The organism is Sulfitobacter sp. PR48 (assembly GCF_028807335.1).
Classification (GTDB): domain Bacteria; phylum Pseudomonadota; class Alphaproteobacteria; order Rhodobacterales; family Rhodobacteraceae; genus Sulfitobacter.
Window position 1 is genome coordinate 56,234 of sequence record NZ_JARAMM010000017.1, and the last position, 46,731, is coordinate 102,964.

At 62.9% G+C, this 46,731-nt stretch carries 46 protein-coding genes and 1 pseudogene (1 of these 47 running past the window's edge); 26 read left to right on the forward strand and 21 right to left on the reverse strand.

All coding sequences use genetic code 11. From position 1 onward, the window contains the following. From PVW51_RS19480 to PVW51_RS19495, 4 genes are all read right to left on the reverse strand, one after another. Positions 1 to 801: the 5' portion of an ABC transporter permease gene (locus PVW51_RS19480; protein WP_274576940.1), read on the reverse strand. The gene continues 189 nt to the left of window position 1, outside the view; only the first 801 of its 990 coding nucleotides appear in the window; it begins with the start codon at positions 799 to 801; its stop codon lies off the left edge, out of view. A gap of 26 nt (positions 802 to 827) precedes the next feature. Then, positions 828 to 2,348, reverse strand: coding sequence for a sugar ABC transporter ATP-binding protein (locus PVW51_RS19485; protein WP_274576943.1), 1,521 nt, complete (start codon positions 2,346 to 2,348; stop codon positions 828 to 830). 91 nt (positions 2,349 to 2,439) lie between these two features. Then, entirely contained in the window at positions 2,440 to 3,456 is a 1,017-nt protein-coding gene (locus PVW51_RS19490) for a substrate-binding domain-containing protein (protein WP_269364759.1), read from the reverse strand. A 329-nt stretch (positions 3,457 to 3,785) separates the two neighbouring features. After that, positions 3,786 to 5,021, reverse strand: coding sequence for a multidrug effflux MFS transporter (locus tag PVW51_RS19495; RefSeq protein WP_269364763.1), 1,236 nt, complete (start codon positions 5,019 to 5,021; stop codon positions 3,786 to 3,788). A gap of 171 nt (positions 5,022 to 5,192) precedes the next feature. Between PVW51_RS19495 and PVW51_RS19500 the strand changes: the two genes are divergently transcribed. The 7 genes from PVW51_RS19500 to PVW51_RS19530 all read left to right on the forward strand — a co-directional run bounded on the left by PVW51_RS19500 (position 5,193) and on the right by PVW51_RS19530 (position 11,895). Further along, complete coding sequence (locus PVW51_RS19500) at positions 5,193 to 6,725, forward strand: acyl-CoA carboxylase subunit beta (protein ID WP_114275844.1); 1,533 nt, start codon at positions 5,193 to 5,195, stop codon at positions 6,723 to 6,725. 539 nt (positions 6,726 to 7,264) lie between these two features. Then, positions 7,265 to 7,645, forward strand: a complete 381-nt coding sequence (locus PVW51_RS19505; protein ID WP_274576947.1) for a DUF6497 family protein — start codon at positions 7,265 to 7,267, stop codon at positions 7,643 to 7,645. Between the two features lie 214 nt (positions 7,646 to 7,859). Then, positions 7,860 to 8,006 (forward strand): hypothetical protein, encoded by a 147-nt coding sequence (locus tag PVW51_RS19510; protein ID WP_162841705.1) that lies wholly within the window; start codon positions 7,860 to 7,862, stop codon positions 8,004 to 8,006. A gap of 78 nt (positions 8,007 to 8,084) precedes the next feature. After that, entirely contained in the window at positions 8,085 to 8,432 is a 348-nt protein-coding gene (locus PVW51_RS19515) for a hypothetical protein (protein ID WP_274576994.1), read from the forward strand. Between the two features lie 328 nt (positions 8,433 to 8,760). Then, the gene (locus tag PVW51_RS19520; protein ID WP_274576950.1) at positions 8,761 to 9,000 is read left to right on the forward strand and encodes a hypothetical protein; all 240 of its coding nucleotides are present in this window, start codon (positions 8,761 to 8,763) and stop codon (positions 8,998 to 9,000) included. A gap of 111 nt (positions 9,001 to 9,111) precedes the next feature. Continuing rightward, on the forward strand, positions 9,112 to 11,112 hold the full coding sequence (locus PVW51_RS19525) for an acetyl-CoA carboxylase biotin carboxylase subunit (protein WP_274576951.1): 2,001 nt from the start codon (positions 9,112 to 9,114) through the stop codon (positions 11,110 to 11,112). A 6-nt stretch (positions 11,113 to 11,118) separates the two neighbouring features. Then, positions 11,119 to 11,895, forward strand: a complete 777-nt coding sequence (locus PVW51_RS19530) for a hypothetical protein (RefSeq protein ID WP_274576952.1) — start codon at positions 11,119 to 11,121, stop codon at positions 11,893 to 11,895. A gap of 85 nt (positions 11,896 to 11,980) precedes the next feature. On the opposite strand, the gene PVW51_RS19535 is transcribed toward PVW51_RS19530, so the two are convergent. Continuing rightward, positions 11,981 to 12,442, reverse strand: a complete 462-nt coding sequence (locus PVW51_RS19535; protein WP_274576953.1) for a DUF4174 domain-containing protein — start codon at positions 12,440 to 12,442, stop codon at positions 11,981 to 11,983. 99 nt (positions 12,443 to 12,541) lie between these two features. Between PVW51_RS19535 and PVW51_RS19540 the strand changes: the two genes are divergently transcribed. Continuing rightward, the gene (locus tag PVW51_RS19540) at positions 12,542 to 13,534 is read left to right on the forward strand and encodes a hypothetical protein (RefSeq protein ID WP_274576954.1); all 993 of its coding nucleotides are present in this window, start codon (positions 12,542 to 12,544) and stop codon (positions 13,532 to 13,534) included. Beyond that, on the forward strand, positions 13,497 to 15,626 hold the full coding sequence (gene scpA / locus PVW51_RS19545) for a methylmalonyl-CoA mutase (RefSeq protein ID WP_274576955.1): 2,130 nt from the start codon (positions 13,497 to 13,499) through the stop codon (positions 15,624 to 15,626). The genes PVW51_RS19540 and scpA overlap by 38 nt, the downstream gene beginning before the upstream one ends. Before the next feature lie 59 nt (positions 15,627 to 15,685). Here scpA and PVW51_RS19550 read toward each other — a convergent pair whose 3' ends face one another. Continuing rightward, positions 15,686 to 16,324, reverse strand: a complete 639-nt coding sequence (locus PVW51_RS19550; RefSeq protein ID WP_274576956.1) for a phage tail protein — start codon at positions 16,322 to 16,324, stop codon at positions 15,686 to 15,688. A gap of 159 nt (positions 16,325 to 16,483) precedes the next feature. On the opposite strand from PVW51_RS19550, the gene PVW51_RS19555 reads away from it, so the two are divergent. The 5 genes from PVW51_RS19555 to PVW51_RS19575 are packed head-to-tail and all read left to right on the forward strand — an operon-like array spanning position 16,484 to position 19,736. Continuing rightward, a complete protein-coding gene (locus PVW51_RS19555) occupies positions 16,484 to 17,095 on the forward strand; it encodes a VOC family protein (protein ID WP_274576958.1) in 612 nt (203 codons plus the stop codon). After that, complete coding sequence (locus PVW51_RS19560; RefSeq protein ID WP_274576959.1) at positions 17,092 to 17,580, forward strand: GNAT family N-acetyltransferase; 489 nt, start codon at positions 17,092 to 17,094, stop codon at positions 17,578 to 17,580. The genes PVW51_RS19555 and PVW51_RS19560 overlap by 4 nt, the downstream gene beginning before the upstream one ends. A 31-nt stretch (positions 17,581 to 17,611) precedes the next feature. Then, positions 17,612 to 18,292, forward strand: coding sequence for a molecular chaperone DjiA (locus PVW51_RS19565; protein WP_274576960.1), 681 nt, complete (start codon positions 17,612 to 17,614; stop codon positions 18,290 to 18,292). Beyond that, positions 18,292 to 19,335, forward strand: coding sequence for an endonuclease/exonuclease/phosphatase family protein (locus tag PVW51_RS19570; protein WP_274576961.1), 1,044 nt, complete (start codon positions 18,292 to 18,294; stop codon positions 19,333 to 19,335). Before PVW51_RS19565 ends, PVW51_RS19570 begins: the two co-directional genes overlap by 1 nt. 29 nt (positions 19,336 to 19,364) lie before the next feature. After that, positions 19,365 to 19,736, forward strand: a complete 372-nt coding sequence (locus tag PVW51_RS19575) for a hypothetical protein (RefSeq protein WP_274576962.1) — start codon at positions 19,365 to 19,367, stop codon at positions 19,734 to 19,736. Between the two features lie 502 nt (positions 19,737 to 20,238). Here the strand turns inward: PVW51_RS19575 and PVW51_RS19580 are convergent. From PVW51_RS19580 to PVW51_RS19595, 4 genes are all read right to left on the reverse strand, one after another. Next, entirely contained in the window at positions 20,239 to 21,807 is a 1,569-nt protein-coding gene (locus PVW51_RS19580; protein WP_274576964.1) for a Ppx/GppA family phosphatase, read from the reverse strand. 107 nt (positions 21,808 to 21,914) lie between these two features. After that, positions 21,915 to 24,089, reverse strand: a complete 2,175-nt coding sequence (locus tag PVW51_RS19585) for an RNA degradosome polyphosphate kinase (protein WP_269364797.1) — start codon at positions 24,087 to 24,089, stop codon at positions 21,915 to 21,917. Between the two features lie 51 nt (positions 24,090 to 24,140). Beyond that, complete coding sequence (locus PVW51_RS19590; protein WP_274576967.1) at positions 24,141 to 24,821, reverse strand: HdaA/DnaA family protein; 681 nt, start codon at positions 24,819 to 24,821, stop codon at positions 24,141 to 24,143. A gap of 1 nt (position 24,822) precedes the next feature. After that, a complete protein-coding gene (locus tag PVW51_RS19595) occupies positions 24,823 to 25,893 on the reverse strand; it encodes an AI-2E family transporter (RefSeq protein ID WP_269364799.1) in 1,071 nt (356 codons plus the stop codon). A gap of 180 nt (positions 25,894 to 26,073) precedes the next feature. Between PVW51_RS19595 and pepT the strand changes: the two genes are divergently transcribed. The 7 genes from pepT to PVW51_RS19630 all read left to right on the forward strand — a co-directional run bounded on the left by pepT (position 26,074) and on the right by PVW51_RS19630 (position 33,067). Next, positions 26,074 to 27,309 (forward strand): peptidase T, encoded by a 1,236-nt coding sequence (pepT, locus tag PVW51_RS19600; RefSeq protein ID WP_274576968.1) that lies wholly within the window; start codon positions 26,074 to 26,076, stop codon positions 27,307 to 27,309. Between the two features lie 196 nt (positions 27,310 to 27,505). Further along, entirely contained in the window at positions 27,506 to 28,846 is a 1,341-nt protein-coding gene (gene proS, locus PVW51_RS19605; protein ID WP_274576970.1) for a proline--tRNA ligase, read from the forward strand. Positions 28,847 to 28,972: 126 nt separating this feature from the next. Further along, positions 28,973 to 29,467, forward strand: a complete 495-nt coding sequence (locus tag PVW51_RS19610; RefSeq protein WP_274576971.1) for a DUF2937 family protein — start codon at positions 28,973 to 28,975, stop codon at positions 29,465 to 29,467. Positions 29,468 to 29,514: 47 nt separating this feature from the next. Then, positions 29,515 to 30,804, forward strand: a complete 1,290-nt coding sequence (locus tag PVW51_RS19615; protein ID WP_274576972.1) for a lipoprotein-releasing ABC transporter permease subunit — start codon at positions 29,515 to 29,517, stop codon at positions 30,802 to 30,804. After that, entirely contained in the window at positions 30,797 to 31,480 is a 684-nt protein-coding gene (locus PVW51_RS19620) for an ABC transporter ATP-binding protein (RefSeq protein ID WP_269364808.1), read from the forward strand. Before PVW51_RS19615 ends, PVW51_RS19620 begins: the two co-directional genes overlap by 8 nt. Positions 31,481 to 31,571: 91 nt before the next feature. Continuing rightward, complete coding sequence (locus PVW51_RS19625) at positions 31,572 to 32,555, forward strand: Ldh family oxidoreductase (RefSeq protein WP_269364810.1); 984 nt, start codon at positions 31,572 to 31,574, stop codon at positions 32,553 to 32,555. A 101-nt stretch (positions 32,556 to 32,656) separates the two neighbouring features. Next, entirely contained in the window at positions 32,657 to 33,067 is a 411-nt protein-coding gene (locus tag PVW51_RS19630; protein WP_274576974.1) for a c-type cytochrome, read from the forward strand. Here PVW51_RS19630 and PVW51_RS19635 read toward each other — a convergent pair. The 8 genes from PVW51_RS19635 to PVW51_RS19670 all read right to left on the reverse strand — a co-directional run bounded on the left by PVW51_RS19635 (position 33,064) and on the right by PVW51_RS19670 (position 40,407). Beyond that, positions 33,064 to 33,741, reverse strand: coding sequence for a hypothetical protein (locus tag PVW51_RS19635; protein WP_274576975.1), 678 nt, complete (start codon positions 33,739 to 33,741; stop codon positions 33,064 to 33,066). The genes PVW51_RS19630 and PVW51_RS19635 overlap by 4 nt on opposite strands. A gap of 49 nt (positions 33,742 to 33,790) precedes the next feature. After that, the gene (locus tag PVW51_RS19640) at positions 33,791 to 34,192 is read right to left on the reverse strand and encodes a PaaI family thioesterase (RefSeq protein WP_274576977.1); all 402 of its coding nucleotides are present in this window, start codon (positions 34,190 to 34,192) and stop codon (positions 33,791 to 33,793) included. Between the two features lie 85 nt (positions 34,193 to 34,277). After that, a complete protein-coding gene (locus tag PVW51_RS19645; RefSeq protein WP_274576978.1) occupies positions 34,278 to 34,406 on the reverse strand; it encodes a hypothetical protein in 129 nt (42 codons plus the stop codon). A 999-nt stretch (positions 34,407 to 35,405) separates the two neighbouring features. Then, positions 35,406 to 36,110, reverse strand: a complete 705-nt coding sequence (locus PVW51_RS19650) for a hypothetical protein (RefSeq protein WP_274576979.1) — start codon at positions 36,108 to 36,110, stop codon at positions 35,406 to 35,408. An 11-nt stretch (positions 36,111 to 36,121) separates the two neighbouring features. Beyond that, on the reverse strand, positions 36,122 to 38,083 hold the full coding sequence (locus tag PVW51_RS19655; protein WP_274576980.1) for a DNA gyrase/topoisomerase IV subunit B: 1,962 nt from the start codon (positions 38,081 to 38,083) through the stop codon (positions 36,122 to 36,124). 158 nt (positions 38,084 to 38,241) lie between these two features. Further along, entirely contained in the window at positions 38,242 to 38,373 is a 132-nt protein-coding gene (locus PVW51_RS19660; protein ID WP_269364823.1) for a hypothetical protein, read from the reverse strand. Positions 38,374 to 38,525: 152 nt separating this feature from the next. Next, positions 38,526 to 39,404: an alpha/beta fold hydrolase gene (locus PVW51_RS19665; protein ID WP_274576985.1), complete on the reverse strand. Its 879-nt coding sequence runs from the start codon at positions 39,402 to 39,404 to the stop codon at positions 38,526 to 38,528. Positions 39,405 to 39,546: 142 nt separating this feature from the next. Then, a complete protein-coding gene (locus tag PVW51_RS19670; RefSeq protein ID WP_274576986.1) occupies positions 39,547 to 40,407 on the reverse strand; it encodes a LysR family transcriptional regulator in 861 nt (286 codons plus the stop codon). A gap of 91 nt (positions 40,408 to 40,498) precedes the next feature. Between PVW51_RS19670 and PVW51_RS19675 the strand changes: the two genes are divergently transcribed. The 3 genes and pseudogenes from PVW51_RS19675 to PVW51_RS19685 all read left to right on the forward strand — a co-directional run bounded on the left by PVW51_RS19675 (position 40,499) and on the right by PVW51_RS19685 (position 42,724). Continuing rightward, positions 40,499 to 40,885 carry a DUF4260 domain-containing protein gene (locus PVW51_RS19675; protein WP_274576987.1) on the forward strand — a complete coding sequence of 129 codons (387 nt, stop codon included), beginning with the start codon at positions 40,499 to 40,501 and terminating at the stop codon, positions 40,883 to 40,885. 52 nt (positions 40,886 to 40,937) lie between these two features. Next, entirely contained in the window at positions 40,938 to 42,305 is a 1,368-nt protein-coding gene (locus tag PVW51_RS19680; protein ID WP_269364831.1) for an MATE family efflux transporter, read from the forward strand. After that, positions 42,302 to 42,724, forward strand: a pseudogene (locus PVW51_RS19685) (VOC family protein). The gene PVW51_RS19680 and the pseudogene PVW51_RS19685 overlap by 4 nt, the downstream one beginning before the upstream one ends. Before the next feature lie 615 nt (positions 42,725 to 43,339). Here PVW51_RS19685 and PVW51_RS19690 read toward each other — a convergent pair. Together PVW51_RS19690 and PVW51_RS19695 are read right to left on the reverse strand one after the other, a co-directional pair. Further along, positions 43,340 to 43,741: a hypothetical protein gene (locus tag PVW51_RS19690; RefSeq protein WP_269364835.1), complete on the reverse strand. Its 402-nt coding sequence runs from the start codon at positions 43,739 to 43,741 to the stop codon at positions 43,340 to 43,342. A 10-nt stretch (positions 43,742 to 43,751) separates the two neighbouring features. Beyond that, positions 43,752 to 44,954, reverse strand: a complete 1,203-nt coding sequence (locus tag PVW51_RS19695; protein ID WP_274576988.1) for a pyridoxal phosphate-dependent aminotransferase — start codon at positions 44,952 to 44,954, stop codon at positions 43,752 to 43,754. Between the two features lie 97 nt (positions 44,955 to 45,051). Here PVW51_RS19695 and PVW51_RS19700 point away from each other — a divergent pair, with 97 nt between their 5' ends. Beyond that, a complete protein-coding gene (locus tag PVW51_RS19700) occupies positions 45,052 to 45,450 on the forward strand; it encodes a helix-turn-helix domain-containing protein (RefSeq protein ID WP_274576989.1) in 399 nt (132 codons plus the stop codon). After that, a complete protein-coding gene (locus tag PVW51_RS19705; RefSeq protein ID WP_269364842.1) occupies positions 45,443 to 45,715 on the forward strand; it encodes an FAD assembly factor SdhE in 273 nt (90 codons plus the stop codon). Before PVW51_RS19700 ends, PVW51_RS19705 begins: the two co-directional genes overlap by 8 nt. Before the next feature lie 88 nt (positions 45,716 to 45,803). Here the strand turns inward: PVW51_RS19705 and PVW51_RS19710 are convergent, their stop codons facing one another. Then, positions 45,804 to 46,556, reverse strand: coding sequence for an SDR family oxidoreductase (locus PVW51_RS19710; RefSeq protein ID WP_274576992.1), 753 nt, complete (start codon positions 46,554 to 46,556; stop codon positions 45,804 to 45,806). Between the last annotated feature and the right edge of the window lie 175 nt (positions 46,557 to 46,731).

Sequence of the window (46,731 nt, forward strand, 5' to 3'; positions counted from 1 at the left end):
GATCACCGCCGCCGCGATGACTGTCAGTTCAAGGCCGATCCCGAAGGTGGGTTGCGCCGACCCGAACCGCGCCATGTAGATGATCCCGGCAACCCCGCAGAGGGTCGAACACAGGGTTGTCGTCAGAAAGATGACCTTCTTGGTGCGGATGCCGGAATAGGCTGCCGCCTTTTCGTTGCTGCCGGTATAAAAGACCTTCCTGAACATCGTCGTGCGCCGCAGCAGGAAATCGAAGGCAATCACAAACACCAGGAAGATGATGATCACGATGGGGATCGGGCCGATGGAACCCTGACCGATGAACTTGAACTCCGGTGGCAGGGTGAACAGCCCGATGGGACGCCCGCCGGTGAACAGCAGGCAGGCCCCGCGTGCAATCACCATGACCGCAAGTGACACGATGAAATGATGCAGCCCGACCTTGGTGACGAAAAATCCCTGAAAGGCGCCGATCCCGGCACAGAGGGCGATGGCGATCCCAGAGGCGAGCCAGGGGTTGATGCCGTTCAGGAACAACCACCCAGCGATCACCATGGCAAAGGCGGTCACGGAGCCGACCGACAGGTCGATACCGCCGGAGATCAGCAGAATGGTCATGCCGATGACCAGAATGCCATCAACCGCAAAGGCCATCGACATGGCCCGCATATTGGCCCAGCTCAAAAAGTAGGGCGATGCAAATGACATGACGACAAAGAGGCCAAGGATGATCACGATCAACCCGGTCTCGCGCATCTTCAACAGCTTGCGCCAGAACGGCACCCCCTGCGGATTGTTCATATTCGGTTCAGCCAAGGTCACGGCACTTTCCATTTCATTCTCACCTGTCAAAACGCTGCCGCCTGTGCATCCATGACCGAAGCCAGGCGCATGATGTTTTCTTCTGTCATTTCATGGCCCGCGACCTCGCCGCTGATCCGGCCTTCGCGCACGACCATGACGCGGTCACACAGGCCGATCAGCTCGGGCAGTTCCGACGAGATCACGATGATCCCGACACCGTTGCGCGCCAGATCGCGCAGGATGCGGTGAATTTCCGATTTTGCGCCCACGTCGACGCCGCGGGTCGGTTCATCCAGAAAGATCAGGCGCGGATTGACCGACAGCATCTTTGCCAGCGCCACCTTTTGCTGGTTGCCGCCAGAGAGCGACGAGACCGGATCGGTGAGGGAGCCGCATTTCAGGTTCAGCTTGCGCCCCAGATCGCCGGCCTGCCTGATTTCGGATGACGCCTTGATCAGGCCAATGCGGTTGGCGACCTGATCGAGGTTCAGCGCCGAGATGTTTTCGGAGATGGGCAGTTCGAGGAAGACACCATCGCCCTTTCTGTCTTCGGACAGATAGACCATGCCGTTGGCGATGCTGTCCTGATAATTTCGCAATGCGAGTGTTTCACCCAGCAGCCGGACCTCCCCGGTCGCCGCCCCTTCGAGGCGGCAGATGCCCCTGGCGATTTCGCTGCGTCCGGCCCCGATCAGCCCGGCGATGCCAAGGATTTCTCCGCGTTTCAGGGCAAAGGAGACATCGCGGATCCGGGGTGCTTCATTGAGGTTCTTCACCTCCAGAATGATCTCGTCCGACATTTCCCCGGCGGATTGTTTTTCCGGGTAGAGCTTGTCGACAACCCGCCCCACCATGGCATTGACCACATCGCCCGGCGTGATGTCGGCCACATCGTTGGTCACGATATGCTTGCCGTCCCGGAACACTGTCACGCGGTCGCAATTGTCGAAAATCTCGACCATGCGGTGCGAGATATAGATGATCGAAATCCCCTGATCCGCCAGTTGCCGCATGATCCGGAACAGCGTCTGCGCCTCGTTTTCGGTCAGGGCGGCTGTGGGTTCGTCAAGGATCAGAATGCGGCACTCCAGCGTCAGGGCCTTGGCGATCTCCACCAATTGCTGGTTCGAGATCGACAAGTCGCGCAGCAGCACCGATGCGTCGATATCGCTGAGCTGACGGAACACTTCGGCGGCTTCCTGCTCCAGCTTTTCATAATTCATCAACCAGGATCTGCTGACATTGGTCCGCGACATGAAGATGTTTTCAGCCACGGAGACATCGGGGCAGAGCGCGATTTCCTGATGGACAAAACCGATGCCCAGCCGTTGCGCTTCGGTCGGGGACGCGATGGTGACCGGCACACCATCCAAAAGGATCTCGCCGCTGTCAGGTTGCAATATCCCGTCAATCACGTTCATCAAGGTGGATTTTCCGGCACCGTTTTCACCCGCCACCGCGTGGATCTCGCCCTTGCGGAGATCAAAATCGACGCCACGCAGGGCTTTGACAGCGCCAAAGGACTTGCTGAGGTTCGAGATTTTGAGGATCACATCGTCTTGCATGGCAGTTCTCGGTTGACCGAAAGGTGTTTGAAACTGCGCAGCCCGGCTGACCTTGTTGCCGGGCTGCGCGTAAGCGCCTGGTTCGGGCAGATCAGGAGGGGTCGCGCCCTTCCATATAGACGTTCAGATCAAAGCTGTCGGCGTTCTCCTGCGTGATCACGGCAAAGCCATTGTCCATGAAGGGGATTTGCACCGGGTTGAAGCCCGAGGTCTTCCAGTCGTTGAACGGATCAAAGAGCTCCGCCCGGTTGGCCAGATGCACCGCCATGAAACCCATGAAACCCTGCACACCCTGGTTCGGGTTCAGCGCCATATGGATGTTGCCGGCACGGATGTGTTCCAGCGTTGTCGGTGTCACATCCGCATGCATGATCAGGATGTCGGATTTGGCTTCCAGTTTCGCCGCAACAGCGCCTTCCGCCGATCCGGCCTCAGGTATCCAGATCGCCGCGATGTTCGGATTTGCCTGGATGATCGAGGCCGTTGCACGATAGGCCGCGTTGCTGTCCTGATTGGTGGCCTGACGCCCGACCAGCTTCATGTTGGGATAATTGGCTTCCATATAGTCGATCAGCGCGGTGACGCGCAGGTCGTGGTTGGACTGCCCCGGATTTTCCAGCACGGCATATTCGGCACTGTCGCCAACCTGTGCCACGATCTCTTCGGCGGCGAATTTGGCTTCGGCCAGGTTGTCCGAGGTGATGTAGGCCGTGCGGTTCGAATTCGGCGAATCCGCGGCAAAGGTCACGACCTCGGTGCCATCGGCGATCGCCCGGTTGATCGGCTCGATGAAGGGATCGGACTGCATCGGGTGCAGCAGGATACCGGCAGGCGATTTGATCAGGTCCTGTTCGAACGAGGCGATCTGCTTGGTGATGTCGTAATCGGGCGTGCCGGAAAACACGGTGTCACATCCAAAGGCCGCAGCCGCTTGTTTGAAGCCCTGATAGACCGGCACCCAGTAAGGGTGGCCCGATACCATGACATTCATGATGTAAGTTTCCCCGGGCTCACACATGATCCCTTCGGCGGTGGCCGTGGTCGCGCCCGCAATGCTGGTCGCCATCACGGTTGAGGCGATAAACCCTCTTAGAGTCGTAATTTTCATGAGCATCCTCCCTAGCTCTATCGCGTGGCCCTCCGACTGCTATCCTCCATGATCACAGCCGGACTGACAGAAATTTCACGCAATGGTTTTTTGTGCGCCTCCGAACATCAGGGCGAATCTGCCGCCGGTCAACATGGTATCAAATTTTTCCCACCTACTGAAATAAATCCCATGAGCGCGATCATTTCAGCGCGCAGGCCGCTATTGCAGGCGTGCCGTGCAAGTCAGGATATCAAAGGGGAAATGTGCCGATTTCCGCGAGGAACGCGGCATGGCAAGGCCCGAACCGCTCCGCGATCCGTGGCGGTCTTTTCAGTTGGGCGCTTTGGTCAGCGTGGTTTTATGCCCAGGGCCTTTTCGCGGCGGATGACGACCATGATCGCCAACAGGCCCGCGATGGCCGTTCCCAGCATCAGCAGCAGCAGCGGGTAGGCGCCGGTTTCGGGTGTCAGCAAGACACCCGCCAGCACCGCAAGCGCCGATCCGCCGCCAATCATGATCGCGCCGCCCAGGCCCGATGCGGTGCCGGCCAGATGGGGCCGGACCGACAGCATGCCGGCGGTGGCATTGGGGATGCACAGCCCGTTGCCAAGGCCGACCAGGGTCATCATCCCGAAAAAGGTCAGCGCGCTGCCATTGCCGGACAGGAAGATCAGAAGCGAGACGGAGCCGCCGATGGCATTGGCCATACATCCCCAGAGCACCATGGCATTCACCCCGAAGCGGGTGGCGAAAAGACCGGTCAGGAAGTTGCCCAGGAAATAGCCGACAGCAGGAGAGCCGAAATAGATCCCCAGCCAGAACGGGTCCAGCCCGAAGACAGTGGAGCCGACAAAGGGCGCGCCGCCAAGGTAGGCAAAGAAGGCACCCGAACAGAAGCCGGCCGCCAGCGCATAGCCCCAGAAGCGGGGAGAGCGGAGCAATTCGGGGTATTCGCGGAACTGTGCCAGCATGGACTTGCCGGAGGCCTGCACGGTTTCGCCCATGTCGGCAATCACCAGTGCAAGCGCCGCGCCACCGATGGCGAACATCACCCAGAAGGTCATATGCCAGTCGAAATACTGCTGGATCGCGCCGCCGACGGCGGGGGCAATCATCGGGACCAGCGCCATGCCCATGGTCACATAGCCGATCATCGACGCCGACTGATCCTGTGTGTAAAGGTCACGGATCACCGCCCGGCTCAGGACCATGGCTGTTGCGATCACCGCCTGTGCGATGCGAAACAGCAGGAAAATCAGGGCGTTGGGGGCGAAAATGCAGCCAAGGGTGGCCAGCATGAACAGCACCAGGCCCCAGATCATCACCCGCCGGCGGCCCAGGTTGTCCGAAATCGGGCCGATGAACAGCTGCAAGACCGCCGAAAACAACAGGTAGAGCGGCACCGAAAGCTGCATCACCGCATAGGTGGTGCCGAAATGCTCGGCCATCTGGGGCAGGCTGGGCAGGAAAATATTCATGGCCAGCGCGGACAGGCCGGACAGCACGATCAGGGTCAGGACATTTGGTGGTGTGCTACGGTCCAGAAATCGGATCGTGGGTGTAGCGGGCTGAGCGTCTTTCATGCAAATGCAATTAGTCCGGGTGCGGTAAATTGTCCATGCCTCATCGTTGGTTTGCTGATTTGCAATTTGCAAACAAGGTAATGCATAGACTTTGCAAATATTCAGAAAGATGCTTTCCTCTTCCCCTGCCACAAGAATACTATGGCGCAAACCAGCATTGGGAGACCTTCCATGAAAGATATTCTCGAACAGCTCGAAGAGCGCCGCGCCGATGCCCGTCTGGGTGGCGGTCAGGCCCGGATCGACGCCCAGCACGGACGCGGCAAGCTGACCGCGCGCGAGCGGATTGATCTGCTTCTGGACGAGGGGTCTTTCGAGGAATTCGACATGTTTGTCGCGCACCGCTGCACCGATTTCGGGATGGAGAAACAACGCCCGGCAGGCGACGGCGTGGTCACCGGCTGGGGCACGATCAACGGTCGGCTGGTCTATGTCTTCAGTCAGGATTTCACTGTCTTCGGCGGCTCGCTGTCCGAGACCCATGCGCAGAAGATCTGCAAGATCATGGACATGGCGGTGCAGAACGGCGCGCCGGTCATCGGCATCAACGATTCCGGCGGCGCGCGGATCCAGGAAGGTGTCGCCAGCCTTGCCGGTTATGCCGAAGTGTTCCAGCGCAACATCGAAGCCTCGGGCGTGATCCCGCAGATCAGCGTCATCATGGGCCCCTGCGCGGGCGGGGCGGTCTATTCCCCGGCGATGACCGACTTCATCTTCATGGTCAAGGACACCTCCTATATGTTCGTGACCGGTCCCGACGTGGTGAAGACGGTGACCAACGAACAGGTCACGGCAGAGGAACTGGGGGGCGCCGTCACCCATACGCGCAAATCCTCCGTCGCCGATGCGGCATTCGACAATGATGTGGAGGCGCTGGCAGAGGTGCGCCGCCTGGTGGATTTCCTGCCCGCCAACAACCGCGAAAAACCCCCCGTCCGCCCGTTCTTTGACGATCCGAACCGGATCGAGGCATCGCTTGACACGCTGGTGCCAGCCAATGCCAACACCCCCTATGACATGAAGGAATTGATCCACAAGCTGGGGGACGAGGGCGATTTCTATGAGATTCAGGAAGATTTCGCCAAGAACATCATCACCGGATTCATGCGCATCGAGGGGCGCACGGTGGGCGTTGTCGCCAATCAGCCGATGGTGCTGGCGGGGTGTCTGGACATCGACAGCTCGCGCAAGGCCGCGCGTTTTGTGCGGTTCTGCGACTGCTTCGAAATTCCGATCCTGACGCTGGTGGATGTGCCCGGTTTCCTGCCCGGCACCTCACAGGAATTCGGCGGGGTGATCAAACACGGGGCCAAGCTGCTGTTTGCCTATGGGCAGGCCACGGTGCCGATGGTCACGGTGATCACCCGCAAGGCCTATGGCGGGGCCTATGACGTGATGGCGTCGAAACACCTGCGGTCCGATTTCAACTATGCCTGGCCCACGGCCGAGGTTGCGGTGATGGGGGCGAAAGGCGCCACCGAGATCATCCACCGCGCCGACCTGAAAGATCCCGAAAAGATCGCCCAGCATACGAAGGATTACGAAGACCGCTTTGCCAATCCCTTTGTCGCTGCCGAACGGGGCTTCATCGACGAGGTGATCATGCCGCATTCCACCCGCAAACGGGTGGCACGCGCCTTTGCGAGCCTTCGCAACAAGAAGGTCGTGACGCCCTGGAAGAAGCACGACAACATTCCGTTGTGAGGGGCAATCCGGTGAAGGATGAAACAGACACAGGGTTTTCGCCGGACTGCGTGGAAATTTCTGCAGTTGATGTTTTCGACGTCTACGCAATTGCGCCCGCTTCGCTCGGAAGTGACTATTTCGTTTCGATTTCAGGTGAAAGATGACCACCCCCTTCAAAAACCAGTCCTTTACCGTCGCCCTCGTCGTAGCCGCAATTTTCGAGTGGTTTGATTTTTGCGCCCGGGGCACGGAACAAGGCCGCTTGCGGCCGCCGTGCCCATCGTCTGCCCACCCCTTGGGCAGGCGATTGGTCGATGTTCGCCCGAAACATAACCGTTGCGTTACCGCGGCAACCATAAACTGCCAGGAAACTAACGTCGGATCGCCTCCCCTGGGCAGTCGATGGGCAGGGCGCGCGGTACATTGGGCTGAAGGCCGTGCGCTATGACACTGTGGAAAAACCAGTCCTTCGCCATTAACCGCGCTGTTTCCTGCGACATGGAACTGATCGAAATCATCGCGCCCGCCGATTTCGGCACGGCGGAGGAGACGGCACCATGAGGACCGCTGCTCTGGCCCTGTTGCTGGCCGCCACGCCTGCGCTGGCGCTCGACGTGCCCTCGGGCCAGCCGGTGAGCCTGCAGGAGGTGCTGGTCGATTCGGTCGGGCCGCAGACATGGCTGCGCTTTCGCCTGATCGCGCCTGCGATTGCCCGTGAAACCGGTGAAATCGACTATCAGACCGCCGCCCGGGACATGATGCACCTGTGCCAGGAACTGGCGCTGCCCTACATCGGCGAACACGATCTGACCGGCGATGTCATCGTCATCTCACTGGCCGACCGCGAGACTGAATTCGGCGTTGCCGACCCCGAAGTGACCCAGTTTTTCGAGGCATTTCACATAGAGAACGACCTCTGCATTTGGGAGAGTTTGTGATGCAGCCACCATATCTAGCGGCTCAGGGTGGGCGCTTGCCGCATTCTGATGCTTTGGAGTCACATACCTGCCGATTGACGCGGCCCCCGTATCATTGGACATTCCTTTGCCGTAATCTGCGGCCAAGGAATACCCAGGTATCCCTTACCTCTGAACCGGGGCGTGCGAGGCATGTAGCAGTGCCGCGCCCCATCAACAATGACAGGAGACTTAGATGTCCAAGAGCATCAAACTCATCGCAGCCTTCGGCTTCATCGCCGCAATTTCTGCCTGCACAAGCGGCCAGACCGACGAAGAATACGTTGTCGTCGATCCCGAGCCCATCTCGGTTGAGCCGACATACACAGGCAAATACAAGTAAGCCTTCCTCAGGGCAGGCGTTAGCGCCTGCCCTGAACACAGCCCTCGTCATCGGGAGGGATGTGTAATGCCCGCATATATGTTGAAACATCGCGGGTTTCCGGGCCGTTTGCCCGGCACCGATTTCCAGTTCACCATCCGCCGCCCGAATCCGAAGGGGGTCACACCGCTGACCCGCCGGGAACGGCGGCCGGACCGCAAGGCGCCTGACCGGCGCGCCGATGCCGCTTTCATGAAAGCGCTGTGGGAGTGTTTCGGCGCGGAGCCCTTCGAGCGGGGCAATCTGGATGCGGGGCGGCTTTCCTGGCTCTTCGGGCGCGAGGTGCTGCCCGCCACCGACCCTTTCGATCCGGCGGATTACGAGGCGATGCTGGTCATTGACGAGAGAATCGCCCGTGCGTCCTTTCCCGAAGCCTTCGACGGGTGATCGGCGTGAATTTGCCAGTGGTATGCGAATTTCAGCGGGGCTTGGCCGATGTTGCGGCAACAGGCGGTATGGGCTTTTCGGCGCCGCGCGCTTGGGCCAACGTCCGGCCTGAGGATGGCGCAGATCAAACCAGCTGCCCCGCCTCGCATCTAGACCATACCCCTTCCCCCTCTGGGCAGCAGCGGGTCACATCCCTGCTGCCCGTTTTTTCCAAAGACGGGTTTCTACCAGACGGGGGGCAGGGGGCGAAAATAATCGAAGCCCGGCGGGAACCGGCAGGCAATCGCCGCGTTGACGCTTCGGAAACAAGAAAAGAAGGAACGGGCAAGTGTTCGAGCAAATTCACATTACATCAAAATCGGCCCGCAAGGTCGTGCTGGCCATTGCCGCCTGCGGTGCGCTTGCGGCCTGCGGCGACAACATCGGCGAGCAGGCGCTTGCAGGCGGTGCAGTTGGTGCCGGTGCCGCAGCCATCACCAGCGGCAGCCTGTTGCAGGGCGCTGCCATCGGCGCAGGCGCGAACCTGGCCTATTGCCAGCTCAACCCCGGCAAGTGCAAATCCTACTGATCTGACACGCCATCAGCGCCCTTGCGGCGCTGAACCCCGCTTAACCGACCCCGCGCAGCACCCGCTGCAGCGGGGTTTCCGCGTTTTCACCAAGACCAAGAAGGACAGTGCATGTTCAAGAAAATCCTGATCGCCAACCGGGGCGAGATCGCCTGCCGCGTCATCAAGACCGCGCGCCGGATGGGCATCACCACCGTTGCCGTCTATTCCGATGCCGATGCGAACGCGCTGCATGTGCAGATGGCCGATGAGGCGGTGCATGTCGGTCCGGCGCCGGCGAACCAGTCCTATATCGTGATCGACAAGGTGATGGCGGCGGTGAAGTCCAGCGGCGCGGAGGCGGTGCATCCCGGCTATGGATTCCTGTCCGAGAACAGCAAGTTCGCAGAGGCGCTGAGTGCTGCCGGTGTCGCCTTTGTCGGCCCGCCGGTGGGGGCCATCGAAAAGATGGGGGACAAGATCACCTCAAAGAAGATCGCGCAGGAAGCCGGGGTCAGCACGGTGCCGGGCTATATGGGCCTGATTGCGGATGCGGATGAGGCGGTGAAGATCTCGAACGAGATCGGCTATCCGGTGATGCTCAAGGCCTCTGCCGGGGGCGGCGGCAAGGGGATGCGCATCGCCTGGAACGATGAAGAGGCGCGCGAGGGCTTCCAGTCTTCCAAGAACGAGGCGGCCAGTTCCTTTGGCGATGACCGTATCTTTATCGAGAAATTCGTGACCCAGCCGCGGCACATCGAAATCCAGGTGCTCTGCGACGCGCATGGCAATGGCATCTACCTGGCAGAGCGTGAATGTTCGATCCAGCGCCGGAACCAGAAAGTGGTCGAAGAGGCCCCGAGCCCGTTTCTGGACGAGGCGACCCGCAAGGCGATGGGCGAACAGGCCGTCGCCCTGGCACAGGCCGTGGGCTATACCAGCGCCGGCACGGTGGAATTCATCGTGGACGGCGACAAGAATTTCTACTTCCTCGAAATGAACACCCGCCTGCAGGTGGAACACCCGGTGACCGAGCTGATCACCGGGGTCGATCTGGTGGAACAGATGATCCGCGTGGCGGATGGCCAGAAACTTGAGATGTCGCAGGACGAGGTGAAGATCAACGGCTGGGCCATCGAGAACCGGCTTTACGCCGAGGATCCCTATCGCGGCTTCCTGCCCTCCATCGGGCGGCTGACCCGCTACCGCCCCCCGGCGGAGGTGGTCGAGGGCGACCATATCGTGCGCAATGACACCGGCGTTTACGAGGGCGGCGAGATCAGCATGTATTATGACCCGATGATCGCCAAGCTCTGCACCTGGGCGCCGACCCGGGCCGAGGCGATCGAGCGGATGCGCGTGGCGCTGGACAGTTTCGAGGTCGAGGGGATTGGGCATAACCTGCCGTTCCTCTCCGCCGTGATGGACCATCCCAAATTCGTGTCGGGCGACATGACCACCGCTTTCATCGCCGAGGAATATCCCGATGGCTTCGAGGGGGTGGACCTGCCCGAGGCCGACCTGCGGCGGATTGCGGCGGCCACCGCCGCGATGCACCGGGTGGCCGAGATCCGGCGCGCAAGGGTGTCGGGCCGCATGGACAACCACGAACGCAAGGTGGGCAGCGACTGGAACGTGGCGGTGCAGGGGCAATCCTTTGACCTCACGGTCCAGGCCGATCAGGCCGGATCGACGGTGCGCTTCGAGGATGGCCAGGAGCTGCGCGTCAGCGGCAATTGGACGCCGGGCGATCAACTGGCCAAGATGAAGGTTGGTGACACGCCGCTGGTGCTGAAGGTCGGCAAGATTTCGGGCGGCTTCCGCATCCGCACGCGCGGGGCCGACCTGAAGGTGCATGTGCGCAGCCCGCGCCAGGCCGAACTGGCCCGCCTGATGCCGGAGAAGGTGGCCGCCGATACCTCGAAGCTGCTGCTGTGCCCGATGCCCGGTCTGGTGGTCAAACTGTCCGTGGCCGTGGGCGACGAGGTGCAGGAAGGTCAGGCGCTGTGTACCATCGAGGCAATGAAGATGGAGAACATCCTGCGTGCCGAACGCAAGGGCACCGTGTCCAAGGTCAATGCGGGCGAAGGCGACAGCCTCGCCGTTGATGACGTGATCATGGAGTTCGAATAACTCCCCATGCTGGCTGCCCCGACCCTTCCCCTGATCCTGCTTGCCGGTGTCGCGCTTTGCGCGCTGCTGCTGGCGGTGTGGAAGGAAGCGCGGGTCGCCGGGCGGATCATTGCACAGTTCTTTCTGACCATCGGCCTGCCGGTGGTGCTGATCCTGGGGGCGCTGATCTGGCTGGTCCTGCCGCTTATGGGGCAGATCGACCCGCGTGTGGGGCAGGCGATGATTGCCGGTCTGGTGATCGCCACCGGCTGGCTGACCACCGCGATCTTTGCCGAGGGCGGCAAGGCCCGCGCGCGGGCCGAAAAGACGCGCGACTATCACAAGGCGCTTTATGCAGAGATCGGCAATACGCTGGAATCGCTCTGGGAGGCCGACAGTTCAGAGCAATATGTGACCGCGCTGATCGACCGGATGCGCAAGGACGAGGGGTATATCCCCTTCCTGCCGCGCGAGCAGCATGACCATGTCTATGACGCCGTTATCGCGGAAATCGACGTGCTGCCGCGCCAGACCATCGACGCCATCGTGGCCTATTACAGCCTGATCAAATCGCTCTCGGGCCTGGCCGAGGACATGCGCGGCGATACCTTCCGCACGCTGGATGCGGAACGGCGGATCGCGATCTATTCGGATTATGTGGGCATGCGGAAACAGGCCTTCGTTTTCGGCAAATATGCCCTCAAACTGATACTGGCCTATTCGGAGGGCGGCAGTGCTGCCGCCGATCGTGTGATCAATAGCCCGGACGCGGGCCGGTCCGCCAAGTCACGGGGATCGGTGTGAACGGGATGTCTGGGTCTTTTTCCATAAACGTGCTCCCTTCCTCTTGCCCCCTCAATATAGGGCAGAGGGGCGCATCCCACAAGGTTCACCGCAGGATGAGGCCCTCGGATTCCTTGTGCTCGCGGATTTCGCGCTGGCGCATCGGCATCTTGTCGATGCTGCGGGTGATCTCGCGCACGTCCCAGGGAAAGGGTTTGCGCAGCTTGATCCCGCCATCCTTGCCCACCAGCACCAGCATGAAGCCGCGTGGCCGCATTTTCAGCCGCAAAGGCGCGCGCGCCTCCGGGTCGGTGTCGGTCAGAACCATGACGTCGCGCACCGCCAGTTCTTCGGGCTGGGCGCGCAGCAATTCCATCTGTTCGATGAAAGCAGGGTCGTCCGCACTGTCGGCAAAGACCAACACGGGGCGCTTTTTCCATCTAAATTCACTTAAATCCGCCATGTCAGCGGGTGCAAACAACAGGCTGTCCTCATCGGCAGCAGGCGATTGCGCGGTGGCTGAAGTTGCGAAAATTCCAGCAAAAACAAGCGTCAACAGGCGTTTCATAAGTTCTCCCCTGACCCTGTATATAGGGATTGGGCGGGCAAATGCGATGCACATTCTTGGGACTGCGCGCATTAAGCACACTGCAAGGGTTTTGAGGTCATGACCGGGTGTATACCCGTGATGTGGCCGGACCGGGCGGCCTTTTTGCAAAAGATAGGCCAGAGCATCATGGATGTCATCCTGCACCTCGGCGCGCACCGTACCGGCACCACCACTTTTCAGCATTTCGTGCGCGGACACGCCCGCACGCTTGAAGAGAACGGCATCGGCTTCTGGGGACCGGTACGGACCCGGAAATCGGTGTTTCCGGGCATGTTCCACAACATTCCGCCCCGCGCACCGCAGCGGGCCGATGGCAGGGTCCGCCTGCTGACCGCCAAGGCCGAGGCGCGGGGCATCGCCAAGCTGCTGGTCAGCGATGAGAACATGCTGGGCACCTGCACCTACGGATTTCGCCATGCCACGCTTTACCCCGCTGTCGGAGAGCGGATGGCGCGGATTGCCGCGGCCTTTGGCGGGCGGGTGTCGCGGGTGGTTCTGTCGATCCGCGCGCAGGACCTGTGGTGGGCCTCCGCCTCGGCTCTGACGGCGGCGCGGGGGCACAAGATCCACGATGCGGCGAAATATGCCCGGATCGCGCAAAGCACCCGCAGCTGGCGCGACGTGATCACCGATCTGGCCCGCGCGGTGCCGGGGGCGGATATCCGGATCATGCCGTTCGAGAATTTCGCGGGCCGCCCGGAACGGATGCTGCAGGAAGCGGTCGATCTGCGCCTGCCCGGCAAGCCGCAGATGCTCTGGCTGAACCGGTCGCTGCCGCTGAACGATCTGCGCGGCGTGCTGGCCGATCAGGGCAGTGATCCCACGCTTCTGCCGCGCGGGCAGGGGCGCTGGCAGCCCTTCACAACGGCGCAGGCAGCGGTCCTGCGCGAACATTATTCGGACGATCTGCACTGGCTGACCGCCGGCGCGGATGGTCTGGCGACACTGACAGAGGATGAAATCCGGAAAAGAGCGGGCCCAAGCCTGCCGCCGGCACAAGAGACAAAAGGACATGAACATGAGCAAAGACAAGTGGCGCGCTTTAGCTGAAAAGGAACTGCGTGGGCGCAGCCTGGAAGACCTGACATGGCGCACGCTGGAAGGGATCGACGTTGAGCCGCTTTATACGGCGGAAGACACCAAGGGGCTTGATCACCTGGGGTCTGTCCCCGGTGAAGCGCCATTCACGCGCGGGGTAAAGGCCACGATGTATGCGGGCCGTCCCTGGACGATCCGCCAATACGCCGGGTTCTCTACCGCGGAGGAATCCAACGCCTTCTACCGGCGCAATCTGGCAGCGGGGCAGCAGGGTGTCTCTGTCGCCTTCGATCTGGCGACGCACCGGGGCTATGACAGCGACCACCCCCGGGTAGAGGGCGATGTGGGCAAGGCCGGTGTGGCCATCGACAGCGTCGAGGACATGAAGATCCTGTTCGACGGCATCCCGCTGGACAAGGTCAGCGTCAGCATGACGATGAACGGTGCGGTGATCCCGATCCTGGCCAGTTTCATTGTCGCGGGCGAGGAACAGGGCGTGGACCGCGCGGCACTGTCCGGGACCATCCAGAACGACATCCTCAAGGAGTTCATGGTCCGCAACACCTATATCTACCCGCCTGAACCCTCGATGCGGATCATCGCGGATATCATCGAATACACCGCCAACGAGATGCCGAAATTCAACTCCATCTCGATTTCCGGCTACCACATGCAGGAAGCGGGCGCGAACCTGGTGCAGGAGCTGGCCTTTACCCTCGCCGACGGGCGCGAATATGTGCGCACCGCCATCGCCGCCGGTATGGACGTGGACCGTTTTGCGCCGCGCCTGTCGTTCTTCTTTGCCATCGGCATGAACTTCTTCATGGAGGCCGCCAAGCTGCGCGCGGCGCGGCTGTTGTGGAGCCGGATCATGGCGGAATTCTCGCCCAGGGATGCCAAATCCTCCATGCTGCGCACCCATTGCCAGACCAGCGGTGTCAGCCTGGCCGAACAGGACCCCTACAACAACGTGGTGCGCACCGCCTATGAGGCGATGTCGGCGGTGCTGGGCGGCACCCAGTCGCTGCACACCAACTCGCTGGACGAGGCCATCGGCCTGCCCACCGACCATTCCGCCCGCATTGCGCGCAACACGCAGCTGATCCTGCAGGAAGAAACCGGGGTGACCAATGTCGTGGACCCGCTGGCGGGCTCCTACTACGTCGAAAAACTGACCGCCGATCTGGCGGAGGCCGCCTGGAAGCTGATCGAAGAGGTCGAGGAAATGGGCGGCATGACCAAGGCTGTCGCCTCCGGCATGCCCAAGCTCAGGATCGAAGAGGCCGCAGCCCGGCGGCAGGCCAATATCGACCGGGGCGACGAGGTGATCGTCGGCGTCAACAAGTACCGCCGCGACAAGGAAGATCCGATCGACATTCTGGATGTGGACAATGTCGCCGTGCGGGACAGTCAGATCAGGCGTCTGGAAAGCATCCGGGCGAGCCGTGACGAGGCCGCCTGCACCGCCGCATTGGATGAATTGAGCCGCCGCGCGGCAGAGGGCGGCAATCTGTTGGAGGGCGCGGTCGAGGCCGCGCGCGCACGTGCCACGGTGGGGGAAATCAGCATGGCGATGGAAAAACAATTCGGCCGGCACCGCGCCGAGGTCAAGACCCTGGCCGGTGTCTACGGTGCCGCCTATGAGGGCGACGAAGGCTTTGCCGCCATCCAGAAATCGGTCGAGGATTTTGCCCAGGCCGAAGGCCGTCGCCCGCGCATGCTGGTGGTCAAGATGGGCCAGGACGGCCACGACCGGGGGGCCAAGGTGATTGCCACGGCCTTTGCCGACATCGGTTTCGACGTGGATGTGGGCCCCTTGTTCCAGACCCCGGCAGAGGCGGCGCAGGATGCCGTGGACAACGACGTCCATGTGATCGGCATCAGCAGCCAGGCCGCCGGTCACAAGACATTGGCCCCGCAGCTGGTCAAGGCGCTGAAGGAGGCCGGGGCGGAGGATATTCTGGTGATCTGCGGCGGCGTGATCCCGCAGCAGGATTATCAGTTCCTTTATGACGCGGGGGTCAAGGCAATCTTTGGACCCGGCACCAATATCCCCGCAGCGGCGCAGGACATCCTGAAGCTCATCCAGGCAGCGCGCGGCTGAAACGCAAAGGGCCGCCCGCGGATGTGGACGGCCCCATAAAACCCTGGATTGCGGTCAGATCAGTTCCGGGACGGATAGAGGCCCTGAAGCACGACACAATAGCGGATGACCTGCACCGGCTGAATGTTCGGATGGGCCTGGTTCCCGCCCGCGTTTGTGATCGCGTCGGTCTCAAGCGTCTTGGGTGTGCTATCCAAAAGCTCATCCGCAAAAATCTTGAGGGGTTCTCCGGATGGCGTCATACCGCCAAAATTCGGGAAAGAGATGTAGTCATTTGCGGGGCGTTGCTTGTTCCCGGTCAGATTGCTGACACGCATCAAATGATTGTGCGACGGCATCTGTGCCTCGGTCAGGGTCACCGTTTCCGTACCGAATTTCTGCCCTTGCGAGCGTGGGGTCAGGCCAGGGCCGTTCCCGGTGTGCATCGGCACCCGACCACGCAGGTCAGGCAGGGCGAATGTCGTGCGCCCGTCGCCGCCATACATAGTGCCGAAAAGTGAAAAAAGGGCCGCGTTCGGAGAGATCGGTAGCAGTTGGCCATCTGCCTCGGTTGTGGTCCGCGGGCAAAAGTTCCAGCCGCCCATGACGATCTGGCCGATCCAGTATTCCTGGGCCGCAGCGGGCAAAGCCGGGGCGCTTATACCGGCAGCAAGGGCAACAGGTGCCAGCGCCGAAATCATACGTTTGAAAGTGAACATGTCTAGGATTCTCCTAATGGGGTTTAATCAGCGAGCTTGAATAATGAACGTTCTAAAATGATAATTCTCGCGGCCTCAGTTTGACCTGTGCTGCGTCTTACGTCAAATTCAATTAACGATCATACGTATTTAACATTGGCTTCAGCAGGCGGGCATCGCATGGAACTGGATCACATCGCGGTTGCCGGTGCATTGTTGCAACAGGCGACAGACCATGTCACCCGCAGCCTGGGCCAGACCCCGCAGCCGGGGGGTGAACATGCTGTTTTCCATACGCATAACACGCTTCTCGGCCTTGAGGACGGGCTTTACCTTGAGGCAATTGCGGTCAATCCCGACGCCCCGGTGCCGGACCGGCCGCGCTGGTTCGATCTTGACCGCTTTGCCGGGCAGCCCAGGCTGACCAACTGGATTTGCCGTTGCGAGGATCTGGAGGCGACCCTTGCCGCGCTGCCAGCGGGGTTTGGCGCGCCCGTCAGCCTGCAGCGGGGCGATCTGCGCTGGCGCATGGCGGTTCCGGCCTCCGGCATCCTGCCCTTCGACAATTGCGCGCCCGCGCTCATGCAATGGGAGGGGGGCAACCATCCGGCGGCGCGCCTGGCCCCCTCTGGCTGCCGGTTGGAAAGGCTGACCGTCACCCATCCCGACGCCACCGCCCTGGCCGACATGCTGGCGCCCGTGCTGACCGACGGGCGCCTTGTCTTTGCCGCCGGTCCTGCCGGATTGACGGCCGCCTTTGATACCGCTTCGGGCGCGAGAATACTGGCGTGATCATCCGGGCGGCGGTTGAGACGGATGCGGCACAGGTGGCAGAGCTGTGGAACGGCATGATCCGCGATACGCTGGCCACGTTCACCACGGAGGAATGGAGCGAAGCCGCCATGGCCGCGCGGATCGCGCAGCGTCAGGGCGCTTTCTGGCTGGCCGAGGATGCGCAGGGGCTCGCGGGGGTGGTGACCTTCGGCCCGTTCCGGCCCGGGCCGGGCTATGCGATGACGGTCGAGCACAGCGTGATCCTGCGGGCCTCTGCCCAGGGCAGGGGTGTTGCCGACAGGCTGATGGACAGGGCAGAAGCCGGGGCCTCAGCACTGGGCCATCGCGTGATGGTGGCCGCGATCAGCGGTGCCAATCCGCGCGCAATCGCCTTTCACGCGCGGCGGGGGTTCCGCCAGACCGGCCACATGCCGCAGGTGGGTTTCAAGGCCGGGCAATGGCTTGACCTCATTTTGATGCAGAAATCCGTTTCCGCATCCTGACTTCCCCCTTTGGCAGCCCTATGATGGGGCCATGTCGATCTGGACCCGCATCACCGAAGCATTATCTGCCCTGACCTCCGGCGAGGGGCTGGCGGCGGTATTCGACCGCCTGCGCAGCCCGCCCGAGCGCTCTGTGGCATTTACCATCGCGGTGATCGCGCTGGGGGCCAAGATGGCTAAGGCCGACGGGCTGGTGACGCGCGAAGAGGTCATGGCCTTTCGCGAGGTCTTCCAGATTGCCGAAGGGGATACCGCGGGCGCGGCCAGGGTCTTTAACCTGGCGCGGCAGGACGTGGCGGGATTTGACGATTATGCCCGGCGCATTGCCGACATGTTCAGCGACCAGCCGGACATGCTGCGCGACCTCATGGAGGGGTTGTTTCACATTGCCATGGCGGATGGCACCTATCACCCCAACGAGGATGCCTTCCTGGACGAGGTGGCCCGGATCTTTGGCCTGTCGGAGGACGATTTCGCGGCGCTGAAGGCGCGGTTCGTGCCCGATACATCGCCGCTGCCGCATACGGTGCTGGGCATTTCGCCCAATGCCACGCAGGAAGAGGCCCGGGCGGCCTGGCGCAGGCTGGTGCGCGAGAATCACCCCGACGCGCTGGTCGCACGGGGCCTGCCTGAAGAGGCGGTGCGCATGGCCGAGAAACGGCTGATCGACATCAATCGCGCCTGGGAAACCCTGTCGCGCCGCGCCGCCTGATGCGGATCGCGACCTATAACGTAGAATGGTTTTCGGCGCTTTTTGATCCATCAGACCGGCTTTACGACGATGAGGGCTGGTCCGCGCGCCATGACGTCACCCGCGCCAGCCAGACGGCGGCGCTGGGCCAGGTGTTCCGCGCGATGGATGCGGATGCGGTCATGGTCATCGAGGCACCCGATCAGGGCAAATCGCATTCGACCATTGCCGCGCTGGAGCATTTTGCCGACCGGTTCGGGTTGCGCACGACCGATGCGATCATGGGGTTCTCCAACGACACCCAACAGGAAATCGCGCTGCTTTACGACTCTGAGATGCTGACGCCCCGGCACGATCCCAGGGGCGAATTCGCCGGGCCGGAAGGGGCGGGCGGGGCGCCGCGGTTTGACACCGCCCTGCGGATCGACCTGGATATAGATGCGAATGAGGACCTGGTGGTCTTTTCCAAGCCGCCGCTGGAACTGGCGATAGAGACGCGGGGCGGTTTCTCCTTCCAGATGATCGGGGCCCATCTGAAATCGAAAGCGCCGCATGGGGCAAAGACCGAACAGCAGGTGCTGAGCCTTGGCGTGGCCAACCGGCGCAAGCAACTGGCGCAGGCGGTCTGGCTGCGGCGGCGGATCGACATGCATCTGGCCGAAGGCACGCCGCTGATGCTGCTGGGCGATCTCAACGACGGACCGGGGCTGGATTCCTTCGAAAACCTCTTTGGCAGATCCTCGGTCGAAATCCTGATGGGGGAGGAAGGGGCGGCAGGCGCGCTCTTTGATCCGCATGCCCGGCAGGCGCTGCTGCGCAAACTTGGCGTGGCCCCGACCACGGCGCGGTTCTGGATCAGGCAGGAAAAGCGGTTCCTGCAGGCCCTGCTGGATTACGTGATGGTCACGCCGGAGTTTCGGGCGCGGGGGGCAAGCTGGCGCATCTGGCATCCGCTGGATGACCCGGAATGCTGGCGCGATCACGCGCTGCGCGACGCCCTTGTGACTGCCTCCGATCATTTTCCCGTGACGCTGGATTTCGAGGATGGGCCGCAGGGGGTGTAATGGCGCGCATTCGTGCTAAATTATCTGTCATGAAACATCTTGCCGGTCTTGCCCTGTTGATCTGCCTTCCCCTGTCCGCTCAGGCGCAGGAGGAAGAGGAGCGTGGCCTGTCCCTGATGGAACGGGGCGCGCAGATGTTCATGGAAGGCATCATGAAGGAAATGGCCCCCGCAATTGACGGGCTGGAAGACCTGGCTGACCAGATGGGACCCGCCTTGCGCAGCTTCGCCAAGGAGATGGGGCCGAAACTGGGCGAGATTCTGGACGAGGTTGAGGATTGGAGCGTCTATGAGGCGCCGGAGATTCTGCCGAACGGGGATATCATCATCCGGCGCAAGCCAGAGCCGCCGCTGGAAGAGCCGGAGGCGCCGAAGGAGCCTGCACCGCAGATTGATCTTTGAGGCGGGGCTTTCGCTGCCATGGCAATGCGCCTGGTCAGGCGGGCGCAAACCCGAACGATGCCTGACGATTTCAGCGCGACATTCCATAAAGGACGACATGTCATGCATGACATGTCAAAAATGACATGTCTTGATTTACAGCGTTTCGGGATAGGCTTGAAACATCCAACATCACTTTTCGCGTTCGACCGCAGGGAGAGGCAGCGAACAAGTGATTCAGGTATATCCCGAAGCGCTATAGGCTGCCCTCTTTTGCGACAGCTTGGGACATGGGGAGGTGCCGCCCCTTCGCCCACCGGGATTCGCGGGATGCGCGCCCGACCGGTCGAGGCAGCAGATCACACAGGATATGTCATACAAGACCTGTCTAAAATGACATGTCATACATGACATGTCTGCCGGTGCAGGGTGCAGGCGGCAAATGCCGACAGCGTAAAACGCAAAGCCTGGACAGGCGCGACAACCGGATGCAGGGCGCGGCGGCAAGCCGGGGCGACCCGTGCTAGCCCTTGACCGTCTTCAACTCCACCGAGGCCTCCAACGATCCGGCGAGCGAATTCAGACGCGCTTCGGCCACTTCGCCGAACAGCGGCATCATGTCTTCGGTGATCCAGAGCTGCAGCAGCTTTTTCTTGGGAAACCAACGCAGTTCGCCGCGATCTTCATCCTTGTTCATCCACAGCATCGCCCCGAACCGCATGGCCTTGCCCAAGATCTCGGCCTCCTTGCGGGCCCGCTCGTCGATCATCTGGTAGAGATCTTCAAAACGGGTGTTCTCGCGCTTGTTGGAATAGCGGTGCAGCAGGGCAAGGCCCAGAAACACCCGTTCGGAATGCTTCAGACCCCCCAGGTTGGCCCGCGTCGCATTGTCAAAACAGACCTCGGCCCGGTAATCGGGATGCGCGCGCCAGCTGACGTCATGTAACAGGCAGGCGGCCTTGACCAGCCGCCTGCGCTGCGGCGAACTGGATTTGTAGAGCGGCAGAATGAAGTTGAAGAGGACCTTGCCGAAACCCGGTGTGCGGGCATCCTTGGCCTCGGCAAAGCGGCAGGCCTCGATCAGCGGATCCCGGTCGCGCAGGCGCTGCGGCATCTGTTCATAGAGCATCCCCTCGCGGATCCCATAGCTGGAAATCGCGATATCCTTGGGCTTGAAGGTCTTGACCAGGCGGCTCAGCACCTCTGCCGCATAGGGCACCAGCGCCATCCGGGTCGATGATACGCCTGCCTCGTTGCGCAGTTCCTCCAGGTTCGATTGCTTGATGAATTTGACCGTGGCGCTGACCGCGCGGGGCGTCATCCGGTATTCGTGCAGCACATGCAGCGGATAGCCCCGGCGCACCATGTCGATGCGCGCGATGGCCCGCCAGGATCCGCCCACCAGGAACAACCGGTCCCGCTGGACGCCCATACGCTCCTGCAGGCCCTCCATCACCTCCTTGATTTGTGCATTCCGCGCCTTTGCGCCGCCCTTGATGTCGCGCAGCTTCAACGGTCCCAGTTGCGAGGAGACACGCCGGCCCACGCGGCCCCCGGAAATCTCGGCCAGTTCCATGGAGGAGCCGCCAATGTCACAGACCAGTCCATAGGCACCGGGCCAGCCCAGCAGAACCCCCTGCGCCGAAAGCCGCGCTTCTTCTTCGCCGTCGATGACCCAGATCCGCAAGCCCGTGTCGCGCAGCACTTCTTCGCAGAATGCCGCACCGTCGCTGGCGTCGCGTACCGCTGCCGTGGCGACAACCGTCAACTCGCTCAGGCCCATGCTGTCTGCCAGCTTGCGAAAGCGGCGCATGGCCGACAGGGCGCGCACCCGGCCCTCCGGCGACAGATGCCCGGTCTCGGCCATGCCCGCACCCAGGGCGCACATGATCTTTTCGTTGTAGAAATAGGCGGGCGATCGCGCCGCGCCGTCAAAAACCACCAGCCGGACGGAGTTTGACCCCACATCGACAACCCCCACCCGCGACAGTTTGCGCGCGCTGGGGTCTTCGAACAGTGGTTTTGCAAACAGGCCCAGATCAGCAACGCCGGTTTCCGGCACCGGCGTGTTGGTCTCCGTAAGGTTAGCCATGAGGTCTCCTGGCGGTCGGCTCAACTGTCCGTAAGATGGTGCAGGTGGCACCGGGGGTCAATGTCCGATCCCGCCGAACATCGGGGCGGGTGGACCGGCATCCGCCCTCAGTCTTCCGTATGTGTCAACTTTGGCACGTCCGAAGCCCCCGCAGAGCCGCGCCCCGAGAGCGAGGGATTTTCCATGAAGAACCGGTGGCAGTTGAAGCTGAACTGCCCCTCCACAATCGGTGGGCGGGTAAATTTGCCATCGGGTGCCATCACCCAGCTTTGCGCCACATCGGCCAGATTCGCGGCCAGGATCTGGCTGGTGATCTGCGCCTTGACCGTCGGGTTCTCGATCTCCACCAGGGTTTCGACCCGACGGTTCAGGTTGCGCCCCATCCAGTCGGCGGAGGAGATAAAGACCCGCGCCCTCTTGTGGGGCAGGCCGTGACCATTGCCAAAGCAGACGATGCGCGAATGCTCCAGGAACCGTCCGACGATGGATTTGACGCGGATGTTCTCGGACAGCCCCTTGATCCCCGGGCGCAATCCGCAAATGCCCCTGATCACCAGGCTGATCTTCACCCCGGCCTGGCTGGCGGCATAAAGCGCGTCAATCACTTCCGCATCAATGATGGAGTTCATCTTGGCCCAGATCGCTGCAGGCTTGCCCGCCTCGGCATGGGCCGCCTCCGCCGCGATCAGTTCCAGCAGGCGGGGCTTCAGCGTGGTGGGAGAGATCGCCAGATTGTCCAGCTTCTCCGGTTGTGCGTAGCCCGACAGGAAGTTGAAAACCTTGGTGGCGTCGCGGCCAAGTTTCTGGTCGCAGGTGAACAGCGACAGATCGGTATAGATGCGCGCGGTGATGGGGTGATAATTGCCGGTGCCGTAATGGGTATAGGTCACCAGCTGGTTGCCCTCGCGCCGCACCACGGTGGAAATCTTCGCATGTGTCTTGAGATCAAGAAAGCCATAGACCACATGCGCGCCCGCGCGTTCCAGCCGCCGGGACTGGCGGATGTTGGCGGCCTCGTCGAACCGCGCCTTCAGTTCGACCAGCGCGGTCACGGATTTCCCGTCTTCCGCCGCCTCGCAAAGCGCCTCGACAATCGGGCTGTCGCGCGAAGTCCGGTAGAGCGTCTGCTTGATCGCCACGACATTCGGATCGCGCGCCGCCTGCGCGAGGAACCGGATCACCATGTCGAAGGTCTCATAGGGGTGGTGCAGCAGCATGTCCTTCTGGCGGATCGCCTCGAACATGTCGCCGTCATGGTCGCTGACCCGTTCCGGCACCCGCGGGGTAAAGGAGGGCCAGAGCAGGTCGGGCCTTGCGTCGGTGACCAGCTTGCTCAGGTCATCGAGCCCGATCATGCCGTCGATCTCGATCACGTCACGCTCATGAACGCCAAGCTCGGCCATCACCACGGCTTTCAGCTTTTCCGGCGCGCCGGCCGAATGGGTCAGGCGGACAACCTCACCCCGGCGGCGGCGTTTCAGCGCCACCTCGAATTCGCGCACCAGATCCTCGGCCTCGTCTTCGACTTCCAGGTCGCTGTCCCGCAGGACCCTGAATTCAAAGTGGCTTTTCAGCTTGTAGCCCGGAAACAGGTCGGGGATCTTGAGCACCAGAAGGTCCTCAAGCGGCAGGTAACGCAGGGTGCCCTCCGGGGCGGGCAGCGGCACAAACCGGTCGATCTGCGCCGGGATCGGCAGCAGCGCCTGCAGCGGGCGCTTGTCGCGGGTCCGTTCCAGCTGCAGCGCCAGCGCATAGCCGGTGTTGGGGATGAAGGGAAAGGGATGCGCAGGGTCGATGGCCAGCGGCGACAGCACCGCAAAGACCTGCGTCAGGAACATCTCCTTGAGGTATTCGTGATCGGCCGCGGTCAGGTCCGACTGATGTTCCAGAAAGATGTTCTGCGCATCCATTTCTGCCATCAGTTCAACCAGCACCCGCTGCTGGTTCATCATCAGGTTGCGCGCGTCCTCGTTGATCAGGACCAGTTGTTCGGCGGGGGACAGGCCGTCGGCGGCAGGCGTCGTATTGCCGGCCTGGGCCAGTTCGCGCAGGCCCGCCACGCGCACGGTATAGAATTCATCGAGGTTGCCCGCGGATATCGACAGGAACCGCAGCCGCTCCAACAGCGGCACACGCGGGTTTTCCGCCTCTTCCAGCACACGCCAGTTGAACCCCAGCCAGCTGAGTTCGCGGTTGAAAAAACGGCCCGGCCCCGTGATGTCGAGGTCGGCCAGTTCGATGGCGGGCGCGAAAGGCCCTTCTAGGAAATCTGCGTGAGTCATGGCGGCCTTATGGCGCTGGTGTGTAACGATGTTGCGACAATGCGGGCAGTATCAGCCCGCTGCGGGGGGCTTGTCCAGCACCTGCGCCGCCAACTGCCGGGTAAGCGGGCGTTTTTGCGCCAGACTGGCGGCATCAAGGCGCTGCACCAGGGCGATTGCGGCGGCAAAGGACCGGTCCATGCGGGACAGCAGGTAGGGGACCAGATCGGGCTTGGGGGTCAATTGCCGGTCGGCCAGCAATTTGACCAGCAAGGCGGTCAGCAGCATGTCGTCCGGCGCCTCCAGCGCCACGGCCGTGGCACCGCGCATCCGGCTGACGAGGTCGGGCAGGGTCAGCCCCCATTGCGCAACCGGGGGCGTGCCGGTCAGCAGCAGCGTATGGCCCTCGGCCAGGATCAGGTTGTGCAGGTGGAACAGCGCTGTCTGGGCCGCGTCGTTCCCGGCGATATCCGGCACATCCTCTACGGCAAGCGGCCCCGTGGCCAGCGCAGGCACCTCCACATCCACAAGGCTGCGCGCCGGGATGATCCGGGCCTGCGCCTGATCGGCCCAGACATGGGCCAGATGGGTCTTGCCTGCCCCCTCGGGGCCGGTGAGGGCCAGCTTGCCGCCGGGCCAGCCGGGCCATTGGTCGATCATCGACAGGGCCATGGCATTGGACGGTGCCGCGAAAAAGGCGTCACGCCCCAGTGCGGTGCGGCTGGGCAGGTCGAACCCCAATTGTCGGGCCATGTCAGTCGTCCATCGTCGTTGGGTCGGTGCCGAGATAGAGCAGGCTGTGCTTGTAGCGGTCGATGGCAAAGCGCGCCAGCACCCCCAGCGCGGCAGCCAGCGGCACGGCGACCAGCATCCCGACAAAGCCGAAGAGCGTGCCGAAAACCGACAGCGCCAGAAGCAGCCAGACCGGATGCAGCCCCACGGAATTGCCCACCAGCTTGGGTGTCAGCACATTGCCCTCGATCACCTGGCCGATCGCAAAGATGCCCGCGACCAGACCGATGGACACCCAGTCGCCCCAGAACTGGAACAGCGCCAGCCCGATGGCCAGCGCCCCGCCCAGCAGGGCGCCCAGATAGGGGATGAAGGTGACCAGACCGGCGATGAAGCCTACGACCAGCCCGAATTGCAGGCCCACCAGCATCAGCGCAAAGGCATAATAGGTGCCAAGGATCAGACAGACGGTGCCCATGCCCCGGATGAAAGAAGCAAGCGTCTTGTCCACGTCGCGGGCCAGCTGCCGGATCACCGGCGCATGGTCGCGCGGCAGCAGCCGGTCGATGGCGGCAACCATGCGGTCCCAGTCCAGCAGCAGGTAGACCGACACGACCGGCACGATCACGAACAGCAGGATCACGTTGATGATGGAGGCAAAGGAGGCCAGCGCCGTCTCCAGCAATTGACCGCCGCGCTCCTGTATCGTTGCGCCGATCGAGGTCAGCGAGTTGCGCAGCGTCGAATCCGCATCCAGCAGCGAGGGGAAGCGTGTGGTGACGAAATTGGTGAAATCCTGCGTCAGCCTCGGCGCGGTCTCGATCAGCGATGCGGCCTGGCTGACCAGGGTCGGGACCACCAGCAGGGCCATCACCACAAAGATGAGGATGGCGACAAAGGTGATCAGCGCCGTGGACAGGGCCCGGCTCAGCCCCATACGCTCCAGCCGGTCGGCGACCGGATCAAGGAAATAGGCGATGGCCCCGCCAAGCAGGAAGGGCACCAGCACCTGACCCAGGAACCACAGGGCCACCATGAAGACCACGGCGGCGATGCCCCAGTATTTCAGTTGATCTCGGATCGGAAGGGCCATGGGGTTCTCCGCAAAGGACAACCTATCACTTCGCCCATGCAGGCGGTTATTTCAAGGGTCACGGGGGGATGACGGCGCGATTTGATCCGCGCCGCCTGACCTGCACGCGGGGTGTTGAGCCCCCCGCGCGCCGGACATAGGGTTGGCGCAACAGGCATGAACAGACCGGCAGGAGGCCATATGCGGACCGAATTCGACGCGGAACTGGAACAGCGGCTGGTCCGCTATGCGGCCATCGACAGCCAGAGCGATGCGGCTTCGCCCAGTCAGCCCAGCACGGCGATCCAGCTGGAAATGTCGCGCCTGCTGGTGAGCGAACTGCAGCAGATCGGCGCGCAGGATGTCACATTGACCGATTACGGCGTGGTGCTGGCAACAGTGCCGGGCACCGCCCCGGGCCCCACAATGGGCTGGTGCGCCCATGTGGACACCGCGCCGCAGTTCAATGCCACCGGGGTGAAACCGGTGGTCCATCGCGGCTATAATGGCGGTGACATCACCTTTGCCGATGCCCCCGAGCTGAAGCTGAACCCGGAAGTTTCGCCGCATCTCGCGGGCAAGCAGGGCGAGGACATCGTGACCGCTTCCGGCACCACCTTGCTGGGCGGGGATGACAAGGCGGGGGTGGCGATTGCCATGACCGCCGCAAGACATCTGCTTGAAAACCCTGACATTCCGCATGGGCCGATCCGCCTGGCCTTTACCCCGGACGAGGAAATCGGGCGCGGCGTCGACCCCCGGCTGCCCGCCGATCTGGGCGCTGATTTCGCCTATACCTTCGACGGCGGCAAACCGGGCGAGATCGAATTCGAGACCTTTTCGGCGGATGGCGCGGTGGTGAAGGTGGTGGGGGTCTCTGCCCATCCCGGATTTGCCAAGGGCAAGATGGTCAATGCGCTGCATCTGGTTGCGCGGATCATCCAGTGCCTGCCGCAGCAGCGCATGACCCCGGATACCACCGAGGGCACCGAAGGGTTCATTCATGTCAGCGAGGTGAAGGGGGGCTCATCGGAGGCGGAGATCACCCTGATCATCCGTGATTTCGAACTGGAAGGTCTGGCGGAAAAGGGCGCGCTGCTGCGCCAGGTCTGCGAGGTGGTGGGCAGGGGGGAGCCGCGCGCGCAGATCAGCTGCGAGATCACGCCGCAATACCGCAACATGCGCTATTGGCTGGAAAAGGACATGACGCCGGTGGAACTGGTGCGCGCCGCGGTGGCCGATGTGGGGCTGACGCCGGTATCGGTGCCGATCCGGGGCGGCACCGACGGGTCGCGGCTGACCGAGATGGGGGTGCCTTGCCCGAACATCTTTACCGGGATGCAGGAGATTCATGGCCCGCTGGGGTGGATTTCGGTGCAGGACATGGCGCTGGCGACCCAGGTGGCCATCGCCCTGGCGCGGCGGGCCGTATCCTGAAGGTGTGGGCCCATGGCCCACATGCGATTTTATTGATTTGGCGCTGCCAAATCGGTTTGCGAGACGCTGTCTCGCGCTCTGGTATATTTTTGGAACAATGAACGGGGCGGGGCGGGTCTGAGGCGCGCATCGCGATTGCGGGCGGCGCGGACATGGCTTAGTCAGGCCGCAGCAATCGCCCAAAGAGGAGCCCGCCATGCGTCTGAGCCGATATTTCCTGCCCGTGCTGAAGGAGACCCCGAGCGAGGCGCAGATCGTCAGCCACCGGCTGATGCTGCGGGCGGGGATGATCAAGCAGGCCAGCGCGGGGATCTATTCCTGGCTGCCGCTGGGGTTCAAGGTCCTGCGCCGGATCGAACAGATCGTGCATGAGGAGCAGCAGCGGGTGGGGCATATCCCGATGCTGATGCCGACGCTGCAATCGGCGGATCTGTGGAAGGAATCGGGCCGCTATGACGCCTATGGTCCCGAGATGCTGCGCATCCGCGACCGGCAGGACCGTGACATGCTTTACGGGCCCACCAACGAGGAGCTGATCACCGACATCTTCCGCTCCCATGTGGGCAGCTACAAGGACCTGCCGCTGACGCTTTATCACATCCAGTGGAAGTTCCGCGACGAGATCCGGCCGCGTTTCGGCGTGATGCGGGGGCGCGAGTTCCTGATGAAGGACGGCTACAACTTCGACCTGACCAAGGAAGATGCGCTGCATGCCTATAACCGCCATCTGGTGAGCTATCTGCGCACCTATGAGCGGATGGGGTTGCAGGCGATCCCGATGCGCGCCGATTCCGGCCCCATCGGGGGGGATGACACCCATGAGTTCCTGGTGCTGGCGGAAACCGGCGAATCGGAAGTTTTCTATGACAGCCAGATCACCGACCTGAAATTCGGTGACCGCGAGATCGACCATGACGATCATGCCGCCTGTGCCGCGGTGCTGGAGGAATTCACCTCGCGCTATGCGCGCACCGACGAAACCCATGACGAGGCGCTCTTCAGCCAGGTGCCCGAAGAGCGCCGACGGACCGCGCGCGGGATCGAGGTGGGGCAGATCTTCTATTTCGGGACCAAGTATTCCGAACCGATGGGGGCCAGGGTGCAGGGCCCTGACGGCAAGCCGGTGCCGGTCCATATGGGCAGCCATGGCATCGGGGTCAGCCGCCTGCTGGGCGCGATCATCGAGGCCAGCCATGACGAGCGCGGCATCATCTGGCCCGAGGGGGTGACACCTTTCCATGCCGGGATCGTGAACCTCAAGCAGGGCGATGCCGAAGCTGACGCGGCCTGCGAAGCGCTTTATGCCGCGCTCAGAGGGCTTGGGCTGGATCCGCTTTATGACGATACCAAGGGCGGGGCGGGGGCGAAATTTGCCACCATGGATCTGATCGGTCTGCCCTGGCGCATCACGGTGGGGCCGCGCGGGCTCAAGAACGGGGTGGTGGAACTGACCTCGCGTCGGACGGGCGAGAGCGAGGAAATGCCGCCGGAACAGGCGGTTGAGCGGATTGCGCAGGTTTACGCCGGTATTCTCTGAGCATTGGACGGGCGATGGGCCGGGATGTAGGGTTGCTCGAAAAAAGGGAGCAGGCCGGATGTTCATCGGTGTCAGAATGACAGGCATGGTGCAGCGGTGCCCGGTGCCCGCCGTGCCGGTTTTGTCATGATACTGCGGGCGCTGACGCTTGCGGGCGGGCTTGCCGGGGCGGTGGTCACTTCTCAGTTCCCCGAGTTTTCCCAGCAATATGCCCAGCGTCTGGGCGGTGCGGTGGATGCGCTGGCCGAAGTGGTTGCGGATTTCGACGCATCGGCGGCTGCCGTTGGCCTTTCGCGGGATCAGGCGCTGGCGCAGATGCAGGGCACCGCGTTCCTGGAGCGCAGGCGCGCGGATATGACGGCGACCTTTCAGCGCTATGACAGGCTGCGCGCGGATCTGGCGGAAGTCGAGGGGCAGGGACCCTTCATGCGGGCCTATCACGCGGCCCGGCTGACCGATCGCCAGATCGCCCGGGCGGCCTGGGCCGCCTATCAGCCGGCGGTGCCGATCCATTTCGCGGGCCTCAGCTTTGCCCTGATCGGTTTCCTGATCGGCAGTGTTGCGCTGGGGGCCGTGCTGCGCCTTCTGGCATGGCCGTTTCGCCGCAGAATGGGCGCTTGACCCTGCCGGTCCGAAAGCCCAGTTTGCGCCAAATCTCAGGAGCCCCCATGGCGCAGAACAGCACCGCCCCCTTTGCCCCGTTCGAATGGATGATCGCCTGGCGTTACCTGCGCGCGCGCCGCGCCGAAGGCGGCGTCAGCGTGATGACCTGGATCAGCCTGATCGGCATCACCCTGGCGGTCTTTGCCCTGATCGCCACGCTGTCCGTGCGCTCCGGTTTTCGGGCGGAATTCGTGGATACGATCCTGGGGGCGAATGCCCATGTGACCATCTACCAGCTGGGTGAAGTGGCCCAGAACGGGCAGATCGACCGCAGCATATCAAATTACGCCGAAATGGCTGCGGCAGTGTCCAAAGTGCCCGGCGTGACCCGCGCCGCGCCGCTGGTGCGCCAGCAGGTGATGGCCAACAAGGGGCAGTCCAACGCGGGCGTCGAAGTCTTTGGCATAGCGGCAGAGGATCTCAAGACGATCCCGCGCATCGCCCATTCGGAACATGCGCGGGGGGACATTGATCGCTTCGACGAAGGCATCGCCATCGGCGTCGGCGTGGCCCGCACGCTGGGTGTGGATGTGGGCGACACGATCAAGCTGATCTCGCCGAACGGGGTCAAGACGGCCTTTGGCACCAGCCCGCGCGTCAATGCCTATGAGGTTGTCTATATCTTCGAAGCGGGGCGGTACGACATCGACCGTACCCGTGCTTACCTGCCCCTGGCAGAGGCGCAATCCTTCTTTAATCGCGAGGGGTTGGCGGACGAACTTGAAGTGATGGTTGAAGACCCCGAAGCGGTGGACAAACTGGCCATTCCGCTGCTGGAGGCGGCGGGAGATCGGGCCCAGGTCTGGACCTGGCGTGATGCCTCGGGCTCTTTCCTGAACGCGCTGGACATCGAGGACCGGGTGATGTTCGTGATCCTCAGCGTGCTGGTCCTGATCGCGGCAATGAACATCGTCTCCGGCCTGATCATGCTGGTCAAGAACAAGGGCCGCGACATCGGCATCCTGCGCACCATGGGCCTGACCGAGGGGTCGGTGCTGCGGGTCTTCTTCATCTGCGGGGCCTTTACCGGCATCATCGGCACCGCCATGGGGGTGATCCTGGGGTGCCTCTTTGCGCTTTATGTCGATCAGATCTTTGCGGCGGTGAACTATCTGTCCGGCGGCACCGCCTGGGATCCGTCGATCCGGGGGATCTACTTCCTGCCGGCCAAGCTGCAGATGGGCGATGTGCTTTCGGCGGTGGGGCTGTCGCTGGGCCTGTCCTTTATCGTCACGATCTTTCCCGCGCGCCGTGCCGCGCGGATGAACCCGGTAGAGGCATTGCGTTATGAATGATCCGGCCCTCGATCTGCAAGGCATCACCAAATCCTACAACCCCGGTGCGCCCAATGAAGTCAGGGTGTTGCGTGGCATCGACCTGCAGGTTGCCCCGGGCGAGGTGGTGGCGCTGGTTGCCCCATCCGGGGCGGGCAAATCCACGCTGCTGCATATCGCGGGGCTGCTCGACACGCCCGATGCCGGCAAGGTCGGCATCGGGGGCGAGGACATGACCGGCCTGGGCGACCGCCGCCGCACTGCGGTGCGGCGCGCGGACGTGGGATTCATCTATCAGTTCCACCACCTGTTGCCGGAATTCACCGCGCTGGAAAACATCGTGCTGCCGCAGCTTGCCGGGGGCACGGGCCGCTCAGCGGCCGAGGGGCGGGCGCGCGAATTGCTGCGGCAGGTGGGCATCGAGGGGCGCGCAGACCATCGCCCGGCGGCGCTCTCCGGGGGCGAACAGCAGCGCGTCGCCTTTTGCCGCGCGCTGGCCAATGCGCCGCGCCTGCTGCTGGCGGATGAGCCCACCGGCAACCTTGATCCCGCGACCTCGGATCAGGTCTTTGGCACGCTGATGGCACTGGTGCGCAGCACCGGTCTGGCCGCGCTGATTGCCACCCATAACCTGGAACTTGCCGGGCGGATGGATCGCCAGATCCGGCTCGACGCGGGCCGTCTGGTTCCGGTCTGAACCCGCGCCAACCCGCCACCCGGGATCATCGCGCTTGACGCTCCTTTGGTGCCGGGGACACAGTGGTGGTTCCGAACCAGAGGAATGACAGATGCCCGAGGTGGCCCTGAGAGACATCGCCGAAACGGTTCAGGCCGCCCTGATGGGTCACGGTGCCGATTCCTTTGCCGCCGCCGAGGTGGCCCGCGCGGTCGCGGCGGCGGAATCGGTGGGCAACAGGATCTGCGGTCTCTACTATGTGGAAAGCTACTGCCAGCAGTTGATGACGGGCCGGGTCAAGGGGGATGTGACCCCCGGCGTGACCATGGCCCGCGCTGCCGTGGTGCATGTGGACGCACGCTTCGGCTTTGCCCAGCCGGCCTTTGCCTACGGGCTGACCCTGGCGCTGGACGCGGCGCGCCAATACGGTATCGCCACGCTGGCGGTTGCCCATGCGCATACCTGCACATCGCTGGGATATTTCACGGAACAGATCGCCCGGGCAGGGCTGATCGGTCTGGGTTTTACCAATGCCTCGCCCATCGTGGCCGCACCGGGGGGCAGGACGCGGGTGATCGGAACCAACCCGATTGCCTTTTCGGTGCCCGACGGGCAGGGCGGGATCGCCATGCAGTTCGACCAATCCACCACCATGGTCGCCCTGGGCAAGATCACCATGGCCCGGGCGGCGGGCGAGACCATCCCCGAAGGCTGGGCGGTGGATGCCAGGGGCAACCCCACCACCGACCCGGAGGAAGCGCTTGAGGGGTCGTTGATCTCCCTGGGCGGCTACAAGGGCTGGGGCTTTGGCCTGATGGCCGAGATTCTGGCGGCGGGCATGACCGGCGGCGCGCTGTCGCAGGATGTGAAACCGCTCAAGGCGGCCGAGGGGCCGCCGCATGACCTGGGCCAGTATTACATCGTGATCGACCCGTCGGCATCGCCCGAATTCGGGGCGCGGCTGGCCGCCCTGGCGCAGGCGGCATCGGCGGATGAAGGTGCGCGGATGCCGGGACAGGGCAAAAAGCCCGCCGATCCGGTCGCGGTCGAGGATGCGGTATGGTCGCGCATTCAGGCGCTTGCGGATATGCCCTGAGGCCATTTCCTGAGGCCATTCCGCCGCTGCAGTTTGATCTGCATCATGGCGGCGCGCGCGGGATGGCGCAAGATGACCTTCAATCCAACCGGAGAACCATGATGCCCAGCCCGATCAAAACCCTGTCCCTGCTTGGCCTGCTCTGCACCGCTGCGGCCTGCACCCCGCAAGAGATGCCCACCGCCGGTGACGGCGCGGCCTTCTATGCGGCCAATTGCACCGCCTGCCACGGTGCCACGGGGCGGGGTGACGGGCCGCTGGCGGCGGGCCTGAACCCGCAACCTGCCGACCTGACGTTGCTGACGCGGACAAGCGGCGGCAGCTTTCCCCGGGCGCGGGCGCTCAGCTATATCTATGGCGATCCCGAACAGGGCCATCTCGCCCGGGTCATGCCGCAGTTCGGCGGGGCCATGGCGGATGATCTGGTGCCGGTGGAGGTGGACGGCGTGATGACCCCGACACCACGCGCGCTTGCGGCACTTCTGGCCTATCTGGAAAGCATCCAGCGCTAACCGCAGATGCCCTTGATCTGGACCCCGTCCCAGGGCAGGCGCACGTCCGATTGCGGGCGTGCGGGCAGCGGGGCTACCGGCATCACCTGCGAAATCAGCGCATGCAGCCGCTTGGTGCGCGGCGCCTGCGGGGCCAGCGCACGGCAGCAGACGAATTCCTCCACGATGGAGCCCTGCTGTTCATAGCCGAATTCGCCGAACTTGCGGGGCGTGTCGATCTCGAACAGATAGGGATCGTCGCTGACCGTATGTTCCGACGCGGCGCGCAGCGGCGAATAGCCGGTGCTTGCCCGGTTCTGCCACTGCCAGACATGGGTCAGCTCATGCGCCAGCAGCATCCCCGCCACCAGCCCGATGGCATCGGGGTATTCGGGCAGGTAATCCTCAAGATACCAGTCCTTGTCGAACAGGATCGTGTTGAAAAGGGCGACGGCGGCGGGCTTTGTCGTCACGATCTCATCCCTTGCGGGGGGCAGGATCAGCTCGCGGCAGGTGGTGCGCGGGCGCGGCTTGCGTCGAAAGGTCACCGCGCGGGTGGGCGATCCGTTGTGCAGGCGCACCGCGTTCATGTCCAGCGTGTCGCCATGGATACTGTCGAGGAAGGCCCGTTCGTTCACCGTCAGCGGTCGCCCGCAGGAGGCCAGTAGCAACAGGATGAGAAAGACGCGGATCATGGGCGCAGTAAGGCGCGGCGCGGGGCCGGGATCAAGCGGAGAATGCGCCTCAGCGCGCGAATGTCGCGGTGGCCAGCGCCACCGGCTTGCCCGAGGGTTCCGCGATCAGGGTGCAGCGGGCGAAAAGCATGGATTTGCCCGCGCGGGTCACTTCCGCCTCGGCGCGGATGCTGTCGCCGCTGGCGGGGCGCAGGAATTGCGTATCCAGCGTTACGGTGCCCACTGGTTCGGGGGCATCCAGATGGCCGAAACAGGCAAAGACCATGGCCGTATCCGCCAGCGCCGCCAGCGCCTGACCCGAGACGATGCCGCCGACGCGGATGATCTGCGTGCTGATCGGCATGGTCAGGATGGTACGCGTCACTCCGATCTCGGTGATCATCGGCTGCAACGCGCGCACCCAGGGGGCAAAGGCGTTTTCAAGGATGTCTTGCGCGGCTTGCGGTGTCATGGGGCCTCCGGGGCATAATGTGCCCCGATCCTAGGCGTGCTGCGCGCGGGCGCAAGCCCCGGCAGGGGCCCGCGCCGCGACGCGGTTACTTGACCTTCTTGCCCGCGATCACGGTGCCGTCTTTCATGCCGCTGTTGGCGGTGGCCAGCACCTTGACCTTTTCCTTCTTGGGTTTCTTGGCTTCCTTGTTGCCCTTGTTCTTTTCCTTGGACATGGCGGTATTCCTCTGATCGGGTTCCCGAACGGCAAAGCCCATCGGGTCGATGCTCAGGGGGCAGGGGCGCGGCGCGCGCGCGGCTTTTCCGGTGAGGCAACAGGCCGCGCGGATGGCGCGGGCCTGTAGGGACAAGGTGGGGGTGCAAGGGGCATTTGGCAAGGGGTTTGCCGGGCCAACCGATGAATGATCAGCCCGTAGGGTGCGCGCTCCGCGCGCACCGATACGGTCGGCGGGGTTGCGGTGCGTGCAGAGCACGCACCCTACGGCAGACCCCAACATGAGATCCACGCCCGACCTCGGGCCGAAGGCCGTCTTGCGAAAGGTCCAGAGGACATAAACCTCGTAGGGTGCGCGCTCCGCGCGCACCGATGATGTCGATGAGGTTGCGGTGCGTGCAGAGCACGCACCCTACGGCAGTCCCCAACATGAGGGCCGCGCCCGACCTCGGGTCGGAGGCCGTCTTGCGAAAGGTCCAGGGGGCAGAAACCTCGTAGGGTGCGCGCTCCGCGCGCACCGATACGGTCGATGAAGCTGCGGTGCGTGCAGAGCACGCACCCTACGGCAGCCCCCAATATGAGACCCACGCCCGACCTCGGCCCGGAGGCCGTCTCGCGAAAGGTCCAGCGGACAGCAACCTCGTAGGGTGCGCGCTCCGCGCGCGCCGATAATGTCGGCGGGGCTGCGGTGCGTGCAGAGCACGCACCCTACGGCAGACCCCAACATGAGATCCACGCCCGACCTCGGGCCGGAGGCCGCAGGGATGCGGCAGCGTCGGGGTGCAGTGAAAGCTGCGAGAAGCCGGTTGACATGAGATGAGTGGACCCCCTGCGCGCCCGTGGGGGTCGTATTTGTGGGGTGCGTCTAGGACGGTGGTGCGATCCCAGAGATGATAGCACTTACGGTTTCCTGCTGAAGTTCCGCGCTATTGCACCAAGCGGCCTCGCTATGGCTGAGGGTAACTTTTACATGCTTTGGCCCGCGCATGTCCTGCAGATTTTAGGGTTCCAACAGCAGGAGCACATACAGGTCGGGGAAAAGGAGCGGAAGAAATGCCTTAATAAAGCTAGTTGCTACTTGCGCAGTAAGCATGATCAACAATCCTGCGGCCAGCCAAGGTTTAGGTAGCAACGGATCAATCCGTCGCAAATTAACCCACAGGATGACCAATGCAACTATTGCGATCAAGATCGACAGTAAGGTATCCATGCTTTCGGAAAAACTATCGGGCCAAAATGCCAGCGTGACCAGAGATAAAGTGGCCGAAAAAATATATCCAAGTGCAGTTAGACCGATGAGTATACACCAGTAGAGATTCGCGTCTGTGTCCTGAGAACCCTTTCTTTTCCACAGCTCAATTGCAGGCCAGCAGATCGTCATCACAACAATCGTCTGAACGAGCACGAGCACCTCGCTCCAGAACGGATTCTGCGCAGCCTCGAAGAATTCTACCGAATTGGAGAGCTTACCTTCAGAGCTTGATATCTGTTCAAGCAAAACTGCGGAACTCGAATTCTGGGCAAAATACCCGAACAACAGGGCCCATGCAAACAACTGCGCAAAAAACTCTAGGCCATCTTCAGATCGGGCAATTTTGTCGAGTGAAAGAATATTCTTAGCTGATCGCCACAGCATCGGAGCAAGGGAGAATATCACACCGAAAATTTTCAGGAAGAAAAGTAATGGTGAACTCGTAACGCGCAATCTTCCGAGCCTCAAACATCCAACTCCTCTACGAACCGCGCGTTTTCCTGGATATACTGGAACCGCAGCTCCGGCTTCTTGCCCATCAGCCGCTCCACCAGATCGCCGGTCTCTCCGGGGATATCCTCGTCCACCGTCACCCGGATCAATTTCCGCGTTGCCGGGTCCATCGTGGTTTCTTTCAGGTCCTTCGCGTCCATCTCGCCCAGACCCTTGAAGCGTTGCAGGTCGATCTTGCCCTTGCCGCCCAGACCCTTCTCCAGCCAATGGTTCTTCTCGATGTCATCCGCCACATACAGCCGCTTGGCCCCCTGCGTCAGCCGGTAGAGCGGCGGGCAGGCGAGGTAGAGATGCCCGTTGTCGATCAGCGGCCGCATCTGGGTAAAGAAGAAGGTCATCAGCAGCGACGCGATATGCGCGCCGTCCACATCCGCATCGGTCATGATGATGATCTTGTCATAGCGCAGATCGTCCAGGTTGAACTTGGTCCCCATACCGACCCCCAGCGCCTCGCAGAGGTCTGAGATTTCCGCATTGGTCGTCAGCTTGCCCGAGGCCGCCCCCAGCACGTTCAGGATCTTGCCCTTGAGCGGCAGCAGCGCCTGGGTGTTGCGGTTGCGCGCGCCCTTGCCGGACCCGCCGGCCGAGTCGCCCTCGACAATGAACAGCTCCGTGCCCTCGCGGGTTTTGCTGGTGCAATCGGTCAGCTTGCCGGGCAGGCGCAGCTTTTTCGTCGCCGTCTTGCGCGCGGTTTCCTTTTCCTGACGGCGGCGCAGGCGTTCCTCGGCCCGCAGCACAAGGAAATCCAGGATCGCGCCGGCGGATTTGGTATCCGCCGCCAGCCAGTTGTCGAAATGGTCGCGCACCGCGTTCTCCACCATGCGCTGCGCCTCGGTGGTGGCCAGCCGGTCCTTGGTCTGGCCCACGAATTCCGGTTCGCGGATGAAACAGCTGACCAGCGCGCAGCCGCCGGTGATCAGGTCCTCGCGGGTGATCGTGCCCGCCTTGCGGTTGCCCACCAGCTCGCCATAGGCCTTGATCCCCTTCAGGATCGCGGCCCAGAACCCGGCCTCATGGGTGCCGCCCTCGGGCGTCGGGATCGTGTTGCAGTATGACTGGATGAAACCATCGCGCGAGGGCGTCCAGTTGATCGCCCATTCCACCTTGCCGGGGGTGCCGAATTTCTCCTTGAAATCGACCATCCCGCCAAAGGGCGCTTCGGCATAGGTGGTGGAGCCGCCCAGCGTCTCGTTCAGATAGTCCGACAGCCCGCCGGGAAAGTGAAAGCTCGCCTCCATCGGCGTGTCGCCATCGGGCAGGGCGGATTTCCAGCGGATCTCGACCCCCGAAAAAAGATAGGCCTTGGACCGCGCCATGGCGAACAGCCGGGCAGGGCGCAGTTTCAGCGCGCCAAAGATTTCCGCATCGGGGTGGAATGTCACCGCCGTGCCGCGCCGGTTGGGGGCGGCACCGATCTTTTCCAGCTTGCCCTGCGGCAACCCGCGCGAAAACTCCATCGCGTAAAGTTCACGGTTCTGCGCAACCTCGACCCGCAGGTGATCCGACAGCGCATTCACCACCGAAGAGCCGACCCCGTGCAGACCGCCCGATGTCTCATAGCTGTCGCCCGAGAATTTGCCGCCCGCGTTCAGGGTGCAAAAGATGATCTCCAGCGCCGATTTGCTCGGGTCCTTGGGGTGCATCCCGATGGGAATGCCGCGCCCGTTGTCGCGCACGGTCACATGGCCGTTCGCATGCAGCTCCAGCTCGATCCAGGTGGCATGGCCCGCAACCGCCTCGTCCATGGAGTTGTCCATGATCTCCGCCACCATGTGATGCAGCGCGCGGTCGTCCTTGCCGCCGATGTACATGCCGGGGCGCAGGCGCACATGTTCCATATCCTCCAGCACCTGGATGGAGGAGGCATCATAGTTCTTGCCGCTGGGCTGGGCACCGGAGAGGAGATCGGACATGAGGCAGGCCTGTTTTTGTTCATTTTTGTTGGTCACCGAGTATGCCAGAGCCCGCCGCGCGGGGGAAGGGCCAAGGCCGCCTTGTCGTGCATTTCCCGAAGCTGCCCGGTGTTCGGGATCTGCACGGCGGCACCGGGCCTGCGCCCCTTGTCCCCGGTTCAGAACAATCCGGAATATTGATGCGCGGGCGCATTCAGCCCGTTCCGGTCATAGGGCCGCCAGAAGGCCGAAAAGACCAGGGCGATCAGGATGATGGCGACGGCAAGCAATGGCACGATGCGAAGCAGCATGGTAAAATTCCCCTTCTTTCAAATGCCGTCAACCTGCGCAAATCCGCGCATCCGGGCAAGTCAGGTATTCCCGACCACCGGTCTTGCGGCTGAACGCCCCAAGCTCCTTTCTTTTTGGCTTAACTGCGCCTCATCTGCCGCAGGGTGTGACCTTACCGGTCGGGGAACCAGTCCAGAATCGCCCGCGCCACCTCCTGCGGCTTCTGGTGATGCAGCCAATGGTCGGTGCCAGGGATCTCGACCCGTGTCAGATCGGCGGCGAATTCCTCCAGACCTGCGGTCGCCTCGGGCAGGAGGGCGCGGTCGTCGGTGCCCCAGATCAGCAGATGCGGGCAACGGACCTTCAATTTCTCCAGCGGCAGATCGGGCATCTTGATGCTGCCCCCGGGCTTCGGCACCACCAGCGGTGAGGCGCGATACCAGTTCACCATGCCGCGCAGCCGCCCCGGGCCGGACCAGGCCGCAACATAGGCGTCGCGCGTCGCACCGCTGAGCCAGCCAGTGTCCATGTTGGCCGAGAACATCGCCAGCAATTTGGCAAATCCATCCCGCGCCAGCTTTTGCTCGGAACCTTCCGCCCGAAGATAGTGGATATATTGCGAAGCCTCGGCCTGCGCCCCGCCCGCCGCCAGGGCGCGCTGAAAGGGAACCGGATGCACCCCGTTCATGATGATCAGCCGCGACACCAGATCGGGCCGCGAAATCGCCAGGCCATAGGCCACCGCCGCGCCCCAGTCATGTCCCAGCACGGCGATGGGCGCATCGCCGATCAGGGCCGCCATATCGCTCACCAGTTTCGGGGTCGCATAGTCGGATACCGCTTCCGGTGCCCAGCTCTGACCATAGCCGCGCTGGTCCGGCGCGATGCAGTGAAACCTGTGGGCCAGCAGCGGGGCCAGATCGGCCCAGGCCCCGCCGAATTCGGGAAATCCGTGCAACAGCAGGAGTTTGGGCAGGCGTTCATTGCCCCAATGGCGCAGAAAGCAAGGCCTGCCATTCAGCGTCACGGTTTCGGTGCGCGGCTCGGTCATGTCTCGTATCCTTTTGCTGTCCGGCCCGTCGCGATTCTCCGCACCCCGACGGGCCCGCGCCGGGGGCCACCGGCCCGCTCCGGTCAAACCGGCGCTTCCTCCGGGGCAAAGTCTGACCCCTGGGGTCCATCAAGGCAATGGGTCACAAAAGGTGACGCAGCGCGCTTTTGAGCCTGTCAAAGACAAATGCGATCCGCGCGATCCGCGCCTGATCCTCATGCACCACCAGCCAGACCGGCATCGGATGCATGACCCCGGGCGCAACCCGGCGCAGCCCCAGACGCGCGGCCAGCTTCACCTGACAGAAGCCCAGCCCCACACCACCCTGGATGGCGGCGATCTGCGCCAGCGGATCGTCACAGCGCAGCACCACATTGGAAGGGGCGGGCAGGCCAGCGGCCGTCAGCGCGGGCAGGATCAGGTCTTCGCGGTCGTCCGCGACAAAGGGCTGCTCCTGCCAGGGCCGATCCGGATCAGGCGGGGCAAAATCCGGGGCCGCGAACAGGGCGACCTCGCAATCGGGCAGACGGCTGGCCACCAGCGCCTGCTGGCGCGGCGGGGTAAAGCGGATGGCGATGTCCGCCGCGCGCCGGGTCAGATCCTCCGCCCGGTCGGTCGCCGCCACCTCGAAACGCAAGCCCGCAGCCTCCGCCTGCATCTGCCGGATCAGCATGGGCAGCACATGCCCCGCCACCACCCGGCTGGTGGTGATCCTGACCACACCCTCCAGCGCCTGCGCCCCGGCGCTGGCCACGCGGCCCAATGCGGCGGCCTCGGCAATGACGGCGGCGGCCAGCGGCATCAGCGTCTGCGCCATCCCCGTCGGGGTCAGCCCGTTTGCCGCACGGGTGAACAACTGGGTGCCAAGCTCCGCCTCCAGCGCCTCGATCTGTCGGCGCACCGTGGGCTGGGCCAGCCGCAAAACCCGCGCCGCAGCCGAAAGGCTGCCGTGGGTCATCACCGCATGAAAGGCCGGGATCAGGTCAAGCGAAGGTCTGCTCATCATTTTTTGATAGGTGACTATTCCTTTTTGGTCAATTTCTTTCAAGGCGTACTTGCGCCAGACCAAGGTCATCCCAACAAAAGGCGATCCCATGACAAAGCCCTCGACCCCCCGTTCAACCGCCCCGGCGCCGCTGGCCGTCACCCTTCGGCTGGAAGGGCTGGCACTGGCCGGGGTTTGCATCCTGATCTATGCCCGGCTGGGCGGCGGCTGGGGGCTCTTCGCGCTGCTGATCCTGGCCCCCGACCTCTTCATGCTGGGATACCTGCGCGACAGGCTGACCGGGGCGCTGGTCTACAACATCGGGCACAGCTACCTGACGCCGTTGGCACTGGCCGGGGCAGGGCTCTGGTCCGGCAGTGACCTTGCCCTGTCGCTCGCGCTGATCTGGGGCGCGCACATCGGATTGGACCGCGCGATGGGCTACGGCCTGAAGTACGGCACCGGCTTCAAGGCGACCCATCTGGGCCGGGTCTGAGGCGGGCGTTTCACCTCTTCACCTTCGCCATAACCCGGCGTATGGCTGGGATATGACACCGGTTCTGACATACGGCGGCCATATGCGGGCAATCCTGACACTGGGGCTGCCGCTGATCGGCGGACACCTGGCGCAGGTGGCGATCGGCGTGACCGATACGGTCATGATGGGCTGGTACGGGATCGAGGAACTGGCGGCGGTGACGCTGGCCTCCACCTTCTTTTTCGTGCTGTTCATATTCGGTTCCGGCTTTGCCTGGGCGGTGATGCCCATGGTCGCGGCCTTTGACGCCAAAGAGGACGACACCGGCATCCGCCGCGCCACCCGCATGGGGCTCTGGCTGTCGCTTGGCTTCGGGCTGCTGTCGCTGCCCCTGATGCTCTGGGCAGAGCCGATCCTGCGGATGATCGGGCAAAGCGATGAGCTGGCCCGCGACGCGGGCCGCTATCTGCGGGTCATGGGGTTTGGCATCCTGCCCGCCCTGCTGGTGATGACACTCAAAAGCTATCTGGCGGCGCTGGAACGCACCCAGATCGTGTTCTGGATCACGCTGATCTCGGCGGGGATCAACGCGCTGGCCAATTACGCGCTGATCTTCGGCAACTGGGGCGCGCCGGAACTGGGTGTGGTGGGGGCGGCCATCGCCTCTGTCAGCACCCATGTGGTTTCGCTGATCTGCGTGGTGGTCTACATCCTGACCGTGGTGCCGCAGCACCGCATCTTCGTGCGCCTCTGGCGGGCGGATGCGCAGATGCTGGGGCGGGTGTTCCGGCTGGGCTGGCCGATCGGCCTGACGGCCTTGAGCGAGGTTGGCCTCTTTGCCGGGTCTGCGGTGATGATGGGCTGGCTGGGCACCGTGCCGCTGGCCGCCCATGGCATCGCGATCCAGCTGGCCTCGATCACCTTCATGGTGCACCTCGGCCTCAGCAATGCCGCCACCATCCGGGCGGGCAACGCCAATGGCCGGGGCGACGCGGCACGCCTGTCGCGCGGCGCGATCACGGTCACCGCGATGTCGGTGGTCTTTTCCGTCTTTGCCACCGTGGTCTTCATCGGCTGGCCCGAGCCGCTGCTGTCGGCCTTCATGCAAGACGGTGAACCGGCGCGCGCGCAGATCCTGAGCATCGGCGTGGGGCTGCTGGCCATGGCGGCACTGTTCCAGTTCGTCGACGGGGCGCAGGCGATTACCCTGGGCCTGCTGCGCGGCGTGCAGGACACCCGGGTGCCGATGTGGATCGCCGCCTTCAGCTACTGGGGGCTGGGCGTGCCCTGTTCCTATCTGCTGGGGTTCACCCTGGGCGGCGGCGGCATCGGGGTCTGGTCCGGTCTGGTGACCGGCCTGGGGATTGCCGCGATCCTGCTGAACATCCGCTTCTGGGGCGTATCGGTAAAGACCGTCGGAAAGGATCAGACCGCATGATTTCCTATGTCACTCTTGGTGCCGATGACATCGCCCGCGCGAAACACTTCTATGCAGCGCTGCTGCCCGCCCTCGGCTACGGGCTCACGGAAGGCCCCGAGGGGCTGAGCTATGTGCTGCCCGTGGCAGCGGGCCAGCCGGCCTTGCCGGATTTCTACGTGAAACCAACCTTTGACGGGCGTCCGGCGACGGCCGGGAACGGCGTCATGGTGGCCTTTGAGGCCCGCAACCAGGCCTAGGTGCGCACGCTGCACGCTGCCGCCCTTGCCGCCGGTGGCCAGGACGAGGGGCAGCCGGGCTTTCGCGCGGCCTATGGCCCGCGTTTTTACGTGGGCTACCTGCGCGACCCGCAGGGCAACAAGATCGCCCTGTTCTCCAGCAATCCGGATGAACCGGGCAGGGACGACCAGAGCGCCTGACGAAATGCCTGAAACATCAGGCATCAGGTGACGCGCTGAACGCTCTCGTTTCAGGCAGCGTTACGCAGGTCAGGTTTTCGGATAACGCTTCAAGACATCACGCGAAATGCTTTGGCGTGCCATGCCGCAACGGACGACATGTCATACATGACATGTCAAAAATGACAGGTCTTGCATGACATGTCTGCAAGTGCGGGAAACTAGGTCGTGTTGACATTCATTGTCGCCCACCCGCGCGAGACGGATTTTGCCGCTGGCGCCCTGATGTGAGCGCAGCAATGTGATCATTGGAAGCGAACATCCGGGATGGCAGAGGCAAAATCCGCCGCGCCCCGCAGGGGTTTCGCCAAAATTGCCCATTTCTGCGTTCCAGCGTCCCGCCTTTATTTTAAGGCAAATCACCTCGCCAATGTCCCGAGAGCGCGTAGCGCGTCAGGGTATTGGCGCTTCAATTTCAAGGCGGGGCGCGCAAAGAGAGCTTGAAATAGCTGGCTATTCCTGCGCTCTCTTGCCTGGAACTGAGCAATTTTGGACTGAAACGGGTGGGCGACAATGAATGTCAACACGACCTAGGAGCAGGCAGCGTTACGTGGTGCCGGTTTTTCGCACGACACTTTAATCCTTCAGCAGCCGGTCCGCCTTCTTGCGCACCAGCGTGCTGCGCAGGTCATGCATTGCCAGCAGCAGCGCGTCGGTGACCGCTTCCAGCTGCTCATCCGTGGCCTTGGACTGCACCCATTGCGTCGTCAGGTTCAGATAATCGACGGCGCGGTGGATGTCGTCGATGTCGCGATGTGCCAGAACCTGCCGGCGCTCCTCCATCCAGTTGCGGATGGTGTCGAGATCCGCTTCCGACAGGCTGCGGTCGCCATGGGGCTTGATCTCGCCATTGCGGATATTGGCAAGGGCGATCTGGTCCATCTCGATCCGCCGCTGCCGGTTTTCGGTGTCGATCCGAAACACTGCAGCGCCGTTTTCCCGGACCCGGAAATAGTATTCTGGCAGTTCAGTCGACATGGATACCCCGTTACACGCAACCCGCGCAGAAAGCCTGAATGCGGCCGCAGGCCTCTTTCAACGCGGCATCGGAGGTAGCGTAGCTGACCCGGAAGTTCGGCGAAAGGCCGAAGGCGGCCCCGAACACCACGGCGACCCCGGTCTCTTCCAGCAGGGCGGTGGCAAAGGCTTCGTCATTCTCGATCTTGGCCCCCCCGGCAGAGGTCTTGCCGATCAGCCCGGCGATGGAGGGATAGACATAGAATGCCCCCTCGGGCACCGGGCAGGTGACCCCCTCGATCTCGTTCAGCATGGAAACCACCAGGTTGCGGCGGCGCACGAACATCTCGTTGTTGGGGGCGATATAATCCTGGGTGCCGTTCAACGCCTCGATGGCCGCCCATTGGCTGATGGTGCAGGGGTTGGAGGTGCTTTGCGACTGGATCTTGCGCATCGCGCCGATCAGTTTTTCAGGGCCTGCGGCATAGCCGATGCGCCAGCCGGTCATGGCATAGGCCTTGGACACGCCGTTGACCGTCAGCGTGCGGTCATAAAGTGCGGGTTCGATCTGCGCCGGGGTGCAGAACTCGAAGCCGTCATAGGCCAGATGTTCATACATGTCGTCGCTCATCACCCAGACATGCGGGTGGCGCAGCAGCACGTCGGTCAGCCCTTTCAGCTCCTCCCGGCTGTAGCCCGCACCGGTGGGGTTGGAGGGGGAGTTGAAGATGAACCATTTTGTTTTTGGCGTGATCGCGGCTTCCAGCGCCTCGGGCGTCAGCTTGAAATCGTCTTCCAGCGTTGCGGGGGCGATGACAGGCTCGCCCCCCGCCAGCAGCACCATGTCGGGGTAGCTGACCCAGTAGGGGGCGGGAATCACGACTTCCTCGCCGGGGTTCATTGTCGCCATCAGGGCGTTATAGAGGATCTGCTTGCCACCCGTGCCGACGCTGACCTGCGATGGTTTGTAGTCCAACCCGTTGTCACGCTTGAACTTTTCGCAGATCGCCTGCTTGAGTTCTGGAATTCCGTCAACCGCGGTATACTTTGTCTTTCCAGAGGCGATGGCCGCGACGGCCGCGTCCTTGATGTTTTGCGGCGTGTCGAAGTCCGGCTCGCCTGCGCCAAGGCCGATAACGTCTCGCCCCGCTGCCTTGAGTTCCGCCGCCTTGGTGGTGACGGCAATTGTGGGGGACGGTTTGACGCGGGCAAGCGTTGCAGAGAGCAGTTCCATTCCGGACCTCGGTATGTGATGTATGCGCGACCCTCTTAGGGGGGCGAGACAAACCGATCAAGAAAGAACGCCTTTGTTCTGATGAAAGGGATGATGAATGAACGATGTAACGGACTGGTACGGACCTGATGCGGCAACTTTCGGCGACAGGCTCGCCGCCGCGCGCGAACAAGCGGGCATGAGCCAGGGAGAACTTGCCAAGCGGCTGGGGGTGCGCCTGCCCACCCTGCGGGGCTGGGAAGATGACCATGCGGAGCCGCGTGCGAACCGGCTGTCGATGCTGGCAGGATTGCTGAACGTGTCGATGATGTGGCTGATCAACGGCGAAGGCGAAGGTGTCGGTGCGCCCGATGCGGAGAGCGCCGACAACGCGGGCCTGACAGAGATCATGTCGGAAATCCGCAGCATGCGCGCGGACCTGCTGCGCAAGGCCGAAGACATGGGGCGGCTGGAGAAACGCCTGCGCCGTGTCATGACCGATGCCGCAAATGTCTGAACTTGCCGAACATCGGATCAAGCGGCTGCACATGCGGTCGATGCGGCGCGGGATCAAGGAAATGGACCTGATCCTGCCCGCCTTTGCCAGGGTGCATCTGGCCGCGATGGATGATGCCGATCTGACCCTTTACGAAGAGATGCTGAACGAAAGCGATCACGATCTCTATCTGTGGGTCTCCGAACAGGCACAACCCCCCGACCGCTACGCGCGGTTCATCACCCTGATCCGCGCGCAACTGGCAGGCGGGGTTCGGCCGGCGTAGGCTCAGGACCCATACGGCCGTTTACCCCAAGGCACGCGCGTCCGGAAAGCGGACACTGGCCCTTTCAAATCCAGTGCCCGCTCCGCTTCTAAAGCTTGTTAATGGCGTTCCCTCCATCGGCGAACAGGGCACTCCCGGTCACGAAAGACGCGTGATCGGAAAGCAAAAAGAGCGCCGCACCGGCAATCTCGGAGGGCTCAGCCATGCGTTTCAGCGCATGAAAGCCGCGCACGACCTCGTGAAAACCGGCATCATCCCCGGCCATGGGTGTCATCGTGCCCCCCGGCAGCAGCGCGTTCACCCGGATGTTCTCCGGCCCGTGCTCCGCCGCGAGGACCTGCGTCATGCCGACAAGCCCCGCTTTTGCCGCCGCATAGGCCGCCATCCCCGGCAAACCGATGCCCTGGCCGACGAAGGAGGAGGTGAAGACAATCGAGCCGCCGCCGCGTTTGCGCAGGGCCGGTATCTGATGCCTGGCCGCGTAGAACCCGCTGTCGAGGTTGACCGCAACCACCTTGTGCCAGTTGCTTTCCGCCATCTCGGGTACCGGTCCCATGTCTCCGATGATGCCGGCATTGTTGAAGGCGCCATCAAGCCCGCCAAAGCGCTCCTGCGCCAGTGCCACCAGCGCCTCGGCATAGACGCTGTCTTCGACATTCCCCGCCAGAAAGGCCGCTTCGCCACCCTTGGCAGAGATTTCCTCCGCGATTTCTTCAAGCAATCCGGCGCGGCGCGCACCAAGCACCAGTTTCGCGCCTTCCCCGGCGAACAACCTTGCGGCGGCTGCACCGATGCCGCTGCTTGCGCCCGTGACGATAATTGTCTTTCCGTTCAGAAGCATTCCCATCTCCATCCTTTGTTGATTGGGAGATGCTTAGGCTCTGGACCCATTAATTCTATATGCTCAGTTTGACAGATTTTTTCGCAGGCCAGGAACATCTGCGCAAGAATAGTGGTTCTATTTCAAGCAGATGTGACGCAGGCTGCGGGAAAATCCGTCAAACCCGAAGGGCGGC

Coding starts and splice junctions, on each gene's coding strand:
- PVW51_RS19485 (WP_274576943.1), bottom strand. CDS start 2,348: ATGCAAGACGATGTGATCCTCAAAATCTCGAACCTCAGCAAGTCCTTT.
- PVW51_RS19490 (WP_269364759.1), bottom strand. CDS start 3,456: ATGAAAATTACGACTCTAAGAGGGTTTATCGCCTCAACCGTGATGGCG.
- PVW51_RS19495 (WP_269364763.1), bottom strand. CDS start 5,021: ATGAAAGACGCTCAGCCCGCTACACCCACGATCCGATTTCTGGACCGT.
- PVW51_RS19500 (WP_114275844.1), top strand. CDS start 5,193: ATGAAAGATATTCTCGAACAGCTCGAAGAGCGCCGCGCCGATGCCCGT.
- PVW51_RS19505 (WP_274576947.1), top strand. CDS start 7,265: ATGAGGACCGCTGCTCTGGCCCTGTTGCTGGCCGCCACGCCTGCGCTG.
- PVW51_RS19510 (WP_162841705.1), top strand. CDS start 7,860: ATGTCCAAGAGCATCAAACTCATCGCAGCCTTCGGCTTCATCGCCGCA.
- PVW51_RS19515 (WP_274576994.1), top strand. CDS start 8,085: ATGTTGAAACATCGCGGGTTTCCGGGCCGTTTGCCCGGCACCGATTTC.
- PVW51_RS19525 (WP_274576951.1), top strand. CDS start 9,112: ATGTTCAAGAAAATCCTGATCGCCAACCGGGGCGAGATCGCCTGCCGC.
- PVW51_RS19530 (WP_274576952.1), top strand. CDS start 11,119: ATGCTGGCTGCCCCGACCCTTCCCCTGATCCTGCTTGCCGGTGTCGCG.
- PVW51_RS19535 (WP_274576953.1), bottom strand. CDS start 12,442: ATGAAACGCCTGTTGACGCTTGTTTTTGCTGGAATTTTCGCAACTTCA.
- PVW51_RS19540 (WP_274576954.1), top strand. CDS start 12,542: ATGACCGGGTGTATACCCGTGATGTGGCCGGACCGGGCGGCCTTTTTG.
- scpA (WP_274576955.1), top strand. CDS start 13,497: ATGAACATGAGCAAAGACAAGTGGCGCGCTTTAGCTGAAAAGGAACTG.
- PVW51_RS19550 (WP_274576956.1), bottom strand. CDS start 16,324: ATGTTCACTTTCAAACGTATGATTTCGGCGCTGGCACCTGTTGCCCTT.
- PVW51_RS19555 (WP_274576958.1), top strand. CDS start 16,484: ATGGAACTGGATCACATCGCGGTTGCCGGTGCATTGTTGCAACAGGCG.
- PVW51_RS19565 (WP_274576960.1), top strand. CDS start 17,612: ATGTCGATCTGGACCCGCATCACCGAAGCATTATCTGCCCTGACCTCC.
- PVW51_RS19570 (WP_274576961.1), top strand. CDS start 18,292: ATGCGGATCGCGACCTATAACGTAGAATGGTTTTCGGCGCTTTTTGAT.
- PVW51_RS19575 (WP_274576962.1), top strand. CDS start 19,365: ATGAAACATCTTGCCGGTCTTGCCCTGTTGATCTGCCTTCCCCTGTCC.
- PVW51_RS19580 (WP_274576964.1), bottom strand. CDS start 21,807: ATGGCTAACCTTACGGAGACCAACACGCCGGTGCCGGAAACCGGCGTT.
- PVW51_RS19585 (WP_269364797.1), bottom strand. CDS start 24,089: ATGACTCACGCAGATTTCCTAGAAGGGCCTTTCGCGCCCGCCATCGAA.
- PVW51_RS19590 (WP_274576967.1), bottom strand. CDS start 24,821: ATGGCCCGACAATTGGGGTTCGACCTGCCCAGCCGCACCGCACTGGGG.
- PVW51_RS19595 (WP_269364799.1), bottom strand. CDS start 25,893: ATGGCCCTTCCGATCCGAGATCAACTGAAATACTGGGGCATCGCCGCC.
- pepT (WP_274576968.1), top strand. CDS start 26,074: ATGCGGACCGAATTCGACGCGGAACTGGAACAGCGGCTGGTCCGCTAT.
- proS (WP_274576970.1), top strand. CDS start 27,506: ATGCGTCTGAGCCGATATTTCCTGCCCGTGCTGAAGGAGACCCCGAGC.
- PVW51_RS19610 (WP_274576971.1), top strand. CDS start 28,973: ATGATACTGCGGGCGCTGACGCTTGCGGGCGGGCTTGCCGGGGCGGTG.
- PVW51_RS19615 (WP_274576972.1), top strand. CDS start 29,515: ATGGCGCAGAACAGCACCGCCCCCTTTGCCCCGTTCGAATGGATGATC.
- PVW51_RS19620 (WP_269364808.1), top strand. CDS start 30,797: ATGAATGATCCGGCCCTCGATCTGCAAGGCATCACCAAATCCTACAAC.
- PVW51_RS19625 (WP_269364810.1), top strand. CDS start 31,572: ATGCCCGAGGTGGCCCTGAGAGACATCGCCGAAACGGTTCAGGCCGCC.
- PVW51_RS19630 (WP_274576974.1), top strand. CDS start 32,657: ATGCCCAGCCCGATCAAAACCCTGTCCCTGCTTGGCCTGCTCTGCACC.
- PVW51_RS19635 (WP_274576975.1), bottom strand. CDS start 33,741: ATGATCCGCGTCTTTCTCATCCTGTTGCTACTGGCCTCCTGCGGGCGA.
- PVW51_RS19640 (WP_274576977.1), bottom strand. CDS start 34,192: ATGACACCGCAAGCCGCGCAAGACATCCTTGAAAACGCCTTTGCCCCC.
- PVW51_RS19645 (WP_274576978.1), bottom strand. CDS start 34,406: ATGTCCAAGGAAAAGAACAAGGGCAACAAGGAAGCCAAGAAACCCAAG.
- PVW51_RS19655 (WP_274576980.1), bottom strand. CDS start 38,083: ATGTCCGATCTCCTCTCCGGTGCCCAGCCCAGCGGCAAGAACTATGAT.
- PVW51_RS19660 (WP_269364823.1), bottom strand. CDS start 38,373: ATGCTGCTTCGCATCGTGCCATTGCTTGCCGTCGCCATCATCCTGATC.
- PVW51_RS19665 (WP_274576985.1), bottom strand. CDS start 39,404: ATGACCGAGCCGCGCACCGAAACCGTGACGCTGAATGGCAGGCCTTGC.
- PVW51_RS19670 (WP_274576986.1), bottom strand. CDS start 40,407: ATGAGCAGACCTTCGCTTGACCTGATCCCGGCCTTTCATGCGGTGATG.
- PVW51_RS19675 (WP_274576987.1), top strand. CDS start 40,499: ATGACAAAGCCCTCGACCCCCCGTTCAACCGCCCCGGCGCCGCTGGCC.
- PVW51_RS19680 (WP_269364831.1), top strand. CDS start 40,938: ATGACACCGGTTCTGACATACGGCGGCCATATGCGGGCAATCCTGACA.
- PVW51_RS19690 (WP_269364835.1), bottom strand. CDS start 43,741: ATGTCGACTGAACTGCCAGAATACTATTTCCGGGTCCGGGAAAACGGC.
- PVW51_RS19695 (WP_274576988.1), bottom strand. CDS start 44,954: ATGGAACTGCTCTCTGCAACGCTTGCCCGCGTCAAACCGTCCCCCACA.
- PVW51_RS19700 (WP_274576989.1), top strand. CDS start 45,052: ATGAACGATGTAACGGACTGGTACGGACCTGATGCGGCAACTTTCGGC.
- PVW51_RS19705 (WP_269364842.1), top strand. CDS start 45,443: ATGTCTGAACTTGCCGAACATCGGATCAAGCGGCTGCACATGCGGTCG.
- PVW51_RS19710 (WP_274576992.1), bottom strand. CDS start 46,556: ATGCTTCTGAACGGAAAGACAATTATCGTCACGGGCGCAAGCAGCGGC.